Origin of the sequence: Flagellimonas olearia, assembly GCF_004150225.1 — a bacterium.
In the GTDB taxonomy this organism is placed as follows: domain Bacteria; phylum Bacteroidota; class Bacteroidia; order Flavobacteriales; family Flavobacteriaceae; genus Flagellimonas; species Flagellimonas olearia.
On the sequence record NZ_ML142907.1, the window covers coordinates 805,433 to 863,103 of the forward strand.

At 44.0% G+C, this 57,671-nt stretch carries 53 protein-coding genes and 2 tRNA genes (2 of these 55 running past the window's edge); 29 read left to right on the top strand and 26 right to left on the bottom strand.

The genetic code is table 11. The annotated features are described in order from the left end of the window. Positions 1 to 708, top strand: partial view of a helix-turn-helix domain-containing protein gene (locus DN53_RS03735; protein ID WP_129653054.1) — the 3' portion only. 288 nt of this gene lie to the left of the window's left edge; only the last 708 of its 996 coding nucleotides appear in the window; the start codon falls outside the window, past its left edge; the stop codon is at positions 706 to 708. Between the two features lie 153 nt (positions 709 to 861). Here DN53_RS03735 and DN53_RS03740 read toward each other — a convergent pair whose 3' ends face one another. From DN53_RS03740 to DN53_RS03770, 7 genes are all read right to left on the bottom strand, one after another. Continuing rightward, positions 862 to 1,266: a DsrE family protein gene (locus DN53_RS03740; protein ID WP_165357253.1), complete on the bottom strand. Its 405-nt coding sequence runs from the start codon at positions 1,264 to 1,266 to the stop codon at positions 862 to 864. A gap of 175 nt (positions 1,267 to 1,441) precedes the next feature. Continuing rightward, positions 1,442 to 2,044, bottom strand: a complete 603-nt coding sequence (locus DN53_RS03745; RefSeq protein WP_129653056.1) for a hypothetical protein — start codon at positions 2,042 to 2,044, stop codon at positions 1,442 to 1,444. 225 nt (positions 2,045 to 2,269) lie between these two features. After that, positions 2,270 to 2,545 carry an ATP-dependent Clp protease adaptor ClpS gene (locus DN53_RS03750; protein ID WP_116218345.1) on the bottom strand — a complete coding sequence of 92 codons (276 nt, stop codon included), beginning with the start codon at positions 2,543 to 2,545 and terminating at the stop codon, positions 2,270 to 2,272. 22 nt (positions 2,546 to 2,567) lie between these two features. Continuing rightward, positions 2,568 to 3,401 (bottom strand): 50S ribosomal protein L11 methyltransferase, encoded by an 834-nt coding sequence (gene prmA / locus DN53_RS03755; RefSeq protein ID WP_129653057.1) that lies wholly within the window; start codon positions 3,399 to 3,401, stop codon positions 2,568 to 2,570. Positions 3,402 to 3,410: 9 nt separating this feature from the next. After that, on the bottom strand, positions 3,411 to 4,160 hold the full coding sequence (gene tpiA / locus DN53_RS03760) for a triose-phosphate isomerase (protein WP_129653058.1): 750 nt from the start codon (positions 4,158 to 4,160) through the stop codon (positions 3,411 to 3,413). 24 nt (positions 4,161 to 4,184) lie between these two features. Next, the gene (locus tag DN53_RS03765) at positions 4,185 to 5,279 is read right to left on the bottom strand and encodes a BT_3928 family protein (protein WP_129653059.1); all 1,095 of its coding nucleotides are present in this window, start codon (positions 5,277 to 5,279) and stop codon (positions 4,185 to 4,187) included. A 187-nt stretch (positions 5,280 to 5,466) separates the two neighbouring features. After that, positions 5,467 to 6,006 (bottom strand): DUF1599 domain-containing protein, encoded by a 540-nt coding sequence (locus DN53_RS03770; protein ID WP_129653060.1) that lies wholly within the window; start codon positions 6,004 to 6,006, stop codon positions 5,467 to 5,469. 93 nt (positions 6,007 to 6,099) lie between these two features. On the opposite strand from DN53_RS03770, the gene folP reads away from it, so the two are divergent. The 3 genes from folP to DN53_RS03785 all read left to right on the top strand — a co-directional run bounded on the left by folP (position 6,100) and on the right by DN53_RS03785 (position 8,527). Then, the gene (gene folP / locus DN53_RS03775; protein ID WP_129653061.1) at positions 6,100 to 6,933 is read left to right on the top strand and encodes a dihydropteroate synthase; all 834 of its coding nucleotides are present in this window, start codon (positions 6,100 to 6,102) and stop codon (positions 6,931 to 6,933) included. Positions 6,934 to 6,977: 44 nt separating this feature from the next. Then, positions 6,978 to 7,763: a diadenylate cyclase CdaA gene (cdaA, locus tag DN53_RS03780; RefSeq protein WP_129653062.1), complete on the top strand. Its 786-nt coding sequence runs from the start codon at positions 6,978 to 6,980 to the stop codon at positions 7,761 to 7,763. Between the two features lie 83 nt (positions 7,764 to 7,846). Next, positions 7,847 to 8,527, top strand: coding sequence for a DUF3667 domain-containing protein (locus DN53_RS03785; protein ID WP_165357254.1), 681 nt, complete (start codon positions 7,847 to 7,849; stop codon positions 8,525 to 8,527). Positions 8,528 to 8,529: 2 nt separating this feature from the next. Here the strand turns inward: DN53_RS03785 and DN53_RS03790 are convergent, their stop codons facing one another. Both DN53_RS03790 and truA read right to left on the bottom strand, forming a co-directional pair. Further along, positions 8,530 to 10,302, bottom strand: a complete 1,773-nt coding sequence (locus tag DN53_RS03790; protein WP_129653064.1) for an ABC transporter ATP-binding protein — start codon at positions 10,300 to 10,302, stop codon at positions 8,530 to 8,532. Next, on the bottom strand, positions 10,289 to 11,041 hold the full coding sequence (truA, locus tag DN53_RS03795) for a tRNA pseudouridine(38-40) synthase TruA (RefSeq protein ID WP_129653065.1): 753 nt from the start codon (positions 11,039 to 11,041) through the stop codon (positions 10,289 to 10,291). The genes DN53_RS03790 and truA overlap by 14 nt, the downstream gene beginning before the upstream one ends. 88 nt (positions 11,042 to 11,129) lie before the next feature. On the opposite strand from truA, the gene DN53_RS03800 reads away from it, so the two are divergent. Beyond that, positions 11,130 to 11,624 (top strand): metallophosphoesterase family protein, encoded by a 495-nt coding sequence (locus DN53_RS03800; RefSeq protein WP_129653066.1) that lies wholly within the window; start codon positions 11,130 to 11,132, stop codon positions 11,622 to 11,624. Positions 11,625 to 11,690: 66 nt separating this feature from the next. Here DN53_RS03800 and DN53_RS03805 read toward each other — a convergent pair whose 3' ends face one another. Further along, positions 11,691 to 12,101: a DUF4293 domain-containing protein gene (locus tag DN53_RS03805; protein WP_129653067.1), complete on the bottom strand. Its 411-nt coding sequence runs from the start codon at positions 12,099 to 12,101 to the stop codon at positions 11,691 to 11,693. Between the two features lie 194 nt (positions 12,102 to 12,295). On the opposite strand from DN53_RS03805, the gene rho reads away from it, so the two are divergent. From rho to DN53_RS03820, 3 genes are all read left to right on the top strand, one after another. After that, entirely contained in the window at positions 12,296 to 13,888 is a 1,593-nt protein-coding gene (gene rho / locus DN53_RS03810; RefSeq protein ID WP_129653068.1) for a transcription termination factor Rho, read from the top strand. Between the two features lie 138 nt (positions 13,889 to 14,026). Further along, positions 14,027 to 14,704: a hypothetical protein gene (locus DN53_RS03815; protein ID WP_129653069.1), complete on the top strand. Its 678-nt coding sequence runs from the start codon at positions 14,027 to 14,029 to the stop codon at positions 14,702 to 14,704. 13 nt (positions 14,705 to 14,717) lie between these two features. Beyond that, positions 14,718 to 15,407, top strand: a complete 690-nt coding sequence (locus DN53_RS03820) for a hypothetical protein (RefSeq protein ID WP_129653070.1) — start codon at positions 14,718 to 14,720, stop codon at positions 15,405 to 15,407. A gap of 82 nt (positions 15,408 to 15,489) precedes the next feature. Here the strand turns inward: DN53_RS03820 and rpsT are convergent, their stop codons facing one another. The 4 genes from rpsT to proS all read right to left on the bottom strand — a co-directional run bounded on the left by rpsT (position 15,490) and on the right by proS (position 17,534). Continuing rightward, a complete protein-coding gene (gene rpsT / locus DN53_RS03825) occupies positions 15,490 to 15,741 on the bottom strand; it encodes a 30S ribosomal protein S20 (protein ID WP_129653071.1) in 252 nt (83 codons plus the stop codon). A gap of 35 nt (positions 15,742 to 15,776) precedes the next feature. Further along, positions 15,777 to 15,848, bottom strand: a tRNA-Glu gene (locus tag DN53_RS03830). 59 nt (positions 15,849 to 15,907) lie between these two features. Next, positions 15,908 to 15,979 (bottom strand) — tRNA-Glu (locus DN53_RS03835). 79 nt (positions 15,980 to 16,058) lie between these two features. Next, positions 16,059 to 17,534, bottom strand: a complete 1,476-nt coding sequence (gene proS / locus DN53_RS03840) for a proline--tRNA ligase (RefSeq protein WP_129653072.1) — start codon at positions 17,532 to 17,534, stop codon at positions 16,059 to 16,061. A gap of 94 nt (positions 17,535 to 17,628) precedes the next feature. On the opposite strand from proS, the gene DN53_RS03845 reads away from it, so the two are divergent. Together DN53_RS03845 and DN53_RS03850 are read left to right on the top strand one after the other, a co-directional pair. Continuing rightward, the gene (locus DN53_RS03845) at positions 17,629 to 18,927 is read left to right on the top strand and encodes a hypothetical protein (protein WP_129653073.1); all 1,299 of its coding nucleotides are present in this window, start codon (positions 17,629 to 17,631) and stop codon (positions 18,925 to 18,927) included. Between the two features lie 38 nt (positions 18,928 to 18,965). Then, positions 18,966 to 20,465, top strand: coding sequence for an OmpP1/FadL family transporter (locus DN53_RS03850; RefSeq protein WP_129653074.1), 1,500 nt, complete (start codon positions 18,966 to 18,968; stop codon positions 20,463 to 20,465). Between the two features lie 53 nt (positions 20,466 to 20,518). On the opposite strand, the gene DN53_RS03855 is transcribed toward DN53_RS03850, so the two are convergent. Continuing rightward, positions 20,519 to 21,973 carry a T9SS type B sorting domain-containing protein gene (locus DN53_RS03855; protein WP_129653075.1) on the bottom strand — a complete coding sequence of 485 codons (1,455 nt, stop codon included), beginning with the start codon at positions 21,971 to 21,973 and terminating at the stop codon, positions 20,519 to 20,521. Positions 21,974 to 22,086: 113 nt separating this feature from the next. Next, positions 22,087 to 23,889 (bottom strand): T9SS type B sorting domain-containing protein, encoded by a 1,803-nt coding sequence (locus tag DN53_RS03860; RefSeq protein ID WP_129653076.1) that lies wholly within the window; start codon positions 23,887 to 23,889, stop codon positions 22,087 to 22,089. A gap of 133 nt (positions 23,890 to 24,022) precedes the next feature. Here DN53_RS03860 and folE point away from each other — a divergent pair, with 133 nt between their 5' ends. Further along, positions 24,023 to 24,703 (top strand): GTP cyclohydrolase I FolE, encoded by a 681-nt coding sequence (gene folE / locus DN53_RS03865; RefSeq protein WP_129653077.1) that lies wholly within the window; start codon positions 24,023 to 24,025, stop codon positions 24,701 to 24,703. A gap of 14 nt (positions 24,704 to 24,717) precedes the next feature. Beyond that, a complete protein-coding gene (gene cysS, locus DN53_RS03870; protein ID WP_129653078.1) occupies positions 24,718 to 26,199 on the top strand; it encodes a cysteine--tRNA ligase in 1,482 nt (493 codons plus the stop codon). 5 nt (positions 26,200 to 26,204) lie between these two features. On the opposite strand, the gene DN53_RS03875 is transcribed toward cysS, so the two are convergent. Beyond that, on the bottom strand, positions 26,205 to 27,110 hold the full coding sequence (locus DN53_RS03875; RefSeq protein ID WP_129653079.1) for an AraC family transcriptional regulator: 906 nt from the start codon (positions 27,108 to 27,110) through the stop codon (positions 26,205 to 26,207). Between the two features lie 210 nt (positions 27,111 to 27,320). Between DN53_RS03875 and exaC the strand changes: the two genes are divergently transcribed. The 8 genes from exaC (at position 27,321) to DN53_RS03915 (ending at position 33,416) form a co-directional block, all read left to right on the top strand. Next, complete coding sequence (exaC, locus tag DN53_RS03880; RefSeq protein WP_129653080.1) at positions 27,321 to 28,844, top strand: acetaldehyde dehydrogenase ExaC; 1,524 nt, start codon at positions 27,321 to 27,323, stop codon at positions 28,842 to 28,844. 10 nt (positions 28,845 to 28,854) lie between these two features. Next, complete coding sequence (locus tag DN53_RS03885) at positions 28,855 to 29,235, top strand: DUF779 domain-containing protein (RefSeq protein ID WP_129653352.1); 381 nt, start codon at positions 28,855 to 28,857, stop codon at positions 29,233 to 29,235. Between the two features lie 59 nt (positions 29,236 to 29,294). Next, complete coding sequence (gene yidD, locus DN53_RS03890; protein WP_116218370.1) at positions 29,295 to 29,516, top strand: membrane protein insertion efficiency factor YidD; 222 nt, start codon at positions 29,295 to 29,297, stop codon at positions 29,514 to 29,516. A gap of 125 nt (positions 29,517 to 29,641) precedes the next feature. Next, positions 29,642 to 30,610, top strand: coding sequence for a prolipoprotein diacylglyceryl transferase (gene lgt / locus DN53_RS03895; RefSeq protein WP_129653081.1), 969 nt, complete (start codon positions 29,642 to 29,644; stop codon positions 30,608 to 30,610). Between the two features lie 2 nt (positions 30,611 to 30,612). Continuing rightward, positions 30,613 to 31,089 (top strand): DUF192 domain-containing protein, encoded by a 477-nt coding sequence (locus tag DN53_RS03900; protein ID WP_129653082.1) that lies wholly within the window; start codon positions 30,613 to 30,615, stop codon positions 31,087 to 31,089. Next, positions 31,089 to 31,613 (top strand): GNAT family N-acetyltransferase, encoded by a 525-nt coding sequence (locus tag DN53_RS03905; protein WP_129653083.1) that lies wholly within the window; start codon positions 31,089 to 31,091, stop codon positions 31,611 to 31,613. The genes DN53_RS03900 and DN53_RS03905 overlap by 1 nt, the downstream gene beginning before the upstream one ends. 41 nt (positions 31,614 to 31,654) lie before the next feature. After that, positions 31,655 to 32,914: an ATP-binding cassette domain-containing protein gene (locus tag DN53_RS03910; RefSeq protein ID WP_129653084.1), complete on the top strand. Its 1,260-nt coding sequence runs from the start codon at positions 31,655 to 31,657 to the stop codon at positions 32,912 to 32,914. Beyond that, on the top strand, positions 32,901 to 33,416 hold the full coding sequence (locus DN53_RS03915) for a GNAT family N-acetyltransferase (RefSeq protein ID WP_129653085.1): 516 nt from the start codon (positions 32,901 to 32,903) through the stop codon (positions 33,414 to 33,416). The genes DN53_RS03910 and DN53_RS03915 overlap by 14 nt, the downstream gene beginning before the upstream one ends. A gap of 88 nt (positions 33,417 to 33,504) precedes the next feature. Here the strand turns inward: DN53_RS03915 and secDF are convergent, their stop codons facing one another. Both secDF and mdh read right to left on the bottom strand, forming a co-directional pair. Further along, on the bottom strand, positions 33,505 to 36,468 hold the full coding sequence (gene secDF, locus DN53_RS03920; protein WP_129653086.1) for a protein translocase subunit SecDF: 2,964 nt from the start codon (positions 36,466 to 36,468) through the stop codon (positions 33,505 to 33,507). Between the two features lie 222 nt (positions 36,469 to 36,690). Beyond that, complete coding sequence (gene mdh, locus DN53_RS03925) at positions 36,691 to 37,617, bottom strand: malate dehydrogenase (protein ID WP_129653087.1); 927 nt, start codon at positions 37,615 to 37,617, stop codon at positions 36,691 to 36,693. A gap of 250 nt (positions 37,618 to 37,867) precedes the next feature. Between mdh and DN53_RS03930 the strand changes: the two genes are divergently transcribed. Then, entirely contained in the window at positions 37,868 to 38,239 is a 372-nt protein-coding gene (locus DN53_RS03930) for a hypothetical protein (protein ID WP_129653088.1), read from the top strand. A gap of 94 nt (positions 38,240 to 38,333) precedes the next feature. Here DN53_RS03930 and DN53_RS03935 read toward each other — a convergent pair whose 3' ends face one another. The 3 genes from DN53_RS03935 to asnB all read right to left on the bottom strand — a co-directional run bounded on the left by DN53_RS03935 (position 38,334) and on the right by asnB (position 43,274). Continuing rightward, positions 38,334 to 39,347, bottom strand: coding sequence for a DUF6588 family protein (locus DN53_RS03935; protein ID WP_129653089.1), 1,014 nt, complete (start codon positions 39,345 to 39,347; stop codon positions 38,334 to 38,336). A gap of 72 nt (positions 39,348 to 39,419) precedes the next feature. Next, positions 39,420 to 41,360, bottom strand: coding sequence for a DNA topoisomerase (ATP-hydrolyzing) subunit B (gene gyrB, locus DN53_RS03940; protein WP_129653090.1), 1,941 nt, complete (start codon positions 41,358 to 41,360; stop codon positions 39,420 to 39,422). 243 nt (positions 41,361 to 41,603) lie between these two features. Next, complete coding sequence (asnB, locus tag DN53_RS03945; RefSeq protein WP_129653091.1) at positions 41,604 to 43,274, bottom strand: asparagine synthase B; 1,671 nt, start codon at positions 43,272 to 43,274, stop codon at positions 41,604 to 41,606. Positions 43,275 to 43,515: 241 nt separating this feature from the next. On the opposite strand from asnB, the gene DN53_RS03950 reads away from it, so the two are divergent. Then, the gene (locus tag DN53_RS03950; protein ID WP_129653092.1) at positions 43,516 to 44,046 is read left to right on the top strand and encodes a DUF2911 domain-containing protein; all 531 of its coding nucleotides are present in this window, start codon (positions 43,516 to 43,518) and stop codon (positions 44,044 to 44,046) included. 47 nt (positions 44,047 to 44,093) lie between these two features. On the opposite strand, the gene DN53_RS03955 is transcribed toward DN53_RS03950, so the two are convergent. From DN53_RS03955 to DN53_RS03970, 4 genes are all read right to left on the bottom strand, one after another. Next, on the bottom strand, positions 44,094 to 45,713 hold the full coding sequence (locus tag DN53_RS03955; RefSeq protein WP_129653093.1) for an amidohydrolase: 1,620 nt from the start codon (positions 45,711 to 45,713) through the stop codon (positions 44,094 to 44,096). 50 nt (positions 45,714 to 45,763) lie between these two features. Continuing rightward, positions 45,764 to 46,852 carry an OmpA family protein gene (locus DN53_RS03960; RefSeq protein ID WP_129653094.1) on the bottom strand — a complete coding sequence of 363 codons (1,089 nt, stop codon included), beginning with the start codon at positions 46,850 to 46,852 and terminating at the stop codon, positions 45,764 to 45,766. Between the two features lie 103 nt (positions 46,853 to 46,955). Next, the gene (locus tag DN53_RS03965) at positions 46,956 to 48,707 is read right to left on the bottom strand and encodes a TonB-dependent receptor (RefSeq protein ID WP_129653095.1); all 1,752 of its coding nucleotides are present in this window, start codon (positions 48,705 to 48,707) and stop codon (positions 46,956 to 46,958) included. A 13-nt stretch (positions 48,708 to 48,720) separates the two neighbouring features. Next, positions 48,721 to 51,744: a tetratricopeptide repeat protein gene (locus DN53_RS03970; RefSeq protein WP_129653096.1), complete on the bottom strand. Its 3,024-nt coding sequence runs from the start codon at positions 51,742 to 51,744 to the stop codon at positions 48,721 to 48,723. A gap of 328 nt (positions 51,745 to 52,072) precedes the next feature. On the opposite strand from DN53_RS03970, the gene DN53_RS03975 reads away from it, so the two are divergent. From DN53_RS03975 to DN53_RS04005, 7 genes are all read left to right on the top strand, one after another. Next, the gene (locus tag DN53_RS03975; protein WP_129653097.1) at positions 52,073 to 52,621 is read left to right on the top strand and encodes a LemA family protein; all 549 of its coding nucleotides are present in this window, start codon (positions 52,073 to 52,075) and stop codon (positions 52,619 to 52,621) included. Positions 52,622 to 52,633: 12 nt separating this feature from the next. Beyond that, positions 52,634 to 53,743, top strand: a complete 1,110-nt coding sequence (locus tag DN53_RS03980) for a DUF3137 domain-containing protein (protein ID WP_129653098.1) — start codon at positions 52,634 to 52,636, stop codon at positions 53,741 to 53,743. A gap of 93 nt (positions 53,744 to 53,836) precedes the next feature. Beyond that, positions 53,837 to 54,520, top strand: a complete 684-nt coding sequence (locus DN53_RS03985; protein WP_116218387.1) for a cell division ATP-binding protein FtsE — start codon at positions 53,837 to 53,839, stop codon at positions 54,518 to 54,520. 114 nt (positions 54,521 to 54,634) lie between these two features. Next, entirely contained in the window at positions 54,635 to 55,660 is a 1,026-nt protein-coding gene (locus DN53_RS03990) for a sensor histidine kinase (RefSeq protein WP_129653099.1), read from the top strand. Continuing rightward, entirely contained in the window at positions 55,657 to 56,340 is a 684-nt protein-coding gene (locus DN53_RS03995) for a LytR/AlgR family response regulator transcription factor (RefSeq protein WP_129653100.1), read from the top strand. The genes DN53_RS03990 and DN53_RS03995 overlap by 4 nt, the downstream gene beginning before the upstream one ends. 105 nt (positions 56,341 to 56,445) lie before the next feature. Continuing rightward, the gene (locus DN53_RS04000; protein WP_129653101.1) at positions 56,446 to 57,222 is read left to right on the top strand and encodes a dioxygenase family protein; all 777 of its coding nucleotides are present in this window, start codon (positions 56,446 to 56,448) and stop codon (positions 57,220 to 57,222) included. A gap of 12 nt (positions 57,223 to 57,234) precedes the next feature. Then, a protein-coding gene (locus tag DN53_RS04005; RefSeq protein WP_129653102.1) for a pirin family protein crosses the window boundary here: on the top strand, positions 57,235 to 57,671 show its 5' portion. The gene runs 220 nt beyond the window's last position; only the first 437 of its 657 coding nucleotides appear in the window; it begins with the start codon at positions 57,235 to 57,237; the stop codon falls past the right edge of the window.

Sequence of the window (57,671 nt, forward strand, 5' to 3'; positions counted from 1 at the left end):
TGGCAGCACCTTTTACATTTGATCATTCCCTTCGTTGCCTTTATCCTTGCAGCCAATGAGGTCTTTCCAGCATTTGGACTTTACGTTTGGGCAGGGCACTTTTTAATGGGGTATCTTATTGTTGTGGGGTACCGCTTTGTGTTTGCCAAATGGTCCAAGGAGGGGATATCAAAATGGCACAATTCCCTGTTTTATGGAGTTCTTGGATTATGGCTGATATTCTCTCTCCAGTTGTACATTTCCAGTAGGACCTTTTACATATGGGGCATAATATTGGCCTCGCTAATCATCTACATCCTGTTTTTTATGGCATTGAGAACTCCCATGTTCCGAAGCAAAAATCGCAAAGTGATCACCCCAAAAGAGGTAAAGGACAAAATAATACATGCCCTTGAAGTGGAACGGGCTTTTGTGCAACCAGGGATTTCCATTGCACAGTTCTCCAAAATGATTGATACCCCTGCTTACTTGGTATCAAATGGGGTGAAATCCATTTATGGGAAAAGCTTTAAGGATGTTATCAACAGCTTTAGGATTAGGGAAATCACCTCCAAACTCTCCCATATGGATTTTGCCCATGAAAAAATTGAAAATCTAGCCTATGATGCAGGGTTCAACACATCTTCTGCTTTTTACAGTGCTTTTAAAAAGGAAACGAAGATGACCCCAAGGGCCTATCAAAAGCAACAGCAAAACAAATGCTCCTGACCATAGCACGGATTGCAAGTCTTTGAAGGAATTTCTGGTCGTGTGACCTTCACGGACCTTGAATACGATTGCCGTTTACATCGCACAACTCGATTTCATTTGGACCATGGTTGAAACATGACCTGGACCAAACCATTTTATTAAGAATCCTACCTAATACGATAAGGTATTGTAGCCTTTGGCCTGTAACTGCAACATACGAATAGATGCGGCCGGCACCGGTTCCACTCCAGGAATCAACTGATCTTTGGTTACTTCGTGCTTGGCCATGGCCACGCTGCATACCGTAATCCTTAGTTTTGATATGTACTTCTCCACCAAAGCTTCAAGCTCGGAACCCTTTACAAGCCCCTTTACAAACTTACCTTTGGTAATAACTTCGTAATCTGTCACATTGACCCCATTATCCACCAATACATCATACATATTCAAAACCACTTTGAAGTGCTTCACATCACTGACCACAAAGGCATATTGACTGGTTTGTTGCAAATCGGACACAGCCTGGTCATCCAACTTTAGCTGCCCATACGACATAGAGGTACCTAGCGTTGTCATAAAAAAGGTTAGAAGAAATAATATTCGAATGGTTCCCATGATGCTTTACTATTTTATTTTTTTGATATATGTGTAAAAATACGGCTATTGATTTTGCTCCTAAACTGAAAATAGTCCCATGTGCAACAATTGGCCTCGATGATTACCAAACCATAATTTTATATATAGAACAGATTTATCCTTTTAAAGAATCCAAGTTCCTGCGCGCTTCTTTCAATTCCAACTGCAAGCGTTGGTTTTCTTCGAGATATTCCAAGCGAATGCGCTCCATCTCCCGCTCAAAATCATCTGCGGGAACATATTGGGGCTCAAACAAACTCTCTTTTAAAATACTGAACAAGGTGAACAAAAAGCTTATGGCTACCGCTGCTATGAGTCCAAAAAGCAATGTTTTTTCCTTTTTGAGTCCTGGGGATTTCTTCTTGAACAATTGCTTTTCCTCCTTGACCTCCTTTTTTGCAGTAGGCAATTGCTCCAAAAAAACATCCCACCTTTGCTCCTCCTTGACATACATGTCCATAAATCCCCCATCATCCAAAAAATCCTGGGTACTGGGCGTTGAGGCCAACAAAAATATTTCCACCCCATTGCCACTCATAATGTCCAGTAAATTGGGGTCGTACTCCTGTATATCCTTTATCAAACGCTCAACAAAATGCAAGCTGTAATTGGGTCGGAGAAATTCATCGTAGAGGGTCTGTATCTCAAAATAATCCTTTCGGTCCAATGCATATTCCAGAAAACGGTCCTTTAGTTCTGCCTTAAAAAATTCGCCCATTCCCTAGATACGATGTTTTACGATACTGCATTGGTTTTCATCTGTAAAATTAAAGTGATTGGCTCATTATTACCTCAAGTCACAAGTAAAGAATTTGTGATTTTTATTCCATTGTTCGGCAAACACATTAAAATATATGACCTCTTTCAGGAACTTTCCCTGAAAAGGAAAACACGTATTACAAACTTGTTGGGATAAAAATGAACGGCGTAAATAAAAAACGCTTTAAACAATTTCAGCGCTCAATCCGGCCTCCAATAATTGGGAACATTTGGGCTCAAGATAGGAATACTCCCCAGTCTTCACCGTGCATTTACCATTATAGTGTACGATCAAGGAACATTGTTCGGCCTGTTCGGGGGTGTGTTCGCACACTTTGATCAAGGTTTCAATGACATGGTCAAACGTATTCACATTGTCATTGAACAATACTATCTCATTCTGCTCTACAACCTCTTCCTCGAGAAGCAGGTCTTCCGATTCTTTTTCCCTAGTGCCCATAATCATTGGAGTTAAAGCCTTTCTAATTTACATATTTTGCTGAAATCCAATTGTTCTTTTCCAGATTTTTTTCAAATTGTAATCCGTAGGCTGCACATTTTGAGGAAATTGCATCCAAATCCTTCAAATAAAAGCCACTTAATAAAAGTGTTCCCCCAGAAGTAAGGCACTCCACATAAACAGGAATATCTTCCATTAAAATATTGCGGTTGATGTTGGCCAAGATCACATTGTATTTTTTTCCCTTCAACAAACTGCTATCACCTTGAAAGGCCTTAATGCTCTCACAGTCATTCCGTTCTATATTTTCTTGGGTATTTAGATAGCACCATTCGTCAATGTCTATGGCATCCACAGGTCCTGCCCCCTTCTTTTTGGCCAAAATGGCCAAAACCCCGGTTCCGCAACCCATGTCCAATACCGATTTCCCTTGAACATCCATATCCAGAATATGCTGGAGCATCATATGCGTGGTTTCATGGTGCCCGGTTCCAAAACTCATCTTGGGCTCGATCACAATATCGTACTCCACTTCAGCTGCGGGGTGGAACGGAGCACGCACCATACATCTATCCCCAACGGTGATGGGATGGAAATTCCGCTCCCATTCGGCATTCCAGTTTTGTTGTTGGATTTCTTTTTGGATCCATGAAATTTCAAAACCGGGTTGCTGGAGGATAAAAAGTCCGTCCAAAATATCCTCCCGCCAATCCGATTTTAGAATATAGGCCAAAAGTCCGGTTTCGTTCTCCACAAAACTTTCAAACCCCACCTCTCCCAGTTCGGCAATCAAAATATCCGTTGCCGGTTGGGCAGGTTCTATCGTAAAATCATACTCGAGATATACCAATCCCATAATTTCCAATCAAATGGCGTTGATGATGGCCACAAAATCCGACGCCACCAAGGAAGCTCCCCCGATCAATCCTCCATCTACATCGGGCTTGGAAAAAATCTCCTCTGCATTGCCCGGTTTCACACTTCCTCCGTAAAGGATGGATACCTCATCGGCAATAGAAGCATTATAGGCCTCCGCAATGGTTTTTCGGATAAAGGCATGCATTTCTTGCGCCTGCTCTGGGGAAGCCGTCTCTCCAGTACCTATGGCCCAAACAGGCTCGTAGGCCAAAACGATGTTTTTCCAAGCGCTGGCCTCCAAATGGAACAATCCGTTTTTCAATTGGCTTTCCACTACGGAAAAATGGTTGTCAGATTTCCGGTCCTCCAATTCTTCACCAAAACAAAAAATGGCCTTCAATCCCTTGGCCACCGCAGTGTCCATTTTCTTCGCCAACAGCTCATCGGTTTCGCCAAAGTAAGATCGGCGCTCAGAATGACCCAAAATAACGGTGTCCACATCAAGGTTCAACAGCATATCCGCGGAAATTTCACCGGTGTACGCCCCATTTTCAGCAAAATGCATGTTCTGGGCCGCCACTTTGATGGTGGAGGATTCCAAGCTTCGTTGGGCCGTTTCCAAGTTCACAAAAGTGGGGGCTACGATAACCTCCGCTTTGGTGTCGGGCAGTTTTGCGGAAAGTTCGGCCAACAAAGCCTCTGTCTCTTCCCTGTCCTTGTTCATCTTCCAGTTTCCTGCCACTATCTTCGTTCTCATGTTTTGTTGTTTTGTGGGTTATGTTTAAAGCGTAAGTTTATCTAAATCGTTATAATGCACCTTTTGCTGAATGGTACCTTTTCGTAAAACCAAAATTGCGGGATTGGAGCGCACAATGGTCTTCAATGTGGTCTCATCCGTAAAGTAAAAGTCGAAATCCAGCTTATATTTTTGTTCCACCTGATTGGCCAAATCGTCACTTGAGGCCGACATACCGGTTACGGTATATCCCTTTTCCTTTGCTTCATTGGTCACTTGGGCCACTTCGGGGAAAAAATCGTAGTTGCTCTTGGCCAGATCATAGGCCACCACCATAATCAGCTTATCCTCCTCCAAAAGTTCGGCCGCATAATCTTGACCGTCCTTTTCAATGGTAAAATCATGGATGGGAGGCTCGTACCCCGCTTGAATCTGTGTAGTCTCCACATCTATAAACTCACCCTCCACGCTAGGGTATTCCCCATTGGTGACTATGGTTTGCTCGCCCCCGTTCACTTTGAAACGCCAAGCGTATTCGTACAGGGGTTGTGGTGCATCGTCTGGCACCGTCATCCCCTCCTGAATGTTGGCGCCAATTTTATAAGGCCGGAAATCCACGGATGGCAAATGGTTCAAAACATGGTTGGCAAACAAAATACAGGCCAGTAAAGCTGCTCCACCTACCATCCAATTGGTTTTTGTATTGAAAAGTGGAGTGATGTATTTCCGTCCATAAAATAAAATCAGAATAAAAACCAACAGTATCACATCCTTGGTAAAGGATTCCCAAGGCGTCAGTTTTACGGCATCACCAAAACATCCACAATCGGTCACTTTGTTGAAATAGGCCGAGTAAAATGTGAGGAAGGTAAAAAATACGATCATCAACAAAAGACTCCAAACCGTAAGCTTCGGCTTAAACCCGATAAGGAGCAACACCCCCAAGATCACCTCAACGATCACTACAAAAATGGAAATGCCCAAGGCCATGGGCAGAAAAATGGGCAAGTCCAGTACACCGGGGCTAAAATATTCCTCCAATTTGAACGAAAATCCTACGGGGTCGTTCAGTTTAATGAGGCCACTGATGATGAAAAGCACCCCTACAAAGATTCTTGAAATCCAAACCAAATATTTCATGTGTGTTTCAAAATAAATTCCAACTTAGTAAAAACCTTAATCTGACATAAATCACACAAATTTTCACCAATGGATTGATGGCTATAGGTATGATATGTAATTGCTAAAAAACTCAACAGTCTTTTTTGTCTTGGTTCTTGACTCTTTCCCCTTTTCTCCTTAATACAATTACCCTTGCCATCTTCTTTTATTTGGAATTTAGATGAATAAGCGCAAAGATCGCATAGTTGATCATATCCTGATAGTTGGCATCCACGCCTTCACTTACCAATGTGGCACCTTGATTATCCTCAATCTGCTTTACACGAAGCAACTTCTGCAGGATAAGGTCCGTCAATGAACTTACCCGCATATCGCGCCAGGCCTCTCCGTAATCGTGGTTTTTGTCTTCCATCAACTTTTTGGTGATGGCCACTTCGGCATCGTACAGGGCAATGGCTTCCTCGGCGGTCAGATCGGGTTGTTCGGCCACTCCTTTTTTAATCTGGATCAAGGCCATGATGGCATAGTTGATGATCCCAATGAATTCTGATTGTTCTCCTTCGTCCACCTTTCGCACATCGTTCTGTTGAAGGCTACGGATGCGTTGGGCCTTGATGAAAATCTGATCGGTCAGGGAAGGTAGGCGCAAAATCCGCCAGGCGGTACCGTAGTCCTGTGCTTTTTTTAAAAACAATTCCCGGCAGGTATGGATCACCGCATCGTACTGTTGGGAAGTCTGCTGCATGTATTGTTGCTAATTTGCGTAAATTTCGTCCAAATAAAAGTGCTCTGGGCACTTTGCCAAAGATAGTGAAACCCAACAAAGGAGATATTTTTTATGACCATAAACTGTAAAGGTGAGCTTATAGATCTTACGGTGCCCAAAGTGATGGGCATTCTTAACCTTACCCCGGATTCTTTTTTTGATGGGGGGGCGTACAAAGACGAAGCCTCTATATTGAATCAAGTGGAATACATGTTAGAACATGGTGCCACCTTTATAGACATGGGGGCCTATAGCTCTCGCCCCGGAGCGGAACATGTGAATGAGGATGAGGAGTTGAAACGCATGCTGCCTGTCATAGAATTGATCCTAAAAAAATTCCCAGATACCTTGATCTCTGTGGATACCTTCCGGAGCAAGGTCGCCTTGGAAAGTTTGGAACGGGGTGCGGCCATCATCAATGATATTTCCGCAGGCAATTTGGATGAGGAGATGTTCAAAACGGTCGCCCAACACCAAGTACCTTATATTATGATGCACTTGAAAGGCACTCCACAATCCATGCAAAAAGAGGCCACCTATACCGATTTGATCAAAGATCTTCGACATTACTTTTCCGAAAAAGTGCAGGAAGCCACTTCCCAAAAAATAAATGACATCATTATAGATCCCGGCTTTGGCTTTGCCAAGACCACCGAACAAAACTATACCTTGTTGAACCACTTGGATCTTTTCAAGACCTTTGACCTTCCCCTTTTGATTGGGTTAAGCCGAAAATCCATGATCTATAAAGTATTGGATTCCAATCCAAAGGAAGCTTTGAACGGCACCACCGCCCTCCACACGATTGCATTGTTGAAAGGGGCAAATATTCTACGGGCCCATGATGTCAAGGAGGCTATGGAATGCGTAAAACTGGTATCGGCCTTAAAAGCCAATGCCCTCTAGTTTTTGGTTCTTCTATTTTTGCTAATTTTACAAAAACACCGCGGTTGGATTTTCTAAATTTTCTAGAGTTTAAAATCACAGATATCATAGACATCGTCTTAGTGGCCGCGCTACTGTACTACGTGTACAAATTGGTACGAGGCACTGTGGCCATCAATATTTTTATTGGGATTGTTATTGTTTGGGCCTTGTGGAAGCTTACGGAACTATTGCAAATGAAAATGATCAGTAGTATGGTGGGTGGGTTCATGAACATTGGGCTTATTGCCTTGATCATTGTGTTCCAGCAGGAAATCCGGAAATTTTTATTGATGGTAGGCTCCACCAATCTGGCCTCCAAGCGAAATTTTATCCGTCATTTCAAGTTTTTGAAACAGGAAGCCATGCCCTCGGACACGGATGTGGATGCCATTGTTGGCGCCTGCGACCGTATGGCCGACACCAAGACAGGGGCCATCATTGTAATAGAGCGCAACAATTCCCTGGATATTGTCAAATCTACCGGGGATGTCATGAACATTGAGATCACCCAACCTATTCTGGAAAGTATTTTCTTCAAGAACAGCCCGCTCCATGATGGCGCCATAGTGATCCAGGACAATTTTATTACGGCCACTAGGGTAATTTTGCCCGTTTCCAATGATCGAAACATCCCATTGCGTTTTGGATTGAGGCATAGGGCCGCCGTAGGCATTACAGAGAAAACAGATGCCGTTTGTTTAGTGGTGAGTGAGGAAACCGGCTCTATCTCCTATATTAAAAATGGGGAATTCATTCCTTTTAAAAATTTGGATGAGCTTACTGCCCTCATCAAAAAAGATTTAGGGTAATGCATTGTAAAAATTGCCATACCAGTTTAAACCCTGACTATGGTTATTGCCCTTCTTGTGGAGCTAAAGTAATCCGTAATAGATTGACCTTAAAAAGTGTGACCCAGGATTTGGGCTATCTGGTCTTTAATCTGGACAACACTCTATTCAAAACTTTTGGACATCTCTTCACGCAACCGGAGCGCGTCATTACTGGCTACATCTCCGGAACCCGAAAAAAATACATGAGTCCAATCAGCTACTTTGCCATAGCCATAACGTTGGTTGGAATTCTGTTTTTTGTGCTTAGGAATGTATACCACATTGATCTGACACCGGGTAACCTCACCAGCAACGGGAAGACACCAAACATGGATTACATATTCGACTATCAGAGTATCATTACCTATTTGATTGTCCCGATGTATGCCTTGATGACATGGTTGCTTTTTTTCGATAAGAAGAAATTAAATTTCACGGAACATTTGGTGGCCAATGCATACATCACCGGTCAGGTTTCCATGGTTCAGGTACTTGTTTGCCTGCCCTTATTTGGGTTGACGAACATGAGATATGACCTTTTTACGTGGTCTTTTTTACTCTTGACAGTAACCTACCAATTCTATGTATTCAAAAAAATATACCAAATTGGCTTTTGGAGCACTTTTCTCCGTGGTTTTTTCTACCTAATTCTCTTTGTTATCCTCATGCTGGTCATCGGAACACTGATTCTGTTCGTTTCCATGGCGACAGGGCGAATATCCATCGAAGATTTTAGGATATAGGATCAGGCAACTTCTTCGGCCAGGAACTGTGCCTCATATAGATCGCTGTAATACCCTCCTTTTTTCACAAGCTCTTTATGGGTGCCTATTTCAACAATCTGCCCTTGATCCATGACAATGATCTTACTGGCTTTTTTAATGGTAGCGAGTCGGTGGGCAATGATGATGGATGTTCTTCCTTCAGTAATCTTGTCCGTGGCCTGTTGTATCAATTGCTCGGAATAGGTATCCACGGAGGACGTGGCCTCATCCAAGATCAAAATACTTGGGTTGCTTACATAGGCCCTCAGAAAGGCAATCAATTGACGTTGTCCACTGGAGAGCATGGATCCCCTTTCCTTCACATTGTATTGGTATCCGCCAGGAAGGCTGGAGATAAAATCGTGCACCCCTATTTGTTTGGCGGCATCCTCTATCTGGGATATGGTTATGGACTCATCACGAAGTGAAATATTATGGGCTATGGTGTCCGCAAACAGGAATACATCTTGCAGCACAATAGCAATATGGGACCTAAGGGATTTCAGGGTATAGTCCTGAATATTCATACCATCCACTAAAATCGACCCCGAATTGATCTCGTAAAACCGGTTGAGCAGGTTGATGATGGTGGACTTTCCGGCTCCCGTTGCCCCAACAATGGCCACGGTCTCACCCACGTCCACCTTAAACGAAATACCATGGAGTACTTCTTCATCCTTAATGTAACCAAATCGTACATCTTTGAACTCGATATCTCCTTTGACTTCTGCTTTCTCCACATCGCCTTCATCGGCAATATGACTATCGGTATCCAAAATCTTGAACACCCGGTTGGCAGCCACCATTCCCATTTGAAGGGTATTGAACTTATCGGCAATCTGTCGCAATGGTCGGAACAAAAGGTCCATCAGGAAAAAGAAGGCAAAAATGGAACCCGTATCATTAAGGGCCACATTTTCAATATTCTGTATCACCCCAAAATAAACCACCATTCCAATTCCTATGGAATAGGATATCTCGGCCACGGGGAAGAAGATAGAGTTGTACCAAACCGTCTTGAGCCATGCATTCTGATGTTTCTCGTTGATGGCCCTGAACTTTTCCTTTTCGATTTCCTCCCGGTTAAAAAGCTGCACGATCTTCATCCCGGCGATGCGTTCCTGCACAAAGGAATTGAGGTTGGCCACTTGCGAACGAACCTCAATAAACGCCACTTTCATGGCTTGCTGGAACAAGCGCGTAGCAATCAAGATCACGGGTAAGATGGCAAACACGATCAAGGCCAGCTTCCAATTGGTGTACAACATTATCGCCGCACCCAACAGCATTTTGAGCACATCGGCCACGATCATAAAAAATCCTTGACTGAAAATTTCACCGATACGTTGCATATCCGCCACGGCCCTTGTGACCAAAACCCCAATGGAGGAATTGTCAAAATAGGTCATCTTAAAGCTCATCATCTTTTCAAAAAGACGGATACGGATATCCTTGATCACGGATTCTCCCAAAAGGTTGGCGTAATAGCTGAACAAAAGTTGTGTGACCACCTGCCCCACCAAGACGGCCAACATAAAAAGTATGGTGGTCAACAATTTTTGACTATCCTTGTTTTCCAAAGCCTCGTTGACGATGTCCCGCACCAAGATGGGAATTTCCACCGCAAAAGCTGCTGAAAGTATGGCCGCAAGTGCCACTACCCAAAAGATACCCCTGTAGGGCTTGGTGTGTGCAAAAATCCGTTTGAACAGACCAAAATCAAATGCTTTTCCTATTTCGTCACTTTTGCTCATCAAATAGTTCTTTTGGATATAAAACCTTGGTCAAATATAATCCTTTTGCCGGGACGGATACCCCTGCCTCTCCCCTATCCTTGCTCTCCAATATTGTGTTGATATCCTCAGGGTTTATCTTCCCCATCCCCACATCCAATAAAGTTCCTACTATGGCCCTGACCATGTTCCTTAGAAAACGATCTGCCGTGATGGTGAACACCCACTTATCATCCTTCTTTTCCCAAGCAGCCTCTTTCACGTCGCACAAAAAGGTCTTTACATCGCTATTGGATTTGGAAAAACACTCAAAATCCTTATGCCCCAATAAAAGGGAAGCGGCTTGGTTCATCGCTTCCAAATCCAGGGAATGCTTTGCATAATGTGCAAAGTCGAAATAAAAGGGGTTCTTTTCCTGAACCAACCAATACTCATAGGTCCGTTCAACGGCATCAAACCGGGCATGGGCCTCAGGTTTCATCACATATATCTGTTGAACGGAAATATCTTCGGGCAAAAAAGCATTGAGTCGATACACCAATTCCTCCCGATCCCCGATTTCATCAAAATCGAAATGGGCAAACATCTCCTTGGCATGCACACCGGTATCGGTCCTGCCCGCCCCCACGACACTTACTTCTTGTCGCAAAAGAGTGGACAAGGCTTTCTCAAGCACTTCCTGCACGGTAATGGCATTGGGTTGGTTCTGCCATCCATGGTATGCTTTCCCGAAATAGGAAAATTGGATAAAATATCTCAAAGGGATCCCTTACTTTTAAGTCGTTAAAGATAATCCAATCCCCTCCAACACGAACCCAAGCCCTATTTTTTAGCATATTTTTAGCGTTATGACCAAGATTCTTTTGCTTTCGGACACCCACGGACACATGGACCCCACCATCTTAAAATATGCGGCACAGGCCGATGAAATTTGGCATGCAGGGGACATTGGAAGCTTGGAGGTGACCGACCAATTGGAGGCCTTAAGGCCTGTTCGCGGGGTACATGGCAATATTGACGACCATGTGATTCAAAAGGAATTTCCAGAAAACAACAGGTTTATGTGTGAGGGCGTGGATGTATGGATCACACATATAGGGGGCTATCCGAACAGATATAATGTCAGGGTACGTGATGAGATTCGCCACAATCCCCCAAAACTCTTCATCTGTGGGCATTCCCATATCTTAAAGGTGATGAACGACAAAAAACTGGGATTGCTGCATATGAATCCCGGGGCGTGCGGCAAACATGGGTTCCATCAAGTACGGACCATGCTACGGTTTGTGATCGATGGGGATAAAATATCGGATCTGGAGGTGATTGAATTGGGACAACGGTAAGCCAAAAACAAAAATCCCGACCTAAGCCGGGATTTTCTTCGCACTAATACTACTAAGATGTTAGGTTTAACGTAAGCGATCAACAGATTTTACAAGATCTTCATCCTTTTTGATAGCCCTGTTGGCCAGGACCAGAAAAACGATAGAAAATACAGGAATCAGCATCCCAATACCCTTCTCAGAGACCTGGGTCCCTCCGGATAGACTTAGCGACCGATAAACGAAAAATCCTAGTAAAAAAAGGTTCAATATCATATTCAATCTGTTTACCACAAATTGATTTTGTCTGTTTTTATACATTAAAATGGACACTACGGCCAAGACCGCAGATACATAAAACACAATGCTGACCAACACTTCATTTTGGGCATAGATTTCCGCCCCATCAACCGTTACCCACAAATTCAGAAAAAAGGGAAGTACACCCGTCAACAGGGCCACTACCAGCAAAAAAAACGTCTGAATCCGTTGAATCATTGTGCAAATTGCTTTGGAAATGCAAAAATAGGCGTCTTTTTGAAAAATGACCCCTTATTCTTAAAAAATAATTTGTATACTTGTGGCGTTATTAGCGAAGTACTTACCCAGGAAATCTTTCCTCCAGTAGCACCCCAATAACTTTTACTTCAATTATTTTCAGATTTAGACACGTTTAACTTATTCATCACTTAATGTTCGAGATTTCAGATCTAAAAGCTAAAAAGCTTCCTGAACTGCAAGAAATTGCAAAGGGCCTTAATGTTCCCAAATTCAAGTCCTTAAAGAAATTGGACTTGGTATACCAAATTCTTGATGTACAGGCATCCAACCCAAAAGCGGTAGTAGAGAGCGCAGCTGCTCCTGAGAAAAAAGCTGCAACTCCCAAACCCCGACGCGAAAGAACTCCACGCCCCAAGGCGCAAGCTCCTGCCCAGGAGCAAAAAAACACCCCCAAAGAAACCACTGAGAATGTAAAAGAAACAGGTTCCGAGGAGAAAAAAGAGGAAAACAAAGTACATGCTCCCAAAAAAGAGCACAAACAGAACAGTCCACAAAAAGGGCAAAACAACAGGAGAAACAACCAACACCAAAAAAGCAATTCGCACGACAAAAAGAACAATAATTTTGACAAAGACTTGAAAAACAGGTACAAAGAGCCTGAATTTGAGTTTGATAGCATTATTGAGAGCGAAGGTGTATTGGACATCATGCAAGACGGATATGGGTTCTTGCGTTCTTCGGACTACAACTACCTTTCCTCTCCCGATGATATTTATGTATCGCAATCCCAAATTAGATTGTTTGGTCTAAAATCTGGAGATACGGTTTTAGGAAACATTAGACCTCCGAAAGAAGGTGAAAAATATTTCCCTTTGATCAAGGTGAACAAAATCAACGGTTTGGACCCACAAGTGGTTCGTGATCGTGTTGCTTTTGAGCACTTGACCCCTTTGTTCCCAAAGGAAAAATTTAAATTGGCAGAAAGACAGAGCACTATCTCAACACGAATCATGGATTTGTTCTCCCCCATTGGTAAAGGGCAACGTGGTATGATCGTATCACAGCCCAAAACGGGTAAGACCATGCTCTTGAAGGATATCGCCAATGCCATTGCCGCCAACCATCCTGAGGTATACCAGATTATCCTATTGATTGACGAACGTCCTGAAGAGGTCACCGACATGCAACGTAATGTACGTGGCGAGGTGGTCGCCTCTACCTTTGACAAGGAGGCTTCCGAGCACGTGCGCGTAGCCAATATTGTATTGGACAAAGCCAAAAGATTGGTGGAATGCGGTCATGATGTGGTTATCCTTTTGGATTCCATCACACGTTTGGCCCGTGCCTACAATACGGTACAGCCTGCTTCCGGAAAGGTATTGAGTGGTGGTGTTGATGCAAACGCCCTACACAAGCCCAAAAGGTTCTTTGGTGCTGCCAGGAATATTGAGAATGGTGGATCTCTTTCCATCATCGCCACAGCATTGACAGAGACCGGTTCCAAAATGGACGAGGTTATCTTTGAGGAATTCAAGGGTACGGGTAACATGGAACTTCAGTTGGATAGACGTATTTCCAACCGAAGGATCTTCCCTGCCATCGACCTTATTTCTTCCTCTACGCGAAGAGATGATTTGCTATTGGATGAAAATACCATTCAACGTATGTGGATCATGCGCAAGTATTTAGCGGACATGAACCCGGTTGAGGCCATGGAATTCATGGAACAGCGCATAAAGCAAACCAGGAACAACGAAGAGTTCCTATTGACTATGAATGAATAGTTATTTTTTTAAAATACTGTAATTCAATAATTTAAAAACCCTCAGGAAAATTCCTGAGGGTTTTTTCTTTACCCGTTTTAAAGAAAAAGCATATCTTTAAATCGTTTCCTCAAAACCGAACTTTAATACTTTGAAAAGATGAAAAAAAACAAAAAAATAGCAGCTATTGGTCTAGGTGCTTTTTTACTCATGCTTGGGGCGTGTCAGCAAGCTCCAAAAAAGGAAGAATCCACAGAATCCAATGCCGCTGAACAATCCCAAGAAAGGATTGAGCCCCCCAAAGGAATCATTTCCTTGGAAGAATCAAAGTCCCTTTACGACAATTACACCAAGAACAGGGCTGAAATAATCCAACAGTTTGAAGCAGAACGCAGCCCGGAAAGCAAGTTTGAAGTTGCCCGGTTCACCGCATTCAGCTACGAAGAAATCAAACAATATATGGCTTTCTTGGAGCAAGAAGCCCAAAATGCCCAAGTGGACATTTCTTCGCTTCGTTTTTATTTTGCCAATTATCCAGACCAGGAAGATTTCCCCGATGGGAAAAAAATTGTGCATCCCAGACAGAACTCACTTTTTATCGTTCCCGCCATGAAAGCGGATGGCGGTGAATACGGGTTCTATATTGGGGCTGATGGCAAAGCAAAACTCATCAAGAATGCCGTAGGGCAAACCGAAGTGGGTAGCACCATCGACAACAAACAAAAATCGCAGGCCAGTTTTGTTCCCAGCCTTAGTAGCCCCGCAAGTACCGCAGGAGAACAAAGCCTTGCCTTAAATAGAGGGAACTCATCCCCTCCACCATGGACTGATTATTAATTAATAGACCGTCATGGTCCAAGAGCTCTACACTTTTTTAAAGGATCAGTACTACCTTCCTTTGTACTTGTTGACATGGCTGATATCGGTATTTACGTATAGACGGTATTTTGACACCGTTTTGAAATACTTACCTATGTTCATTGCCTATACCTTCTTTACGGAGTTGCTCGGCTATTTCATTAAGTATTATGAAGACTTCCAGTTCTTCTCGGATGAGCGGTACGCTTGGCGCAATATCATCATTTATAATATCTACCAGATCATTACATTTTTGTTTTTCTGCCGGATATACTATAAAACCATTCAATCCAAGCAGTATAAAAAATGGATACAATACGGGGTTATTCTGATGTTATTGGGGTATGTGATAAACATTTTCTTTAAAAATCCCTTTTATGAAGGCCTCTTCTATGGAGATATTGTAGGATCTTGGGTTTTGATCATGAGCATCATTTTTTACTTTAAGGAAAAAAGGCGGGAAATCAATCCCTATCCGCAAAAGAACAACCTGTTGTTTTGGATAAGTTTGGGCAGTCTCATCTTTTATCTGACAGTACCCTATATATTAATGATTGGCCACACCAATGCAAACCTGTGGTTCTATTTACATTTGCGAAGCGCCCTGCTCTTTCTCATTCTGGTCATGTACATCCTTTTTATCATTGGTTTACTGTTGGGTCAGCGAAAAGCCTTCCGTTGAATATATCCAAAGAAGAGAAAAGTCCAAACCATAAAAAAAGCTCCCAATATGGGAGCTTTTTTATACTGAATCATGGCCAATGTTACATTCCTGCAACTCTGCTCATCAATTTGCTTTTCAAGTTGGAAGCCTTATTGGTGTGGATGATATTCTTCTTCGCCAATTTATCGATCATTCCAACAACGGTAGGCAACAAAGCCTCTGCAGCTTTCTTGTCTTCTTCGTTACGCAATTTCTTGATGGCATTACGCACGGTTTTGTGCTGATACCTGTTGCGCAAGCGTACTGCTTCGTTTCTTCTGATTCTCTTTAATGCTGACTTATGGTTTGCCATTGCCTAAATTTATACTTTCTAAATCCTTTTTTTTGTAGCCCGTAGGGGAATCGAACCCCTGTTACCAGGATGAAAACCTGGCGTCCTAACCCCTAGACGAACGGGCCGTAATTAATTTGAAAACCTGATCAAAGACCAGTGTTTTCCAGTATTCCATTGAACTTTGTAGCCCGTAGGGGAATCGAACCCCTGTTACCAGGATGAAAACCTGGCGTCCTAACCCCTAGACGAACGGGCCATAAGGTTGCACAATTGCGGATGCAAAAATACAACTATTTTTAAGTCTTGCAACAGTAATTATTATTTTTTGCACCTACTTAATAGGCCTTTGCAAACAATACCCTTTGGGTTGATGGTTTTCCTGTTACCATGCAGACTCCTTCTTCCTTTTCCACATTCAACGGAATGCAGCGAATGGTAGCCTTGGTCTCTTCTTTTACCCGCTCTTCGGTTTCGGCCGTTCCGTCCCAATGTGCGGAAACAAATCCACCCTTTTCCTCAATCACCCGCTTGAACTCCTCATAGGTATCCACCTGGGTGATATGATCTTTTCTATATGCCAGGGCCTTATTATAAATGTTCTCTTGGATGTCATCCATGAGCGATACCACCTTTTCCACAACATCTTCTGCCTTTACAGACTCTTTTTGCATGGTATCCCTACGGGCCACTTCATAGGTCCCATTTTCCAAATCGCGTTGCCCAACGGCCAAACGCACGGGAACCCCTTTCAACTCATATTCATTGAACTTGAATCCCGGTTTATGGGTATCCCTTTTATCATATTTAACGGAAAGTCCCTTGGAACGCAGTTCTTTTACCAAGGGTTCCACTTTTTCAGAAATGGCATCCAATTGTTCCAATCCTTTATAAATGGGCACGATCACCACTTGAATGGGTGCCAGTTTCGGCGGAAGCACCAAACCATTGTCATCACTGTGCGTCATGACCAAAGCTCCCATAAGTCGTGTGGAAACCCCCCATGAGGTAGCCCATACATATTCTTGTTTTCCTTCTTTATTGGCGAATTTCACATCAAATGCCTTGGCAAAGTTCTGCCCCAAAAAGTGAGAGGTCCCTGCTTGGAGCGCCTTTCCATCTTGCATCAATGCCTCGATACAGTAGGTTTCCTCCGCTCCTGCAAAACGCTCACTGGCCGTTTTGGTCCCCTTCATTACCGGAACACCCATATGCTCCTCAACAAACTCGGCATATACGTTCATCATCTGCTCCGCTTCGGCCACGGCTTCTTCCCGAGTGGCATGGGCCGTATGGCCTTCCTGCCATAAAAACTCAGCCGTGCGTAAAAAGAGACGCGTACGCATTTCCCATCGCACCACATTGGCCCATTGGTTCACCATGATGGGCAAATCGCGGTAGGACTGCACCCATCTTCTATACGTATCCCAGATAATGGTTTCAGAAGTAGGACGCACAATGAGTTCCTCCTCCAACTTGGCATCCTCGTCCACTATGATCCCACTACCATCTTCTGCATTCTTCAGACGATAGTGTGTTACCACTGCACATTCCTTCGCAAAACCTTCTACATGACTTGCTTCCTTACTTAAGTAAGATTTCGGAATGAATAAGGGGAAATAGGCATTCTCATGACCTGTTTCCTTGAACATTTTATCCAATTGGGCCTGCATCTTTTCCCATATGGCATAGCCATAGGGTTTGATGACCATACACCCTCTAACTCCCGAATTCTCAGCCAAATCTGACTTTACGACAAGTTCATTATACCATTTGGAATAATCCTCTGCTCTACTCGTTAAATTTTTACCCATCTACTATAGTTTGGCACAAAACTTGTGATTTCATTAGCAAAATAATTCGGTAAAACTAATTATTTTTAATATGTTCAACAATAAAAATTGCGCAATGATAAAGTTACTACCCCACAGAAAATTTCAAGCTTTTGCCATACTCCCAGTGGCCACCCTCCTTGTGGCTTCCTGTGGATCGTATCAGCAAGCTTCGTATTACGAAGATGGCATTTATTCCAGCGGTGACCGCGTAGTCCGTGTAGAGAAAAAATCTGCAGAGGCCATGCGCATTGAGGAACAGGAACAAAACATATATGGCGATTATTTTGGCCAAAAGGCTGATGAATATGCTGAAATATTGGACGAGGAAATCTTCACCGATATTGACAGCTATTCCAGTCAAATGCAAAACGACACCATTCCATTGGGTGAACAAACCGACTATTTCGCCTATAACAATACTTATAATGGCAATCCTGGATGGGGGGATAACCCTACCAGTCTCACCATCAACGTGTACGACAACAATTGGGGATGGGGCGGCTATTACGGCTGGAACGACCCTTATTGGAGTTTTGGCTGGGGCTATCCCTACTACAGTTGGGGATGGGGCTGGAACAGACCATGGAGATATAACCGTTGGGGCTGGGGATATGCAGGTTACTATGGCTGGGGCGGTTACCCCTACTATGGTGGCTGGGGATACGCAGGCTACTATGGTGGTTGGGGCGGATACTACAACTACGGCTGGAGACCCTATTATAACAACAACCATTACGGCAGAAACTATGCCTATAATAGAACTCGTAGGGGGTACAACACCATTCCCGGCACAACCCTTAGAAGAAGTTCCAATTTGGCCGCCAGGACCAGAACAAGCGGATACACCTCAAGATACAGGACGGACAGTGGACGTTCCAATTTGAGTAGAAGAACGGCTACTTCTTCAAGAAGCTCCAGAACCTATAGCGGTTTGGGCTCAAGAAGAACCGTAAGTGCCGATGCCATAGCACGGAACAGGGATTACAGAAGCAGTAGAAGTACGCGGACCACTCCCAGATATAGCAATGGTGGTTCCAGCACATACCGATCTTACGGAAGCTCTCCTTCCACAAGAAGCAGCGGCACCTACAGAAGAAGCGGAACCGTGAACCGTAGTTCTTCCTCACCAAATTATCGTAGCTCCGGCAGAAGCACCAGAAGTTACCAATCTTCACGTAGTAGTGCTCCAAGTCGAAGCAACTACAGCAGGTCTTCTTCTGGATCAAGTTCAAGAAGCAGTGGCTACCGAAGCAGTGGCTCCAGTTCCAGAAGTAGTGGAAGCTACCGAAGTTCCGGTAGTAGCTCCAGAAGTTCTGGAGGTAGATCTAGCGGTGGCTCGCGCTCATCAGGAAGAAGTGGCGGAAGACAGTAAATCCCAGAAATCCATCTTAACTCATTAAAAAATTGAAAATGAAACGAATCTCAACTTTCATAATGGTATTGGCATGCACTTTTGCAACGGCACAAACCATAGACGATGTCTTGCGGTACAGCACCGAAAATATTCAGGGAACGGCCAGATTCCAAGCCATGGGCGGTGCATTTGGCGCACTTGGTGGCGATTTATCGGCCTTAAATGTGAACCCTGCCGGCTCTGCGGTATTCAATTTCAGTGAACTGAGTGTCACCGGGTCCAACTACCACAGAAACAATGATGCCCTTTTTGGGAACAGCCTTCGAAATACCACAGACAATTCATTGGAATTCAATCAAATTGGAGGGGTTTTGGTTTTCAAATCCGCAAACAGTCCATGGCAGAAACTTGCATTGGCCTTCAACTATGACATGGTCCAAAACTTTGACGACAAATTTGTTGCTGAAGGAAATACCGCTTTGGGCATAGATAACTACTTCTTAAACTTTGCGCAAGGACAAGCCCTAGGCCCCTTGCGTGTGCAACAAGGTGAATATATAGAGGATGCCTATCTGGACATTGGTTCCAGTCTTGGATTTGGTGCCCAACAAGCCTTTCTCGGGTTCCAAGCAGGTATTATTGAACCTACGGTGGACGATGATAACAACACTTCCTATTTTTCCAATGCGGAATACAACAGTGTCAATCAGGAATACCGACAGAGCACCAGCGGCTACAACAGCAAGTTTACCGTGAACTTTGCGGGGCAATACCAAGAAAATCTTTATTTGGGAGCTTCCTTGAACTTCCATAATATTTTGTACGATAGAGTCACTTTTATGGATGAAACTGGATACGATCAGGATTCACCCGTGCAATTCACCACCTTTGACAATCTTTTGCACACGGAGGGATATGGATTTTCCTTCAGTTTGGGCGCCATTGCCAAATTGAACGAAAGTGTCCGTGTTGGCGGTAGCTATCAATCTCCTACCTGGTATGAGTTGACGGACGATACCTCGCAGCGCATCAACTCTTCATTGGCGGTGTCCGACATCAATTTTATTGACTTTGGTATCGTGAACCTCTACGAAGAATATCGAATCAAGACTCCAGGTAAACTTACCGGAAGCGTTGCGATTGTATTTGGGCAGGATGGCCTCTTGAGTTTTGACTATGGATACCAAGACATGTCCCAAGCGGAGCTCAGACCTACATCAGATCCAAATTTTTCTTCGGAAAACAATTTTATCGCTGACGCCTTGGGCGTGGTCAACACCTATCGACTGGGTGGGGAATTCCGTATTGATGAAGTAAGTTTAAGAGCGGGATATCGCTATGAGCAAAGTCCTTATGAAGATGGAGAGATCATTGGAGACCTGAATGGTTTCTCTGGAGGTATTGGCTACAGCTTTGGCGGAAGCAGACTGGATTTGGCCTTTAGCCGAACAGAACAGGATGTAAATACCTTCCTGTTTGATTCCGGTATCAACAGCGCTGCCATGATCAATAGGATCAACACCAATATCTCCTTGGGATATACGGTCAAGTTCTAACGTAACGTATTTTGAAAAAACACAAGGTCGGAGGAATTCCGGCCTTTTTCTTTTTAGCGCACTAGGGAAAAGTGTCTGCGAACGGACCGCGCCACCAATACGCCCTCGTCGTCACGATCATATTCCAGCTTAAACCAATAGTCCGAAGAAGGCAAGTCCCTTCCATTGAACGTACCATCCCAACCGGCATTGATATCCAACTGTTTCAACAGCTTGCCATAGCGGTCAAAGATGAATACCGTTGGATTGGACAACTGGTCAATACCATACACATTCCAATTGTCGTGCACCCCATCCCCGTTGGGTGTGAAGAACTTGGGATAGCCCACCACCAAAAACGGAATCGGGTCCGACATGCCGCATCCGTTCTTATCATTGATGACCACCTCGTTCATTCCAGGAGGCACATCCATAAAAATAGGGTCGTCCTGAAACTCCCCACCATTGATGGCATATTCATAATCCCCATCGCCGTCAGGTACAAACTCAACATTATAGGGATCGGTTTGGTCGCTGTATACCAAATCATCCAGAATGGTTACCGTTAAACTAGGAATACCGTAAAATGTAATCAGAATACCTCCTGGGTCATTTACTGTCGGTGGAGTTCCTGAGGCTGTTGTAATTTCAGCATAATAACGTCCTGAATTGGGACTCGAAACCACAAGCTCAGCCCCAAAAGGACCTGTTCCCGACAATGTAGCATCAATAACCCCATCATCATCATAATCAACTGTCCAATCCACATTAGCTATATCTGAACCCACAGGTGTATTCAGAGCACTCAATACAATATCCGGGTCACCTTCACAGGCTGTGATATCCAATCCCAAAAATTCATCCCGAAGGGTACAATCCAAGGCCGTATCTTGATCATTATCCACCGAAGTCCCTGTAAATGTCAGGATAAACGATTCGGGGTCATCATCAAAATTGGTGTTATAATTGTTGATGTACAAGTAGTAGATTTCACCTGCGGTGACATTTAGCCATTCATCATAAGTATTTTGGCTCTGCTTTACAAAGGGAGCCCCTTCCCTACCATCCACAGGGTTAATTCCAATCCCTGTAAAACCGGTATCATTGGTCTCGTAATTACATCGAATGGGTTGGGCCGTTCCATCACCCACTATGGTACAAAAGTTTTGTCCCGTGGTCTGGTCAAAAGGTCCATATACCGCAAAATCCCACTCTGCCGTGATAATGCCACCTGGGCTTGGAAGCGCTTCAATATCAAATCCAATTTGCCCGTCGGTACCTGCCCTAAAAACATACCAGCCTGTATTGTGCTCAATATTGGCGGAGCTATTGCTCCCTTTCTCCAAACAGCCGGTCTGAATAATTACCTCGGGGTCAAAATCGTCAATATCCCCACTCCCATCGGTGGTTCCCATAATAGGGGCATCTGCACACACAGGAATAGCTGTTCTACAATCTGGGGAGTTTTGAGCGCTTGCTGCCAAGAAGGAAAGTAAAAAGCAACATACAGCGCTAAATAGAGCTCTCATAGAATTTTTGGGGCTAAAGGTTATGCTACATATAACCTCTATAACTCCATAGTAAGCTCTTTTAGTATTTTTTGTCGAAAAAATATGCCGTTAATCGATGAAATGCATTTCCGCTACCGCACCAAAGAAAAATGGCTCTGCAGATATTTGGCGTTCACTCGATTACCGTTATCATCCAGATAGGACAATTTGAACCAATAATCGGTAGAGGGCAATGGCTGACCATTCAAGTTTCCGTCCCATCCGGCATCGAACTCGGTCATTTGTTTGATCAATTTACCATAACGGTCATAAATAGTGACTATGGGCGAACTCAATTCTGAAAGACCTTCCACATGCCACTGTTCGTTGAGCACATCTCCGTTTGGCGAAAAGCTGGACAGATAGCCCACGACCACAATATCTTCCTTGACCTCACCGCACCCATAAATATCGCGCATGGTGACTTCATGCCTTCCGGGAAGCACATCTTCAAAGGTATTGCTGGACTGAAAATCCCCATCATCCAATCGGTATTCCAGTTCGGTATTGCTTTCCGTGATGATCCTAACCGTATTCCTCGGTTTAAAGTCATCGATTTCCACGTCAGTTATCACCGGTAATTCGGAAATATTCACGGTAATGGTCTTAGTGGTTTCGCAAGAGGAACCACTGGAGGTATGGGTCACGGTGACCGTGTATTCCCCTTCTTGGGATACCATAATACTTGGACTTTGTTCCCCGGTACTCCATTGATAGGTAAAGTTGGGATTGGGCATGGTTTCCCCAATGACAATGGCACCAGCCCCTTCACAAATCACCATTTGCTCCGAAAAGGTCAGTTCAGGAACCTCAATGGCGTCCAACAGAAAACTTTCGGACGTATCATAACAATCCGGATTGGCCAACGAGGTAGTCCGTACATAAACGGTTTCTTGCCCCGGGCTTTTGGCGTATTGCTTTTCCAGCGGATTAATTCCTGCATCGGCATCGGCCTGCGAACTATGGTAGCTCACTATAAAATCGTTCGGGTCTTGGGAGCCCAAGGCCTCCGTATCCTTTATGGAAAGGTCAAAAATCGTATCGGGCGTATGGCAAAAAGCCACATCACTCATGGTGTTGGTTGCAGGGACTGCATTGAATCCCACTTGGACATCACTTATAATGGTTCCGGTACCGGTTGTGACCACAACCCGATATTGCGCGGAATTGGGCACAGTGTAGGTAGAAGCATTTGCCCCAGAGATCAATTGAAATCCACCGCCCGCATCCCTATACCACTCATAACTTACCGCACCAGAGGTGCTGGCATCCAACACTACGGTTTCATCAGCACAAGCGGCGATAGGCGGTCCCAAAAGATTGTTGATGATGGAACAGTCCAAAGCATCGTAGGGGTTGGTCAACCAAATTTCACCGGTAAACTGTATGGAAAATCCAGAATTGACATTGCTGAAGTTATTGATAAAAAGATAATAATCCTGCCCAGCTTCTACTTGGAGCCAGTCTTCATAATGGACGGATTCCTCATCACCCGTTGGGTCCTCACCCACCCCAATAAACCTTTTGGAGTCACTATTATCAAAAAAATTGCAACGGACAGGTTCCCCCAACGCATTACAATCACTGGCTTGGTAGAGTGCAAAATCCCAATCTTCCGAACTATTATGTCCAATATTGAACCCCAATTGCCCTGAAGCATTAGTACGAAAACGGTACCATGCGGAGTTGGATTCTATGGTGCCCGAAACCGTCTGTTCCAAGCATCCGCTGGAAGCGGCCCCATTAAAATCATCTGCACCAAAATCATTGGTCCCCCCGTTAACGGGCGTATTGTTACAAATGGGAATGGCAGTGGCACAATCCGGCGATACTTGGGCATATCCAATTTGCCCAACAAGGCAACAAAATAGTATTTTTAAAAAGGGTTTCACCATAAAAGACTGTAGGTTTGGGCATTATAAAAGTAGAAAGTCCCCCTCCTTAACAATAATTTATGTTGTCAAACCTCCGCTATCAGATGTTAAATAGTTCATTAATGTATATCTTTGCTTTCTTGAAGAAACAGCTATGAAAATAGAGCAGGCATTGGAAGAACAGTATGAAGATAGGGGCAACGATCATGTTGGCTCTTCAACCGAGACCCCTATGAGGGAAGATGCTTTTGTATTGAGCGATGAGGAAAAAATTGAACGGATACAGAAAAGTGTACGTGAAATTATGTTGACCTTGGGTCTTGATTTGGATGATGACAGTTTGGCCGGCACCCCTAAGCGGGTCGCCAAGATGTACGTAAAGGAAATTTTTGGCGGACTGCACCCCAAAAGAAAGCCGGAATCCTCCACATTTGAGAACAAATACAAGTACGGCGAAATGTTGGTGGAAAAGAACATTGTTCTTTATTCCACTTGCGAGCACCACTTATTGCCCATTGTGGGTAGGGCGCATATTGCCTATATTTCCAACGGTACGGTTGTTGGGCTTTCCAAAATGAACCGTATTGTGGACTATTATGCCAAACGTCCCCAAGTACAGGAACGATTGAACATTCAAATCGTGAAAGAGATGCAGCGCGTACTGGGCACCGAAGATGTAGCCTGTGTTATTGATGCCAAGCACCTTTGCGTAAATTCAAGGGGAATCCGTGATATTGAAAGTAGCACCGTGACATCCGAATATGGCGGAAAATTCAAAGATGAAGCCGTAAGACGGGAATTTTTGGATTACATCAACCTGGATACCGACTTTTAATCCTACCTTTTTAAATGCAACCTTACAAAGACCAAAACCTAAGAGTACACAATTCACTTTCTGGAAAAAAAGAAATTTTTGAACCTATAAACGAAGGCCATGTGGGCATGTATGTTTGCGGTCCCACGGTGTATAGTAATGTGCACTTGGGCAACTGCCGTACTTTCATGTCCTTCGATATGATTTTCAGGTACTTTAAACATTTGGGCTATAAGGTTCGCTACGTGCGCAATATTACCGACGCCGGGCATTTGGAGAACGATGCCGATGAAGGTGAGGACAAGATTGCCAAAAAGGCAAAGTTGGAGCAGATTGAACCTATGGAAGTGGTACAGCGTTATACGGTGGATTTCCATAACACCCTGCAACAATTCAACTTATTGCCCCCAAGCATTGAACCTACTGCCACCGGGCACATTATTGAGCAAATAGAGATCATCAAGGATATCCTGGAGAAAGGATTGGCCTACGAGGTCAATGGTTCCGTGTATTTTGATGTGGTCAAGTTCAATAAGGATCATGAATATGGGAAATTGAGCGGAAGGAAGTTGGAGGATATGATTGCCAATACCCGTGAGCTTACCGCCCAGGATGAAAAACAAAACCCTCAGGATTTTGCACTTTGGAAAAAAGCCGAACCGCAGCACATCATGCGTTGGCCCTCACCTTGGGGCGATGGTTTCCCAGGATGGCATTTGGAGTGTACCGCCATGAGTACCAAATATTTGGGGGAGACCTTTGACATTCACGGCGGGGGAATGGATTTAAAGTTTCCCCATCACGAATGCGAAATTGCACAAGCTGAGGCCAGTACCGGAAAATCTCCGGTAAAGTACTGGCTCCATGCCAACATGCTTACCCTCAATGGAAAGAAAATGTCCAAATCCACGGGCAACAATATTTATCCCTCTGAAATCATCAGTGGCAACAACGATATCCTGAGCAAGGCCTATTCACCTGCCGTGGTTCGCTTTTTTATGATGCAGGCCCACTACACGAGCATCTTGGACCTCAGTGATGATGCCCTTCAGGCTTCGGAAAAGGGATACAACCGATTGATGGATGCCCTAAACGGCTTGGAAGGGTTAAAAACAGGCGCATCCTCTAATTTTGATGTGGAAGCATGGAAGCAAAAATGCTATGATGCCATGAACGATGATTTCAACACGCCCATCCTTATTGCGCATCTTTTTGATGCCGTAAAACACATCAACCTTATCAAGGAAGGGGACGAAACCATCACTGAAGCGGACAAAGCGTTGCTCTTATCCACCATGAACAGTTTTGTTTATGATGTTTTGGGCATTGAGAACCAATCCATGGGCCAAAATGATTCCAACGCTTTGAATGGTGTTATGGAATTACTGATTGAACTGCGCAATGAAGCCAGGGCCAACAAGGATTTTGCCACTTCGGACAAAATTAGGGATGAATTGACCACTTTGGGTATTCAGTTAAAGGATGGAAAGGACGGCACAACGTTCAGCATCAATTAATAGGATCAACCCATAAACTTGGACTGGTATTCTCCGGGAGACGCCTTGATTTTTCGCTTGAACAGTCGATTGAAATAGGAACGGTTTTCAAAACCGCACTCCAAGTAGATTTCCTTTATCTTTTTATTGGGGTCCTGCAACAACTTTACGGCCATTTTAATCCGTTCACTGTTGATGTATTCGATGGGCGTTACCCCCAATTCCTCTTTAAAGGTCTTATGAAAATGGGATTCGCTCATGCAGGCCTTTTTACTCAGTTCACCTACCGATAAGTTTTCATGCAAATGAGTGGAGATATAGTCGACGGTATAAGCCAGTCGGTTGTGGCCGGCCAATTTTGAAGCATTCTCCTCAATGGTCTTTTTCCTGCTTCCCTGCAGAATCCGGATAATCAACTCCTGCAACATATTGTCCACAAAGAAATCCTTGGAGGGGTGGTTTTCGGTAAAGAGGTACAGCAACCTTTGGATAATACCATAGATACTGGCATCATTGGTAAAATGGAAATTGTAATCGACAAAAGCCCATTCAGACCCATCGTGCTTGGGCATGGTCTCGTTCATGAGTCCAATGACCCTGCGTATCTTCTCGTCGGATATGGCCATGGCCAAACATCGGGTAGGGTTATCCTGATCGGCCTCTGGAAAATCTATGCACATCATTTCATTGGAAGGTAAAATCAAGGATTCTCCCGGTAAAAAATCGAATGCCTTTTTATCGCGAAGATGCATCACCTTCTTTCCAATGAGCATGGAAGCCAGTACGGGCTGGTCAAATTGAAGCAATACCCGTTCCGCCTGCAGATGCGTTTCAAAAACATGCATGGCGGCATTGTTCAAGGTGTAGGAGGTTTGGTTTTCCACCAAATGCTCCAATTTTCGTTCCTTATAAAATCGTTCGGAAAGCTGCATACCAATACCTACTTCGTAAAATTTAAACCTAATACTTATTAAATATAAAAAATTACGACCCAATAATTGTTAAAAATATAACCGTAAACAGGATTGTGCACTAAAATAATAGAATACGTCAGATGACCGGGTATCAAATTCAATACTTTTAGAATCAACACATTGGGACTTAGGCCCTTTCAAAAATTAATTACACAAACACCCAGTATTATGAGCAATGTACAAACTACGGAGCGTAGCGTTTTGGAAAAACCTTCGTTCAAAAATCAGTATGAAAATTATATCGGAGGTAAGTGGACCCCACCTACCAAAGGTGAGTATTTTGAAAACATTTCACCAGTGGATGGACAAGCGTTCACCAAAATCGCACGATCTACGGCCGAGGATATCGAAAAAGCCATTGATGCCGCTTGGGAAGCCGCTCCTGCATGGAACAACTCATCGGCCACCTATCGAAGTAACCTACTGCTAAAAATTGCCGATGCCATGGAAAAGAATCTTGAGGTTTTGGCCCGGGCAGAAACATGGGACAATGGAAAACCACTACGGGAAACCCGTGCCGCAGACCTTCCATTGGCCATTGATCATTTCAGATACTTCGCCGGGGTTATCCGGGCCGAGGAAGGTTCGGTCAGTGAATTGGATTCGAACACGGTCTCCATGAACATTTTGGAACCTTTGGGCGTGGTGGGGCAGATCATTCCTTGGAATTTCCCACTACTTATGGCTGCTTGGAAAGTGGCCCCAGCACTGGCCGCCGGGAACTGCGTGGTACTTAAGCCAGCGGAGCAGACCCCTGTGGGTATTCTTGTATTCATGGAACTGATCGAAGACATCCTTCCTGCTGGAGTACTCAATATTGTCAATGGATTTGGGGTTGAAGCCGGAAAGCCTTTGGCCTCCAGCCCACGTATAAACAAAATCGCCTTTACCGGGGAAACCACCACAGGGCAATTGATTATGCAATACGCTTCAAAAAACATCACCCCCGTAACTTTGGAGTTGGGCGGTAAATCCCCCAATGTGTTCTTTGAAAGTATTATGGATGCGGATGATGAATTCTTTGACAAATGTCTGGAAGGCGCCGTGATGTTTGCTTTGAACCAAGGAGAAGTCTGCACCTGTCCATCCCGAATGTTGGTCCAGGAAAGCATTTTTGACCAGTTCATCGAACGTGTGGTAGAGCGAACCAAAGCGGTAAAATTGGGGCATCCCCTAGACCCAGACACCATGATGGGCGCCCAGGCTTCCAACGATCAGTATGAGAAAATCCTCAACTACATCAACATAGGAAAAGAAGAGGGTTGCGAGGTACTTACTGGCGGTGATGCTGCCTATAACGAAGGTCTCGAAGGTGGCTACTACATTCAACCCACCATCTTAAAGGGAAATAACAAAATGCGGGTCTTCCAAGAGGAAATATTTGGTCCTGTGGTCTGCGTCACCACCTTTAAAGATGAAGCCGAGGCCTTGGAGATAGCCAATGACACCCTTTATGGATTGGGTGCCGGGGTATGGACTCGTGATATGCACCAAGCCTATAAAATCTCTAGGGAAATACAAGCCGGTAGGGTTTGGGTAAATTGTTACCACGCCTATCCTGCACATGCTCCCTTTGGAGGTTACAAAAAATCTGGTATCGGTAGGGAAACCCATAAAATGATGCTCAATCATTACCGACAGACCAAAAACATGCTGATTTCCTACGACAAAAGTGCTTTGGGCTTTTTCTAAAACACAGATGATGACAGAACGCGTTTTGGTTTCGGAAGATGCCATGAAAATCATAGACCAGCTAAGGGAAGAACATGGTGAACTCATGTTTCACCAAAGCGGAGGCTGTTGCGATGGTTCCTCTCCCATGTGCTTCCCAAAAGGGGAGTTGATGCTCAATGAGACCGATGTGTGGTTGGGGGCCATCCACGACTGTGATTTTTACATGAGTAAAGACCAGTTTGACTATTGGCAACACACCCAGCTTACCGTTGATGTGACCAAGGGTCGCGGTTCAAGCTTTAGTTTGGAAATTCCCATGGGTATCCGTTTCGTAATCAAATCCCGAATGTTCACGGACCAAGAACGGGAACATTTGACCCCAATTCATTTAGCGTCAGAAGAAGTATGATTCTTGCCCCGACTTAAGTCGGGGCTTTTTTTTTACCTTGCATGTCCTTATCCCTTACGATGAAACGAATTTTGATAGCCCCCTTTGTATTGCTGGTAAGAGCCTATCAACTGCTTATTTCCCCATACCTTCCCGCTACCTGTAGGTACTCCCCCACCTGCTCCCAATACACCTTGGAAGCCCTAAAGAAACATGGTCTGTTCAAAGGAGGGTGGCTCTCCCTAAAACGAATAGCGAGTTGCAATCCGTGGGGAGGCAAGGGATACGACCCTGTACCTTAACTACAATACTACATTGGCAAACCCTGTAAACTTTTATAAGCAGTAACACCAACAGGGCTCAAAAATGCAATAATCCAACGGTCCGTCCACTCAAAGTAGTTATATTAGTCCAAAAATTAAGTACGATGTATTTTCTTGGTTTTAATTGGAATCCTGAAGGAACACTGTTCAAAATAGGATTCATTCAGATAAAATATTACAATCTGCTTTGGATTGCCGCCTTTGTAGTAGGATGGTTCATCATGAAACGGATTTTCCAAAGAGAGAAAAAGTCCATGGAACAATTGGACTCCCTTTTCATATACACCGTGGTTTCCATTATGTTGGGCGCCCGTTTGGGCCATGTCTTTTTTTATGACTGGGCCTATTATAAAAACCACTTGTTGGAAATTCTTTTGCCCATTCGGGAGAGTGCCAATAGTTCGTTGTTCGGTTTCATCAACGGGTATGAGTTTACCGGTTTTACCGGATTGGCCAGCCATGGTGCCACCATTGCCGCCATCATTGGGGTATGGCTCTACTGCAGAAAATGGGATAACATAGGAGTGGTCTGGTTATTGGATAGACTGGTCATTCCTTCTGCCATTGGTGCTAGTTTTGTTCGTATCGGTAACTTTTTCAACTCCGAAATCAATGGAAAGATTGTGGACAAATCCTTTTTTCTGGCGACTCGATTTATCCGGGATTCGGATGACATGCCCTCATACAAGGCTATGGCTTTGACACAAGAAAAAACGGCAGGAGCCGCGTACAATGCCATTGAACACAATCCAGATTTTGTCGAAGTTTTGCAATCCATTCCTTACAGGCATCCCGCACAATTGTATGAGGGGGTTTGCTACTTATTCGTGTTCATTATCCTGTACCTACTGTATTGGAAAACAAACAAGGGAAATAAACGAGGCTTCCTCTTTGGGTTGTTTTTGGCGCTTTTGTTCTCTGTTCGCTTTGTGGTGGAATTTTTCAAGAAAAGCCAGGGCGGTTTTGAAGAAAACCTAGGCCTTTTTTCCACTGGGCAATGGTTAAGTATCCCTATGATCGTTCTTGGGATTCTTTTCATGTACAAACCACTTCCTTCCACCAGATATCATTGATTATGCGTTACCTGTCCATTGTTCTTTTTGTCCTCACTGTAATTTCATGTAAAACACAAAACAAGAAGGAAATCAAGACGGCTACCATAGAATTCAAAAAAGAAGGGGAACTGTCCATTCTGCAACGTGAAACGGATTCCCTTTTGGTCCATTTTGATATTGAAATTGCCGATACCGACTACGAGACCCAAACCGGTCTCATGTACCGGGAATCCATGGAACAAAATCAAGGAATGCTCTTTATCTTTCCCGATGTTGCCATGCACTATTTTTATATGAAGAACACCGAGATTCCTTTGGACATCATTTATATTGATGATGCCCGTAAAATTGCCAGCTTTCAGAAAAATGCACGACCCAATGATGAAACCAGTCTTTCCTCAGAAGTCCCTATCAAATACGTCTTGGAAGTCAATGCCGGGCTTTCTGATACATTGGGAATACAAGTGGGTGACAGCATTGCCTTTACCAAAAAATAATGTCGAAATATCTCCTGGAAGGCCAAACCACGGAACGATTGCTCTTTCGATGCATCCAACCATCGGATTTTGATGATTGGTTACCGTTTTACCATGAGCCAAAATCCACCCAGTTTTGGGAAGGACTTCCTTTGGACCCCATAGAAGCATGCCAGTTACAATTTGATCGCATTTTTGAACGCTATCAGAATGATTTAGGCGGCATGAACGCTTTGGTCCTTAAGGAAGCCGGACAATTGGTGGGTATCTGCGGCCTACTTGTCCAAACAGTGGACCATTTGGAAGAATTGGAAATAGGCTATTCCATATTGCCCCAGTTTTGGCAACGGGGTATTGCCATTGAAGCAGCCCAAAAATGCAAGGAATTTGCTTTCGAACATCATTATGCCGATTCCTTGATTTCCATCATCCATGTCAACAATGTTCCTTCACAAAAAGTGGCCTTGAAAAATGGAATGCATTTACAAAAGACCACTTCCTATAAAAACAATCCCGTCCATATTTTTAGGGTAGATCGGACATAATCTCTAATTTCATGCCTTGAATAGAGATTTTCCTCCAAAGCATGCAAACCACCAGAAATTTTGCCGTTTTAATCAATAATGCCTCCAATACATCCAGCTTGATCCACAATCTATTGCATCAAGTTTCCATAGAAGGCTTTGAAGAATTGACCCCAAAAAAAGGAGCGTTATTTTCTCGAAAAGAGATAGAACGATTCATGGATGAGGAAGAACGGCATGATCTCAAAATCTTGACCCATTCCACCCATCAGTCCCTTAAATCCATGAGCAGTGGGGAGCAGAAAAGAGCATTGCTCAACCATTTAATGGCACAAAACACTGATTTTCTGGTTTTGGTGAATCCATTTGATAACTTGGACGTGGCCACGCAAACCTATTTAAAGGAAGAGTTTTGCACCATAGGAACAAACAAAACCTTGGTTCAACTGGTAAGCAGGTCGGAAGACATCCTACCCATTACCACGGACTTTTTTAAACTGGAAGGTGATACTTTGGTTCAGTACGCCTCCAAAGAATCCTTTTGGGAAGCCAATCAACCGAATATGGTATCATTTTCTGGGTCTATCCCCCCTCCTTTGGACCCCATTCCTCTTGACGATTTAGAACTAGTCCATTTTGATGGCGTATCGGTCAGTTTTGACGGCCGTAAAGTCTTGGACACTATTCAATGGCAGGTAAAACAAGGGGAATTTTGGCAACTGATAGGCCCCAACGGCAGTGGAAAAACCACCCTTTTATCCATGATTACCGGAGACAGTCACAAAGGGTATGGGGAAAAGCTTTCTCTTTTTGGCAAGAGAAAAGGTAGCGGGGAGAGTGTCTGGGACCTCAAAAAAAAGATTGGTTATTACACTCCGGCCATGACCGACAAATTTGGAGGGTACCACACTCTGGAACATATGGTCATCTCGGGGCTTCATGATTCCATTGGCCTTTATGTGTTGCCCACACAAACCGAAAAACTATTGGCCCGCGAATGGCTTAAGGTTTTGAATCTGTATGACAAAAGAGACCAACTATTTAGAGAGCTTTCGGCAGGGAACAAACGGTTGGTCATGACCGCCCGTGCCATGATCAAACACCCTCCTCTTCTTATTTTGGATGAACCCACTGCCGGACTGGACGATGCCGGTGCTGCCCTTTTTGTGGCGTTGGTCAATAAAATTGCCCAAGAGAGCCATACCACCATTATTTTTGTTTCACATAGGACCGAAGCTGGGTTGAACCCCCAATTCAATTATGTGCTGGAGATGAAACCCACAGGTTCGGTTGGAAAAGTAGTCCATCATGAAAATCAGTAGAGCTACCGAGGCAGACGCCACCAGTATTGCCCTTTTGGGAAGGTTTACCTTCACCGAAACCTTTGGCCACCTTTTTAGGGACAAGAACGACCTAATGGAGTATTATGAGCGTACCTTTGCTGTGGAAAAGCTGGCCAACAGTTTAAAAAAGGGCAGCAATGCGTACTGGTTGGCTCATATTGATCAGCTTCCAGTGGGATATGCAAAACTTAAATTGCATTCTCCTTCCCCATTTATTGATTCCAGAAATGTGTGCCAGCTCCAAAAGATATACGTGCTCAAGGACTTTTTATCCCAAAAAGTGGGTTTGGCCCTCCAGACCGAAGTCCTAGATAAAGCCCAATCAGATGGTTTTGAGCATATCTGGCTTTCCGTACTCAAAGAAAACAAAAGGGCCATTGCATTTTATGAAAAGAATGGGTTTGAATTCCTTGGAAGCCACTCTTTTCAAATTGGGTCCGAACATTTTGAGTTTAATGCCATGGGCAAAAGACTCGTCTGAGCGGGGCAGAAAAAAATAACACATACTGATGCAAAAAAATAAAAGCCGTTCTTTGAACGGCTTTTATTCATATAATCTAAAACTTGATCTATGCTGTCAATGCAGCAATTTTCTTCTTCAAAGAATCGAACATTACTGGAGTTGCGATGAACACGGATGAGTAGGTACCTACAACAACCCCGATGATCATGGCGAACATGAATCCTCTTAAACTCTCCCCTCCAAATATGAAGATGGCCAATAATACGATCAACGTGGTCAAAGATGTATTCAAGGTACGGCTCAACGTACTGTTCAAAGCTTCATTGATGTTCTCACCGGCTTTCCAACCTTTAAGGCCCACTATTTCACGGATTCGGTCAAATACCACCACGGTATCGTTCAACGAGTAACCGATTACGGTTAGAATGGCCGCAATGAATGCTTGGTCAATCTCCATGTTAAAAGGCATAATACTTCCTGTTAACGAGAAGATTCCCAATACGATCACCACATCGTGGAATACCGCTACAACAGCTCCCAAAGAGAACTGCCATTTTCTAAATCGCAATAAAATATATAGGAACACTACTGCCAACGATCCCAAAATGGCCAAAAAGGCATTTTTCTTGATGTCGTCCGCAATGGTAGGTCCTACTTTCACCGATTGTAAGATTCCAATGGACTTTTCAGATGCCCCTACGGTAAAGTCTTCAAAGGAAGTACCATCGGGCAAGTATTTTTGCAATGTGGTGTAAAGCATGTCCTGAATTTCATTGTCAATCTCTACACCCTCTTCGTCCACTTTATAGGGAGTGGTAATCTTAATCTGGTTGGCATCCCCAAAAGTTTTCACATTGGTTCCACTACCAAATACCTCGTTCAATTCTGAAGCGATCTCCGACGGGTTCACCGCTTTTTCAAAACGAATCTGATACGAACGTCCTCCAATAAAATCAACCCCTTGCTGAAGTCCATTGGTGAATAGGGAAAATGTACTTACCACCAATAAAATTCCAGAAATAATATAAGCTATCTTTCTTTTGGACAAGAAATCGATATGCAGATTGCTGAACAAGTTCTTGGTAATCGCCGTGAAGAAATCCAAACGTCTACCTTTTTTGGCCGTGTAGGCCTCAATCATCAATCGAGTCACAAAAATGGCCGTGAACAAAGACGTTACAATACCTATCAATAAGGTAGTGGCAAATCCTTTAATGGGTCCCGAACCAAAAATGAAAAGAATGATCGCGGTCAGTCCAGTGGTAATGTTCGCATCCAAAATAGAGGACAGTGCATTTCCGAAACCATCCGCAATGGCCTGGGCCTTTCCTTTCCCTCGAATCAATTCTTCTTTTACCCTTTCAAAAATAAGCACGTTGGCATCCACTGACATACCAATGGTCAGCACGATACCTGCTATACCAGGAAGGGTCAATACCGCCCCCAGACTTGTCAATACCCCAAAAATCAATAGAATGTTGAATATTAGGGCAATGTCTGCAAAGACACCTGCTCTTCCGTAGTAGAAAATCATCCATACCAATACAAAGAGCATGGCTATCATGAACGACGTGAAACCGCTATCAATGGCCTCTTGTCCCAATGATGGTCCAACCACTTCGGATTGGATGATTTCTGCAGATGCAGGTAGTTTACCGGCACGCAATACGTTGGCAATATCCTTGGTCTCATTTACTGTAAAGGTTCCTGTAATCTCGGAACGTCCACCTGAAATGGGTCCTGTGGAAACTCCAGGCGCTGTATAAACTTTATTATCCAAAACAATGGCAATACCGGTTTGGTTGCCATAAGCATCCCCAGTAAGTTTTTCCCATTCCTTGGCGCCTCGGGTGTTCATGGTCATGTTCACCGCAGGCTTGTTGTATTGATCAAAAGTATCCTGGGCGTCGGAAACTACATCCCCACTGATTCTTGGAACCCCATCCCTATTGGATTTAAGGGCATATAATTCCACTACTTCAGAATCTTGGGCAGGTCTCTCCCATAGAAACTTGACAAACTGAATGTCATTAGGCACCAATCTCTTGATCTGTGGCATTCTTAAATACCCACCAATTTCTGCCGTGTCGGCCACCAAAGCCCTTGCAATGGCATGGCTTCCTGGATTGGCAGGAATCAACTTACCCAACAATGGATTGGTCTCTTGAGTCATGTCCAAAGAATCTTGGGCCACATCGGACAATAGGGAATCTATTTCAGATTCTGGTTTGGCAATTACTTCCTCAACCACTTCTGGCTCCAAAATCTCTTTTAATCTTTCGTTGGCACTTACCAAGAAGGCACCCAAACTTTGGTTTCCTTGCTCATAGGTTTCCCAAAACTCCAACTGGGCGGTACTGGACAGCAATTCCTGTGCACGGGCAATATCCCTTGCGCCTGGAAGTTCCACCAAAATACGGCCAGAGTTCCCTTCCCTTTGAATATTGGGCTGGGTTACCCCAAAACCATCGATACGCTCACGGAGTACCTCAAATGCAGAAACAATGGACTCATCAATCTTTCTTCTGATGATGGGCTTCACCTCATCATCGGACATTTGAAAATTGATATCATCACTTAGGCCCTTATTGGCAAAAATATCCGGAGAGGCCAATTTGGTATCTCCCTTGATATTGTCAAAAGCTTCAAAAAACAACTCCAAATAAGTAGCATCGCTATTTTTGGAGGCATTATCGGCATCGGCCAATGCTTTGTTGAAAACTGGGTTTTTGGTATTGTTGGCCAAACCTTTCAAGATGTCCTTTACGGAAATCTGCAGGGTAACGTTGATTCCTCCTTTAAGGTCCAACCCCTTGTTCAGCTCCTTTTTCTTGGCATCATCATAGCTGGTAAAGCCCAAAACAGTGTTGTCACTGATGGAATCCAAATACGATGCCTCTAAAGCTTCACGCTTGGCGACATAATCTTCCTCAGCTTCCGAAATTTGGCTAACAGCGTAAGCCTCAGCATCCTTTTCCAATTTACTTGTAATAAAAGTAAAGGATAACTGATAGACACTCACCAAGCCAAAAAGGATCGCGAAAAGCCTTATAAGTCCTTTATTCTGCATGGATTATTAAATTTTTAGAAGTTTTCTTAAACAGCGTGCAAATATATCATTTCCGATAAGATTTGCCAATAGAAATTCATGTAATTGCAATTCTACTTAACAGTTACGCCATAAAAACAAAAAATGTCATTTTGAACCAGAGGCGAAATCCTGGAATCATTTCCGGGAAATCCACCACTTTTTTGGCTCAAAATGACACTTTATATGGTATCCTGACCTAAATTACAGTTGAAGCAGTCCGTTGGTTTTTTTAACCCCTTCGGCACTTTCCTGCATCTTGGCCTTTTCGGCATCGCTAAGCTCAATCTCAACGATTTTCTCTATACCGTTTTTACCCAACAACACGGGAACTCCAATACAGATATCATCCAATCCGTACTCTCCTTCCAAAAATGTGGAACATGGGTACATTTTCTTTTGGTCGCACGCAATGGCCTGCACCAACCCTGAAACCGCAGCTCCGGGAGCGTACCAAGCACTGGTTCCCAATAGCTTGGTCAATGTGGCACCACCAACTTTGGTTTCTTCCACGACCCATTGCATTTTATCTTCGGAAAGGAATTCCGAAACTTTTACACTATTTCGTGTGGCATGTTCAATTAGAGGCACCATACCCACGTCACTGTGTCCACCGATTACCATTCCATCCACATCAGAGATGGGTGCTTCAAGCGCTTCTGCCAATCTGTACTTAAAACGGGCACTATCCAAAGCACCACCCATACCAATGATCCTGTTCTTGGGAAGACCTGTGGCCTTGTGCACCAAATAGGTCATGGTATCCATAGGGTTGCTCACTACAATGATGATGGTATTTGGGGAATGCTCCAAAAGGTTGGTAGCCACAGTCTTTACAATTCCTGCATTGATTCCTATAAGTTCTTCACGCGTCATTCCCGGTTTACGTGGAATTCCAGAGGTAATTACCGCAATATCGCTCCCTGCTGTCTTGGAATAATCATTGGTGGTTCCGGTAATCTTGGTATCGAAACCATTCAAGGATGCGGTTTGCATCAAATCCATGGCCTTTCCTTCGGCATATCCTTCCTTGATGTCCAACAAAACAACTTCCGATGCAAAATTTTTCATTGCAATATACTCCGCACAGCTTGCTCCAACTGCGCCTGCTCCAACTACGGTAACTTTCATGTTTATAGATTTAAATTTTAATCGCTCAAAAATAAGGCATTTAGCTCAGAAAAAAACTGACTTTAACCAGTTTTAGCGCTTCAAATCTTGACACATAACACAAATGGACAAAATCCATGAAATTGTTAACAAAATATGCAGTTCATCGAAGATATAGTCCAAATTGATCATTGACATCACCCAAAATACAATAGTTTCCTACAAACGTACGTTCTAATAGTCCCAAAATCAGTTTTAACCTACTTAACCTATGAAGAAGCTCTTTTCATTGCTGGCCATAATAGGTATTGTTGCTTTGAGCAATTGCAGCCAGATACCAGAGAACAATGACCCCATATTGGGCATCTGGGCCAACACACAAACTTCGACCATTGAGGGAAAAGGTTCCAGCACCACCCGCGAAGAATGGATTTTCAATGATGTTTACCTAGGAAGATACCAGAGCTATTCCAACTCCAAACTGGTTTTTTATACCGATTTTAAATGGTCCGAAGAAAACGGTACCTACTCCATAATTTACGGTGACCCACAGGTTACCGATATCACGGTCAATTTAGAACATGCAAGCGACCCTGAGATTTTAACCCTGGAAAATGGTTCGGTCTTTGCCACCAGGGATTAACTGGCAAGACTACCTATATGAGAATAAAAGGCCCCAACTATGTTGGGGCCTTTTTAATTGACTTGTGTCAAACGGTCGGTTATATTTTTTGGTCTTACCTAAACCCAAAGTTTACACCAAAGGTAAAGGTGTTGAATTCCCCTAAATTGTAATCGGCATTGAGCCTGAAAAATCCAAGTTTCAGTTTGGTACCGACATTGGCCACTACTCCGCTAACTTTATTGCTGATTTTGAACGGGTCTTCGTAAGTGGTCTGAAATGGTCCGGACTGCACTTGATAGGTTCCCAAAACATCCGTGTCGGATTTTCCGGTGATATATCCCAATCCGCCATAGAAATTGATCACCGGCAAACGTGTGGACGCCACAGCACTGAAATTCCACGAACTGAACTTGGCATCGATACGTTGGTTTTCCCCATCAATGACATCGGTATTGGTAAAATCATATTCCCCGCTTAAATTGGTATACCCGATTACCGCGGAAATGGCAACGGGAAGTATTTTATCAGCAGGAAGGTGCTTGGTGAAATCGTGTTGGATTCCAAATCCAAAGAGACCGATCTTTACATCATCCGTATTGATTTTGGGCAAAAACCGCGCTTTCACTTCGGTTCCCTTGATGAGGCCTACGCTGGCCTGAATATATCCTGAAGGCACGAAGTTGAGGTCCTCGGAAGCCAAACCGGACGGCAATTCAAAGTCTACGCGCTCCGTAACACCGGGGGCTATCTCTGCTTCCACGTACACCCCTACTCCCTGAATATCTCCCAAAGCTGTGGACACCAGTTTAGAGGTACTTCCATCTTCAAACTGGAGGTTTTCATAATCGTTCGTATTCAGAGTGAACGCTTTTTTGTTGTCTTTGTTCTTGAATCCTGTGAGGTTTCCCACAATAGAAATCTCGAAACCACCCAAGGGCTTTGCATCGGCCGTATTATACCATCCGTTGGAGATGCTATAAACCCCGGCTTCGGTAACTGGATTTAACCATGCCGTGGTAAACCGTTCGGCATCATCGAGCCCTGCGGCCAGAATGTCGTTGAGGTTGGATTGGGCCATTGCCAAGGAAAAATTGCACAATGACACCAAAAGAATTATTCTTTTCATTTTGTAAAATTTTTCCTAAAACTAAAAAACTCGCCTTTCTGGGGCGAGTTTTTGTTGTGAAACGGTTGTTATCTATGCATCTATGTTGGCATAGACGGCATTTTTCTCTATGAATTCCCTCCTTGGAGGCACCTCATCCCCCATCAGCATGGAGAAGATTCGGTCAGATTCCGTGGCATTGTCTATAGTTACTTGGCGCAACGTCCTAAACTCGGGATTCATGGTGGTATCCCATAACTGTTCAGCATTCATTTCACCAAGACCTTTGTAACGTTGGATACTTGCCCCACCGCTCATGGATTCAATGATTTGATCCCTTTCCTTGTCATTCCAAGCATAGCGTCTTTTGGCACCTTTCTTCACCAAGTACAATGGTGGAGTGGCAATATATACGTGTCCACCCTCAATCAATTCACGCATATATCGGAAGAAAAAGGTAAGAATCAAGGTCTCGATGTGACTACCATCCACATCCGCATCACACATGATTACGACTTTATGGTAGCGCAGCTTGCCCAAGTTCAATGCCTTACTATCTTCTTCGGTACCAATGGTTACCCCAAGCGCGGTATAAATATTCTTGATTTCCTCGTTTTCGAAGACCTTGTGTTGCATGGCCTTTTCAACATTGAGGATTTTACCCCGAAGTGGCAGGATGGCCTGAAAGTTCCTATCCCTCCCTTGTTTGGCCGTACCTCCCGCGGAATCTCCCTCCACCAAGAACACTTCGCACTTGGTAGGGTCCTGTTCCGAACAATCCGAAAGTTTTCCAGGCAATCCCCCTACACTCATAGGGTTTTTACGCTGCACCAACTCACGGGCCTTGGCCGCCGCATGTCTGGCCTGTGCGGCCAGCTTTACTTTCTCAACAATCTGTTTGGCATCTTCAGGATGTTCTTCCAGATAATCGCTCAACATTTCAGAAACGGCCTGGCTAACGGCACTGGTCACCTCGCGGTTACCCAGCTTGGTCTTGGTCTGCCCTTCAAATTGGGGTTCTGCCACCTTTACGGACACAATGGCCGTAAGTCCTTCCCTAAAATCGTCGCCGGATATTTCAAACTTCAGCTTGTCCAACATACCGGAATTATCGGCATATTTCTTTAGTGTGGTGGTAAGACCCCTTCTAAAACCGGACAAGTGGGTACCCCCTTCGTGGGTATTGATATTGTTTACGTAGGAATGTAGATTCTCTGTATACCCTGTATTGTAGACCATGGCCACTTCAACGGGAATGCCATTTTTCTCTCCTTCCATGGAGATGACACTTTGGATCAAGGGTTCACGGTTGCCATCCAGGAATTTGATGAATTCCTTCAATCCTTCTTCGGAATGGAAGGTTTCGGAAATAAACTCTCCTTTATCGTCCTTGTGACGCTTATCCGTCAATGTAATGGTGATGCCTTTGTTCAAATAGGCCAGTTCACGCATTCTGTTGGATAGGGTTTCGTAGCTATACTCCGTGGTTTGGGTGAAAATGGTATCGTCTGGCACAAAAGTGACGATGGTACCGGTTTCATTACTGTCACCAACACTTTTCACCGGGTACAGTGTTTTTCCCCTTTCGTATTCCTGCTCCCAAATCTTACCTTCACGGTAGACGGTTGCCTTCAAATGTTTTGAAAGTGCGTTCACACAGGATACCCCGACCCCGTGAAGACCCCCGGATACCTTATACGAGTCCTTGTCGAACTTACCCCCGGCACCAATCTTGGTCATGACCACTTCCAGAGCCGATACGCCTTCTTTTTTATGCAAGCCTACAGGGATACCCCTTCCGTTATCCTTGGTGGTGATGGAGTTGTCCTCGTTGATGACCACATCAATGGTATCACAATATCCAGCCATGGCCTCATCGATGGAGTTGTCCACTACTTCATATACCAAATGGTGCAACCCTCTGACCCCTACATCGCCAATATACATGGAAGGTCTCATACGTACGTGCTCCATACCCTCAAGGGCCTGGATACTATCCGCCGAGTACTGTTTTTTATTCGCTTCTTCGCTCATATATTCTTGTGTTTGCCTTCAAATTTTCAAATCCTACAAATATAAGTAATACCCTTATGAAATAGGCCCTTGAAGCCTCTTGAACCCCCTAAGTTATCAACAAAAAAATGTGGAAAACCAACAACTTCCCGGTCTGCACAACCAAAGCGTAACAAAAACAAAAAGCCCCTTCTCCAAGGGGCTTTTCCGACTAATTGAAAATGAAACAAAACAACATCTTCCTTCTACATAATCTTAAAATTCTTATTTAACATAGGCATCGGTGTGCACATTGGCCACAGCCCTACCTGATGGGTCGTTCATGTTCTTGAAGGCCTCGTCCCACTCCAGTGCAATCTTGGTGCTACAGGCCACCGAAGGCTCTTGTGGCACACTCAACGCTGCCGCATCGGAAGGGAAGTGACTTTCAAAAATGGAACGGTAATAGTATTCTTCCTTGGACGTTGGGGTCTGGATAGGAAATTTAAAGTGGGCGTTGGCCAATTGCTCATCGCTCACCTCTTCCTGTACCAAGCTCTTCAATGTGTCTATCCAGCTATATCCCACACCATCTGAAAACTGCTCTTTTTGTCTCCAGGCCACACTTTCGGGCAAGTAGGATTCAAATGCTTTACGCACCACCCACTTCTCCATACGCTCTCCATTGATCATCTTATCTTTTGGGTTGATTCGCATGGCCACATCCATGAATTCCTTGTCCAAAAACGGAACCCTGCCCTCTATGCCCCATGCCGCCAAGGATTTGTTGGCACGAAGACAATCGTACATGTGGAGCTTATCCAGTTTTCGTACGGTTTCCTCATGGAAATCTTTTGGACTTGGTGCCTTGTGGAAATACAGGTACCCACCAAAAAGCTCATCGGCACCTTCTCCCGATAGGACCATTTTTATTCCCATAGACTTAATGACCCTGGCCATTAGATACATGGGCGTGGAGGCCCTAATGGTGGTAATATCGTAGGTTTCCAAGTTATAGATCACATCCTTGATGGCATCCAAACCTTCTTGAATGGTGAATTTTATTTCGTGGTGTACGGTTCCTATATGATCGGCCACTTTTTGGGCGGCGGCCAAATCCGGCGAACCTTCCAATCCTACCGAGAAAGAGTGCAATTGTGGCCACCATGCATCGGCGGTATCCCCGGACTCAATACGCTTTTGGGAATATCTTTTGGCGATAGCGGAGGTAACCGAGGAATCCAATCCTCCGGACAATAGAACCCCATAAGGCACATCGGACATCAACTGGCGATGTACGGCATCTTCCAACGCTTTTTTCACCTCGGCAATGCTGGTCTCGTTTTCCTTAACGGCCTCATAGTCCATCCAATCCCTCTGGTACCATCTTTTAAATTCGCCATCGGAGCTGTGTAAGTAATGCCCGGGAGGAAAAAGCTCTATTTTGGAACAGGTTCCTTCCAAAGCTTTCAATTCCGAGGCCACATAAAAGGTCCCGTTCTTGTCCCATCCAATATATAGGGGAATAATTCCCATGTGATCTCTGGCGATGAAATACTCATCCTTCTCACTATCATAAATGGCAAAACCAAAAATGCCGTTCATTTCATCAATAAAGTCCACTCCTTTTTTCTGATAGAGTGCCAAAATCACCTCACAGTCGGATTCGGTCTTGAACTCGTACTCTCCTTCAAACTGTTTTCTGAGTTCTCTATGGTTATATATTTCGCCATTGGCAGCTAAAACCAGCTTGCCGTCGGCACTGAACAAAGGTTGCTTTCCTGAAGCTGGATCTACAATAGCCAATCGCTCATGGGCCAAAATAGCTTTGTCATCTGCATAAATTCCACTCCAATCCGGACCTCTGTGCCTAACTTTTTTTGACATCTCCAGTAATTGTGGTCTAAGTACCTCTGTACTTTCCTTCACATCAAATGCGCATACAATTCCACACATAAATCGAGTATTAGTAACAATTTCTATGCAAATATGACCCTATATGTTTTCAAATAAAATAAATAATCAATATTTAATTTCATTATGTCACATTTAAATAGATATATAAGACGTATTGAAAGCACATATTGGGTTTTTATTAAAAAATTGAACACTTTGTAAGGTTCCTAAATTTTAACGTCTCTTTATTAAAACAGCTTGTGTTTACATCCTAGTTTTGAAAACAACTAAAATCGCAATCATGAAAAATGTATTCTTATTTACTTTTTTAACCTTGGCGTTGGTATTTACTTCCGAGCTAACGGCACAGAATTTCAGTGGATTGGACAAAAGTCCGGCCGATATTGCCACCTATCCTACCAGCTATAGGGAATCCGACAAAGCCATAAAAGTCATTTACAGTCGCCCACAATTGAAAGGACGCAGCATTTCAGAGCTTGCCCCTGCCGGAAAGGTATGGAGGACCGGAGCCAATGAATGCACGGAAGTCATTCTGTACAAGGATGCCAACATTGGTGGAAAAACCGTTAAAGCAGGTACCTATTCGCTTTTCACCATTCCTGGTGACAACGAGTGGACGGTTATCCTGAACAGTAACTTGAACCAATGGGGTGCCTACTCGTATGATAGTGCTGCCGATGTGGCAAGGGTCACCGCAAAGGCCGGTACCGATGATGAGGAATTGGAGGCTTTTTCCATCACTTTTGAGGATGAAGGCGACATGGTCTTGGGATGGGGAACCACCCGTGTTTTCTTACCTATCAGCTATTAAAATCCATTGCTATGAAAAAGGAAAAGGAGGCATAAGCCTCCTTTTTTTTATTTCACTTGTTTTCCCGCAACATAAACTTGATCTGCCGTCAGTTGGGGAACCTGCTCTATGGGAACGCTCATAATATCCTCACTCAAAATCACAAAGTCTGCAAGTTTACCGGGTTCTATACTTCCCTTCTCTTGTTCCTCAAAATTGGAGTGGGCCGCCCAAATGGTCATTCCTTTTAAGGTTTCTTCACGGGACAGGGCGTTTTCCATTTGAAATCCTCCTTCGGGATAGTTATTGACATCCTTCCGGGCCACGGCAGCATAAAAGGTTAGGAACGGACTCACTTGCTCTACGGGAAAATCAGTTCCCAAAGCCACCGTTCCCGCTTTGTCCAGTAACTCTTTGAAGGCATAGGCCCCTTTTACGCGATCTGGCCCCAAACGGTCCTCGGCCCAATACATATCGCTGGTGGCATGGGTAGGTTGTACGGATGGAATGATTCCTTTTTCAAAATAATCGAAATCAACAGGAGAGATTACCTGTGCATGTTCCACCTTCCAACGGCGGTCTTGTTTTCCTTCCAAGGCCTTTTCATAGGCCCGTAGTACCACTACATTGGCCGAATCCCCAATAGCATGGGTATTCATTTGATAATCCGATGCTGCAATACGCTCTGCCAGAGCCCCAATCTGGTCTACCGGAGTGACCATGGCCCCATAATGGCCAGGCTGATCGGAATAGGGAGCCCTTAGCGCCGCCCCTCTAGACCCCAATGCACCATCACCATATACTTTTACGGAGCGTACATTCAATTTATCAGTTTTAATGATTCCCTTGTTCAGGAAATAATCCAAGTTGTCTGGAGAACTGCTCACCATGGCGTATACCCGAATGGACAAATCCCCAGCTTGCTGCAAACTGTCTATAAGCTCAATGGTTTCCCGGTCCAAACCGGCATCATCCACTGTGGTCAATCCATAATCGTAACATAGTTTTTCGGCATCCTTTAGCGCCTGGATTTGTGCTTCCCTTGCAGGTTCAGGCATAATGGCATAGACCATTCCCATGGGACCATCTACCAAAACCCCTGTCAATTCCCCATCTTTTTTGATGATATCACCCCCTACAGCCTTAGTTTCCGAAGTGATTCCGGCCAAATCCAAAGCCTTTTGGTTGACCAAAATTGCATGTCCGTCAATTCGGTTCAGTACAACGGGCGTATCCGGAAACAATTCATCCAATCTGTCCTTGGTGGGAAACTCCTTCACCTCCCAATCGTTCTGGTCCCATCCCCTTCCGTAAATAAAATCGGATGGGCGTTCTTTTTGAAAGGCCACCACCTTATCCAATATTTCCTCAAAACTGGTGGTCCCTACCAAATCCACTACCTGTTGGTTCAGTCCCAATGCATAAAAATGGCAATGGGCATCAATAAAACCGGGAACAATGGTCTTGCCTTTGGCATCCAGTTCTTCCTTGGCGGTATATTTTTGATAGATATCCGCAGTTTCAGTCACGGCCACAAATTTTCCATCTTTGATGGCCATACAACAGGCCTTGGAAAAATCGCCATCAACGGTATAAATATTGGCATTGTAAACAATTAGGTCCACTTCTTCTTTTGGGTTGCAGGCCAAGAAGAAACCTATGGATAACAGAAGGATATACTTTTTCATGGAACGGATGGTTTCCACCAAAAATAGAAAATGTAGGGAATATTCAAGGGTTACTCATCCACAAACTCGGTCATCACGAATTCCACCCGGCGATTTCTTCTTCGGGCTTGATCCGTAAGGGTAGTGTCCAAGGGCACTTTGTCCCCATACCCTTTATAGGAAATCCTGTTTTTTTCGAGACCGAGCCCCAAAAGGTATTTGGCCACACTACTGGCCCGTTCCTTGGATAGGACATCATTGTAGGAATCTGAACCCAAATCGTCTGTATGCCCACTGATGGATACTTTGAGGTTAGGATGTTTTTTCAGGTATTCAAACACATCCTGAAGGCTTTGCTTGGCCTTGGGCTGTAGATCAAACCGGTCGAATTTAAAATTGACATGGTCCAACACATAGACTTCATTGGGTTGGTATTCGGGACCTAGATAGGTCAACGAAATATCATCCAAATAGTAATAGGCATAGCCTTCCGCATTGGGGTCGTTGTTTTTAAAATCGAGATAATGTGTTGCGGCATTACTCATGAAATTCCCCAAAACGAGGTGTGTTTCAAATCCTTTGGCCACAATATCCATGGTAAGCTCCGTCCAATTTTGCCGGTCATCATAAAAATGGGGTGCGGAAAACTGTTTGATATGGGTGGTCTGCACTATCTGAGACGTCAAAGCTCTATGCGAAAGCTGTCTTTTGGTGTGGATGGACAGTGGTTTTTCCGCAAATACGGCCCCCATATCCATAACGGCCCCATCCGATTTTTCAGAAAGGCTCATGACCAATCGCAACCGATATCGATGTCCTTTTTGCAAGGTTTCGCTCAAGGGTACTTGAATGTATTCCCTGTAATCCTTTGGGGCATACAGATACATTCCTGCATAAGCAGTGCCCTCAAAGGCCTCCTGTTTCCCTTTAAAGTTCATGGGGATGCCCAATTTGGTCCTGCTACATTCGTTGAAATAGTCCGTAGTTCCCAAGGTAGGTGCGCTCCAATGTTCCGCATCCTTGTTCAGGTTACTCATTTTAACGGGACAGGTCTTGTAATCTTCAAACCCCCCATTACGAACGAGGTTCTGGGCCTTGGTTGAAGAAAACATCAGCACAAGGCTAATGGAAAGCACTATGTGAAAGTATCGTAACTGCATGGTGTTCCAATTAAATTGGAGCAACCAATCATGGTACACATTTGGGACTGGCGCAAGATTTACAACGCCATTTTTAACAAATTATTGCGTATTTACCTACAAATCAGAAGTCGAACTTGTACGACACTCCTGCCAAAGCCTGAAAGCCCTGCACCCTAAAATTGGCCCATCGCTGGTAATCGCTATTGGCAATATTGGAGGCCTTCACAAAAACAGAAAGCTGCTCATTGATATGGTATCCGGCATGGGCATTGGCATCAAAAAAGCTGTCCAAAGTAACTATGGCCGAAGGAAACTCAAACGGCTCCGCTCCCACGGTCGCCTGCGATACCAAATCATCGCGCTCACCTACATAGAACAGATTGGCCCCAAAATACCATTGCTCATTGATCTGATAGTCCATGAACAAAGAGCCCTTTATGGTGGGCAGGTTCCAAGCAGGATTATCCGTTTCGGTATCGTAGTCATAAAATTCCGCATTGACGCCTAAACTAAAGTTACGATTGACATCCACGTTCAACTCCCCAAAAATGCCCAAGGTTTTTACATCATCATAAAAAACCTGGAAGGAATTGCCGTAGTAATAGCTTTTTTCATCGTCCCGAAGCAGGTTCTGCGGATTCAAGAAGAAAAGTGGTTTTCCGTTCTCTGCCGTGTACGACCCCTTGATGTTATACCCAATATTCGAAGTCAACTGTCCTTTGAGTCCTACATAGCCCTCATACTGCCGGTCGGTGGGCATTACACTCAATGTGGGTGACACATAGGGGTTATCCATTACAAAATCGTGATAGGAGTTTTGTTTCAATTCCCCCTCAATTCCTCCATAGGCGATCACGTTTTCGTCCAACACCCTGTAAGAAGCGGTAACTGCAGGGTAGATATAGAAATTACTGTCGCTGTTTTCCGTATCCAATCCATACACAAAACTGGCCCCGAGGTTTACGGTAAGATCATCCCTTAAAATCAAAAGGCTTGGGGTGACCCCTGCTTGCAATTGACTATAGTTGATTTCTCCGTCATTGGCCGTATTGTTCAGGGAGGCATTCTTGAAATTTCCATTTACAAAATCCACCTTGGCCCCAATGGTCACCAGTTCTTCGGTAATGGGCAACTCCAAAGTGGGATTGATGACCACACGGTTTTCCCCGGATTCGGTGGCATCCCAAAAGCGGCGCAACAAGATATTTCCGGTCTTGAAGAATGAATCCTCCATGTTGAGATGCGCCTTAGCCTCGGCATTGAAATAGTTTTGCTGTTCGTCCATGGCAGCCACAGTGGTTTCATCAAACGCATCATTTTCAATACCGTACCAATTGTAGAGTTGATGCTGTAATCCAATGCTGGCACCCCAATCCATGTACCGATCCTTTTTGGCGTAGGACGCGTTCAATTTGGTGTTGTAAAAATCGGTTTCCAAGGGGGTTGAATCCAAATCCCCACGGGAGGATTGATGGGTCAGTCCAAAATCCAACAAATCCTCTCCCCTATTAAATTCCCGACTGGTGTACAGATCCACAAGGGCATTGTTATAGTTGCCCAATCCTACCGAGGCATAGGAGTTGTACAAGGTTGGTGGCGGCGTCCGCTCCACTCCCGAGGCTTTTCCTTTGGCCGGGGTGAAGGTCGAGGCCACAGGGACCGAAAAAATACTGTAATCGATTTTTTTCTTTTGTAGTACTATGGAATCATTGAGGTTGGGCGCCGACTTTATCTTGAAGGCATCCGAAACGGTAGGGGAATACGGTTTTACCACCGTTACCGTCTCCGTACCAATGTCATCGGTTTCTTGTGCGACAACGATTCCACAAAGGCTCAAAAATAGTAGTGAAAATATATAGGTTCTCTTTTGCATGCTGTGTCTCGATTTAGTTTCCGTTGGGGTCTACTGAAGAATTGCTTTCGGCCTGTTTGGCCTTGATCACGGTGAGCTCCCCTTTGGCTTCGGCCACGATTTCATCAAACTCGGCAAAGTTGCTGATCACACTTTCCAGAATGTAGGTGGCCTGGAAGGCATCGCCCAAATTGTAAAAGTTCTTGGCCATGATCACCAGTCCTTTACCGCCCCATTGCTTGTAGGCCGAATAGTCTTTTGCCAATTTTTGCACGGCTACATTCGAGCCCTCAAAATCCTGCTCTTGGTTCTTGAAGTAGGCATCGTAGTACCAAGCTTCGGCCGCCAACTCACCCGTGGCAATTTTCTTCACATCCTGATAAGCGGTCTTGGCCAGAGCCTCATTGTTTGTTGCGATGGCCGATCGCGCGATCATGATTTGCGCATCACTCTTGATCCGGTCATCAATTTTAGGCGCTTTCAACACCTTTTCCGCATAGGCAATGGTCTGACGGTAATCTTCCTGTCCGTAATACCCTTTCATTAGGTTGGATTGGGCAAAGGTTCTGTTTTCAACAATATCCGCACTGCTTTCCAACTGTTTTAGATAGGGAATGGCACTTTTGTAATCCTGTTTTTCCACATAAATCTCACAGACACGGGTAAGGGCCTGTTCGGTATATTCGCCGTTTCCACTATTGGCCACCGCTTGATATTTGGGTAGGGCCTTGTCCTTTTCTCCTTTGGAGAAGTACAATTGGGCCAATGAAAAATTGGCGTTTTGGGCATGGAGCCCGTTGGGAAATTCCTTTAAATAATCTTCGTAACCCCGAATGGCGGCATCGGTTTTTCCTTCCACATATTTTCGGTCGGCCGATTCAAAACTGGCATTGTCCAGTTCAGCGTCCGTAACTTCCACAAAATCCAGATTACGGGCCCAAGCGGCGTACTCACTTACCCTACCTTCGTCCACATAGACCAATTTGGCCGTGGCCACCGCCTGTTTGGCCTCCGGGGTGTTGGGATACTTCTGGACCACTTCCTTGAGCTTGTCCAATGCCTGTTGGTTCCTACTGGCGTTGTAGTGCACCAATCCTTGCCTCAACATTCCCCGAGGAGCGAACTTGCTCTGTGAATATTCTGAGACAAGTCGGTCATAGGTTCTCAATCCTTCGCTTTCCTGACCATTTTTGATCAAGGAGTTCCCCAATTCAAAAAGGGCATCGTCCCGCAAGGTGGATGATGGATATCGCCTTAAAAATTCGTTCAAGCCTTCAATTTTGGCCGAATTGTTCCCCAAAAACCCGCTACTAAGCGTTTTCTGAAAAGCGGCATAATCCCGTTCCGGTCCGTTCATTTTGGAAGATTCGTCATAGGCCTTCATGGCCAATTGATATTTGCTGGTCACAAAGTAGCTGTCCCCCAACCGCAAATAACCATCGTTCTTCCGTTGCTCATCAAGGGCATTGGAATTGACCACATTTTTGAAATATGAAATGGCGTTGTTGTAATCCTTCAACTTAAAATAGCAGTATCCCAGATTGTAGTCCAGTTCTTGATACTCGGGCATGGACCGGGCCGCAGGAAGACTTTGGAGTTTCACAAAATCTGCCAAGGCTTCCTCAAAACGGTTCAATCTATAGGCCGATTCTGCCTTCCAATATAGAGCTCTAGCTTCAAATCCCTTATTTTCTGCACTCCTCAACGATTTGGAAAATCGTTCCGAAGCGGCCTCATAATCTCCATCGATAAAGAGTTCCACACCACGATAGAAAGCCACTTTTTGGTAGGTCTCCTTGCTGGCATAGTTTTTATTTTCCTCCAACAGCTGCATGGCTCCCTCAAAATTTTTGGAAGTGATATAGGAATCCACCAAAAGTTCTTGGATTTCCAGCTGATGGGCATCTTTTGGATAGGTTTCCAAATATTGGGTCAATACCTGTGGAACAGGTTCGTAGGCATTTCCAACTTCATAACTGAGCCTTGCGTAGTTGAGAAAGGCATCTTTTTGGATTTCTGGACTGAAGTCCATTTGGGAAGCATTCCGGAAGGCATTGAGGGCCTCCGGTTTCCTATTCAGCTTCAAGTAGCATTCCGCCAAGTGGTAATAGGCATTTTGGGAGACATTGTTGTTGCCTCCTATAATTTTATTGAACTGTTGAATGGCATTTTCATAGTCACCTTGTTTATAATGACTGTAACCCAACAGATAGTAATCCGTGTTGCTCCATTTTCCCCGCTTGCCCTTGTATTCTTCCAAATAAGGAATGGCTGCAGCATATTGTTCCAGGTTGAAATAGCTTTCCCCAATAATTTTATTGAGCTCTGAAACCTCCTGTCTATTGGATTTAGGCAATTGCTTTTTGGCCATGGCAATGGCCTCCTCAAATTTTCCCAATTTAAAATTCAGGTCCGCTTGGTAGTACGATAATTTCTCGTTTAGCACATCCTGATCGGTAATCTGGTCGAAGCGTGCGGTGGCCTGATCATAGTCATCTTGCTCATAGGCGATGTAGCCCAAATAGTACTTGGCCTGTGACCCATATTTTTGGGAAGTGCTCACCTTGTTCAAATAACGTTCGGCCTCTTGTGGTCTTTTGGAAGCGTAAAGGGCATATCCGTTATTGAAATTGAACCGTTCCCTATCTGAATAGGCCATGGACGATTCGTCCACTTTCTTGTACCATTTTAGGGCATAGGGGTATTTTCCGGTCTCGAAATAGTAATCGGCCACATCCAAAAATGCGGAATTCCGTTTGGTGGAGGTGGGATAGCGCTCCACAAAATCCTCCATCATTTTATCGGCTCCACGCTGGTTCAACCGGATGGCGGCATTGGCAGCATAGTACGCGCTATTGGCCTCGGTCTCTTGATCCTTGGTGTTGGCCTTTACCGTCTCAAAGATGGTCTGTGCCGCTTGGTACTGTTGGTTGTTGTACAGTGCCAAGGCATCTTGGTACGCTTTGTTTTCGTGGGTATATACTTTGGTTTCCTGTGCCGAAAGCACAAAAAAAGTTCCCAATACCATGGGAATAAGGAGAAGGTTTTTTCGATTCATAGTGTTCTACGCTGTTCTCGACTAACTTTACCATAACGTCAAAATTTGAGCCAAAGTATATTTGGATCGTAATATGTCGAATTTACATGGGTATTCGTTGGTGGTTTTACAAGAATTGCTACTTTTGGTTCCAAAGCTCAATTACCTCTAGAGCTTTCATACCTCAAAAATAACAATGTCATCAACATCTTGTCCAAGTTAAGGACAATCTGTGGCGTTTTTTTTGTTTTCATAGTTCAACCTCACTATACCGATCAAGGACCACAACCTCTTTTTGTCTTTGATTTAACACGTTGCTCATTTTATGTTTAATCCAATACGCAAAGTCATGACTTATGCCATTATCCTCTTTATTGTATTTCTTTTCCTGATCATTTTTCTATTCAACAATTTAATTGCCAAAAAAAATAAGGTACATGAAGCCTTTAGCAGTATAGATGTTATGCTAAAAAAGCGAACGGACCTGATTCCCCAACTGGTGAAAACAGTTAAGGGGTATATGGTCCATGAGCGTGAAACCTTGACCGAAATCACCAAACTAAGGGAGAAAATCTTGATCCACACCCTTACCGATGAAGAACGGCTGAACTTGGAAGGCCAAATGAATCAAATGTTGGGAAAACTCCAAATAGCCGTGGAGGCATATCCCGATCTAAAATCCAGTGAAAACTTCTTGCTGCTCCAGTCCAGTTTAAACGAAGTGGAAGAACAGCTCTCTGCCGCAAGAAGGACTTATAATGCAGCCGTGAATGCCTTTAACAATGCCTTGGAAATGTTCCCATCCAACTTTATGGGCAAAATTATGGGGTATTCCCCAAAAACCTTTTTCATCATTGATCCCTTGGAAGCGGAACTCCCAACAATCTCCTTTGACTAAAATTTTAGGATCATGGACTTTACCACCACAAGAAAAAAGTTCCTTCCCATATTAGAAAAGGCAGAGCGTCTGCGCAAGCGCTATCGATTCTTTAAAATTGGCAGTGCATTGTTCATTGTCATCATTCTCTTGGGATCCACCTCGTTACCAATGGTTCTTTACACCAACAATGCCACTTATCTCAAATGGATGACCAAGCTTTCCGAAGCCAATTCATGGTTTTCTTTCCAAACCTTCATGGTGCTGTACTGGATTCCATTTTTTGTGTTTTTGACCACTTCGCAGCGCTATAAAAACAAGTATAAAAAGGTGGAAAGGGAAATCCTCAAAACCCTTCTCACAAAAATGGCTCCGGGATTTGCATTTAATGAAAACCTACAGATCACTTCCAAAGAAATAGAAGCTAGTAAACTGATTACAAACTATCTACAGGTTGCTACCACAAAAAGCCATACACAACATAAGGTCCACAACCTCAACTTTGGTCTCTTATCAGGAAAAATTGGAGATACTTCCATAAAGATTGGAGATGTAAAAATCCTTAATCAAAGTCTTTACGGTTCCTATCTTATGTACATCCCCTTTTTCACACATTTTTTGTTGTTCTCTACTTATCTGAGACCATGGCTTTCCAAAAAACATAGTTTTGAACAAACTGGCAGTAGTTTCTTGGGCATGTTTGCCATTATGGACTTCAACAAGAAATTCAACGGCACCACCATTGTTCTTCCCGATCGGTTTGAAAAAAAAGTGGGGTACTTTGCCAAGACCATTCAACAATTGAACCTTAACCGAGACTCATTGGTCAACCTTGAAGACCCTGAGTTTGAAAAAGAGTTTGTGGTCTACAGTAATGATCAAGTGGAAGCGCGCTATATCCTGACCCCTTCCCTGATGCAACGGATCACGAACTTAAAAAGAAAGGTCAACAAATCCATCATGCTTTCATTCAAGGAAAACAAGTTGTACATGGGAGTTCAGCATCCCCATGGCTTTTTCAGTTTGAACGAAAGCAAAAACTTGACCACCTCCAATGCCATTGAACTTTTTTATGAAGACATCAGCGCCGCCATGGACATTGTGGAGGATTTGAACCTGAACACCAAAATCTGGGCACAATGACCTTGTTTACCCATCAAAACTTGCATTAACGATTTATTTTGATACTATTACGGTAAATTCAAATACTTTTGTATTGTTTCCTGAAGAGATATTATGCCTGAAACCATCGTAAAATTAGAGGACGTAGCCGTATTCCAAAATGAAAACCTTGTACTGCAGAACATTGATCTTGAAGTAAAAAAAGGTGAGTTTGTATATATCATCGGAAAAACCGGCAGTGGTAAAAGTAGTTTTATGAAAACCCTTTATGCCGATATTCCCCTCAAGCAAGGCAATGGACAAGTGGCGGATTTTGACCTTAGAAAACTTGAAGAAAAAAATATTCCTTACCTGCGTAGAAAACTAGGTATCGTTTTTCAGGATTTTAAATTGCTCCCCGATCGCAACGTGAACAACAACCTTCTTTTTGTGCTCAAAGCCACTGGTTGGACAGACCCGTCAAAAATGAATGCCAAAATCGAAGAGGTTTTGGACAAGGTGGGCATGAAGTCCAAAGGATTCAAATATCCCCATGAACTTTCCGGCGGGGAACAGCAACGTATTGCCATTGCCCGTGCCCTTTTGAACGATCCGGAGCTTATCTTGGCAGACGAGCCCACGGGAAACCTTGACCCACAGACCAGCGTGGAGGTCATGAAAGTGCTTCAGGAAATCAACCAGAATGGTCGCACCATAATCATGGCCACCCATGACTACGCATTGATCTTGAAATACCCACATAAAACCTTGAAATGTGACGGAAGCAAGGTTTTTGAGGTCGTACAGAAGGCGGTTTGAGTTCTTTGAGGACCCAAAAATGAAATTAACCTTGCACTAGAAGGTATTCGCCTCATTTTTTTAATCTTTGATTCTCATTGGACTAGGTTTAATGATCAACCTAAACATAAAGATTTGAAAAATCGTAACCTTTGGATCAACCTCTTAATTGGCATGGGATTGCTCAGTGTTCCCATACTGACCTCCCCTGACTTTGGCTCATTCCAGAATATGGCCAAGGCACCTGGTTTCCAACGCAGTGTTTTGGCATATTCCCTTCTATTTGCCTTCTTCTATCTGAACTACCATGTTTTGATCCCCAAGTTTTATTCAAAGAAAAAAAGATGGATCTATGCCGCTCTTTTGCTGGCTTGCTTTTTGGTTGTTTCCTATACCCCCGATCTGATCATAAACAGCCCAAAACCTCCATCTAACCTCCCTTTTCCCAATAATCCACCGCACAAGACCGCTCCCATTGATCTTTTTGGTTTCAGGGACACGTTCATTATCCAGTTTTCCATGATCGCTTTCCTTTCAATCTTGCTTCGATTGGACCATAGGCTCAATACCATTCAAAATGAGAAATTGAAAGCCGAGGTGAACTATCTAAAAGCCCAAATCAATCCCCATTTTTTGTTCAATACCCTGAACAGTGTTTATGCCCTTACCTTAAAGAAATCGGATGAGGCACCATGGGCGGTATTAAAACTATCGGAAATGATGCGCTACGTGGTCACGGAAAGTCATGCTGAAAAAGTATCCTTGGAACGAGAAATCCAGTACATAACGGATTACATCGACTTACAGAAGCTTCGAATGGGGAACCATACCAATTTGGTCTATGAGATACAAGGAAATCCCAGTGGTCAAAAAATCGCTCCCATCATACTGATCAACTATGTGGAAAATGCGTTCAAATATGGTGTAAACCCGGATGAACTTTCAAACATCCGTATTTTTATCCATATCGAATCCCATAGTGTTGAGCTTATTGTTGAGAATAAAATCACCGTAAAGAACACCAGCTTTAAGGAACCAACCACCGAAGGGAACAAAAACACCAAGAAGCGACTGGATTACTTTTACCCCGAAAAATACCAATTGCACATAGACCAAAGAGACAATTTTTATATGGTAAACCTGTTAATCGACCTTTCATGATAAAAGCTGTGGCATTGGACGATGAAGTATTGGCTCTGGAAATCATTCAAGCCTATTGTGACCAAATCGAATATTTGGATTTGGCACACACTTTTACCGAACAAGGCAAAGCCATTCGCTATCTCAACAAATTTGATGTGGACCTACTCTTTCTGGATATTAGAATGCCAGGGCTCAATGGACTGGAACTTTACAAATCCTTGAAACAACAAACCAAGGTAATATTTGCCACCGCTTATGATCATTACGCCTTGGAAGGTTTCAATGTAAACGCCATAGATTATTTGTTAAAGCCATTTTCATTCCAACGCTTTCAGACCGCCGTGGAAAAAACCAAAAGACAGCTGGATCTGGAACGGGCCAACCCCAACGTTCAAACCCACCTGTCTATCCGTGCGGACTATAAGCTGCACCACATTTCCCTTGAAGATATTATACTGATAGAGACCTTTGATGATTATGTGAAGATTATTTTGGAGGACAACACCAAAATTGTGGCCAGGTCCACCATGAAGGACATCTATGAAAAACTCCCCAAGCCGATGTTTCTGAGAGCACATCGCTCTTTTATTGTGCCAACAAAAAAAATCAATGGCATCTATAAGGATGTGGCCAAAATTGGTGAATTCGCCATTCCGTTGGGTAAGTCGTACAAAGCCAATATTTTAAAAAACCTTTAACAACCCCACTCTTTTTACCTCACCTTTTTAGACATTGACCGCAATAATTACCATCAGCTTTGATGCCTATATAGATTTACCCCATAATCATTAAACTATTGTGATATGAAACGAAAGGAATTTCTAAAGGGCATGGGGTTAGCCGGTTTATCCGTGACCAGTTTATCACTTTTGACCTCCTGTTCAAAAGACAATGAAGACTCGCTTTACATAGATGATGAATCAAGCACTGATACCACTTCAGAAAGTGATACGGGGTCTACCACCAATGACACCACCTCTGGAGACTGCGAGGTAACTCCAAGCGAGACCGAAGGACCATTTCCAACCCACGACCCAGAAGATTTGGAACGTGTGGACATTGTTGGGGACCGTACTGGGATTGATTTGGACATGAACATCACCATCCGCAACGTCAATGATAGCTGCAACGCACTCGAAGGCGCCCTAGTGGATGTATGGCATTGCGATAAGGATGGAAATTATTCGGAATATGGGGGCAGTGGCATGCAGTCCACCAACTATACCAATACCAGCTTTTTACGCGGTAGACAGATAAGCAATTCCAGTGGAACCGTAGAATTTGCCACCATCTTTCCGGGATGGTATAACGGGCGGTCAACGCACATACACGTTCATATCTATGATGCGGATGGCAACTCACTATTGGTTACCCAGATTGCCTTCCCCGAAGGGGAGAACAGTGCAGTGGTACGTGTAAATGCGGCCACCGAATATGGCTATACCAAAGGTATGAGCGGGTACACCTACCATTCCCAAGACAACGTTTTTAGCGATGGCGTGGATGAAGAATTGGCCAGCGTAGGGGGCAGCATTTCTGAAGGATTTACACTCACCCATGACATATACGTCAGGGCCTAAACCATTTTAAAGATGATTGTCCAACACCCTGCCCAACTATTTTTAGGCAACAAAAGAGCATGTGATCAATCGGAACAATACCGATGCCTGTCCGTACCACTACAAAATAATAAGAAACTTAAAAAAGTGGTGCGGCTTTCCGATGAGACCTTGGCTCCAAGAGCATTCAAATCCTTTACTGTCGAGGAGGACATTTCCCTTATTTTGATTCCCTTGGTAGGTAGCATTACATATGGTTCCAATAGCGCAAATGAAGTGTGTGTATTTCCAGAGGAATTGCAAATCATTAACCTTAAAAAGGGAAACGCTTTCCGCATTACCAACAAAAACGAAGATGCGTTGGTCAACTATCTTCAGATTTGGGTGAAAATGGACTTGTTCCCAGAAAAAATAATTTTTGACACCTATTCCCATAACCAACTGAACATCATTTATGGGAAAAAGCATGT

Bases quoted from the DNA above. Each gene is read 5' to 3' on its own strand.
- DN53_RS03740 (WP_165357253.1), bottom strand. From the start codon at position 1,266: ATGACAACGCTAGGTACCTCTATGTCGTATGGGCAGCTAAAGTTGGAT.
- DN53_RS03745 (WP_129653056.1), bottom strand. From the start codon at position 2,044: ATGGGCGAATTTTTTAAGGCAGAACTAAAGGACCGTTTTCTGGAATAT.
- DN53_RS03750 (WP_116218345.1), bottom strand. From the start codon at position 2,545: ATGGGCACTAGGGAAAAAGAATCGGAAGACCTGCTTCTCGAGGAAGAG.
- prmA (WP_129653057.1), bottom strand. From the start codon at position 3,401: ATGGGATTGGTATATCTCGAGTATGATTTTACGATAGAACCTGCCCAA.
- tpiA (WP_129653058.1), bottom strand. From the start codon at position 4,160: ATGAGAACGAAGATAGTGGCAGGAAACTGGAAGATGAACAAGGACAGG.
- DN53_RS03765 (WP_129653059.1), bottom strand. From the start codon at position 5,279: ATGAAATATTTGGTTTGGATTTCAAGAATCTTTGTAGGGGTGCTTTTC.
- DN53_RS03770 (WP_129653060.1), bottom strand. From the start codon at position 6,006: ATGCAGCAGACTTCCCAACAGTACGATGCGGTGATCCATACCTGCCGG.
- folP (WP_129653061.1), top strand. From the start codon at position 6,100: ATGACCATAAACTGTAAAGGTGAGCTTATAGATCTTACGGTGCCCAAA.
- DN53_RS03790 (WP_129653064.1), bottom strand. From the start codon at position 10,302: ATGAGCAAAAGTGACGAAATAGGAAAAGCATTTGATTTTGGTCTGTTC.
- DN53_RS03800 (WP_129653066.1), top strand. From the start codon at position 11,130: ATGACCAAGATTCTTTTGCTTTCGGACACCCACGGACACATGGACCCC.
- DN53_RS03805 (WP_129653067.1), bottom strand. From the start codon at position 12,101: ATGATTCAACGGATTCAGACGTTTTTTTTGCTGGTAGTGGCCCTGTTG.
- rho (WP_129653068.1), top strand. From the start codon at position 12,296: ATGTTCGAGATTTCAGATCTAAAAGCTAAAAAGCTTCCTGAACTGCAA.
- DN53_RS03815 (WP_129653069.1), top strand. From the start codon at position 14,027: ATGAAAAAAAACAAAAAAATAGCAGCTATTGGTCTAGGTGCTTTTTTA.
- DN53_RS03820 (WP_129653070.1), top strand. From the start codon at position 14,718: ATGGTCCAAGAGCTCTACACTTTTTTAAAGGATCAGTACTACCTTCCT.
- rpsT (WP_129653071.1), bottom strand. From the start codon at position 15,741: ATGGCAAACCATAAGTCAGCATTAAAGAGAATCAGAAGAAACGAAGCA.
- proS (WP_129653072.1), bottom strand. From the start codon at position 17,534: ATGGGTAAAAATTTAACGAGTAGAGCAGAGGATTATTCCAAATGGTAT.
- DN53_RS03845 (WP_129653073.1), top strand. From the start codon at position 17,629: ATGATAAAGTTACTACCCCACAGAAAATTTCAAGCTTTTGCCATACTC.
- DN53_RS03850 (WP_129653074.1), top strand. From the start codon at position 18,966: ATGAAACGAATCTCAACTTTCATAATGGTATTGGCATGCACTTTTGCA.
- DN53_RS03855 (WP_129653075.1), bottom strand. From the start codon at position 21,973: ATGAGAGCTCTATTTAGCGCTGTATGTTGCTTTTTACTTTCCTTCTTG.
- DN53_RS03860 (WP_129653076.1), bottom strand. From the start codon at position 23,889: ATGGTGAAACCCTTTTTAAAAATACTATTTTGTTGCCTTGTTGGGCAA.
- folE (WP_129653077.1), top strand. From the start codon at position 24,023: ATGAAAATAGAGCAGGCATTGGAAGAACAGTATGAAGATAGGGGCAAC.
- cysS (WP_129653078.1), top strand. From the start codon at position 24,718: ATGCAACCTTACAAAGACCAAAACCTAAGAGTACACAATTCACTTTCT.
- DN53_RS03875 (WP_129653079.1), bottom strand. From the start codon at position 27,110: ATGCAGCTTTCCGAACGATTTTATAAGGAACGAAAATTGGAGCATTTG.
- exaC (WP_129653080.1), top strand. From the start codon at position 27,321: ATGAGCAATGTACAAACTACGGAGCGTAGCGTTTTGGAAAAACCTTCG.
- DN53_RS03885 (WP_129653352.1), top strand. From the start codon at position 28,855: ATGACAGAACGCGTTTTGGTTTCGGAAGATGCCATGAAAATCATAGAC.
- yidD (WP_116218370.1), top strand. From the start codon at position 29,295: ATGAAACGAATTTTGATAGCCCCCTTTGTATTGCTGGTAAGAGCCTAT.
- lgt (WP_129653081.1), top strand. From the start codon at position 29,642: ATGTATTTTCTTGGTTTTAATTGGAATCCTGAAGGAACACTGTTCAAA.
- DN53_RS03900 (WP_129653082.1), top strand. From the start codon at position 30,613: ATGCGTTACCTGTCCATTGTTCTTTTTGTCCTCACTGTAATTTCATGT.
- DN53_RS03905 (WP_129653083.1), top strand. From the start codon at position 31,089: ATGTCGAAATATCTCCTGGAAGGCCAAACCACGGAACGATTGCTCTTT.
- DN53_RS03910 (WP_129653084.1), top strand. From the start codon at position 31,655: ATGCAAACCACCAGAAATTTTGCCGTTTTAATCAATAATGCCTCCAAT.
- DN53_RS03915 (WP_129653085.1), top strand. From the start codon at position 32,901: ATGAAAATCAGTAGAGCTACCGAGGCAGACGCCACCAGTATTGCCCTT.
- secDF (WP_129653086.1), bottom strand. From the start codon at position 36,468: ATGCAGAATAAAGGACTTATAAGGCTTTTCGCGATCCTTTTTGGCTTG.
- mdh (WP_129653087.1), bottom strand. From the start codon at position 37,617: ATGAAAGTTACCGTAGTTGGAGCAGGCGCAGTTGGAGCAAGCTGTGCG.
- DN53_RS03930 (WP_129653088.1), top strand. From the start codon at position 37,868: ATGAAGAAGCTCTTTTCATTGCTGGCCATAATAGGTATTGTTGCTTTG.
- DN53_RS03935 (WP_129653089.1), bottom strand. From the start codon at position 39,347: ATGAAAAGAATAATTCTTTTGGTGTCATTGTGCAATTTTTCCTTGGCA.
- gyrB (WP_129653090.1), bottom strand. From the start codon at position 41,360: ATGAGCGAAGAAGCGAATAAAAAACAGTACTCGGCGGATAGTATCCAG.
- asnB (WP_129653091.1), bottom strand. From the start codon at position 43,274: ATGTGTGGAATTGTATGCGCATTTGATGTGAAGGAAAGTACAGAGGTA.
- DN53_RS03950 (WP_129653092.1), top strand. From the start codon at position 43,516: ATGAAAAATGTATTCTTATTTACTTTTTTAACCTTGGCGTTGGTATTT.
- DN53_RS03955 (WP_129653093.1), bottom strand. From the start codon at position 45,713: ATGAAAAAGTATATCCTTCTGTTATCCATAGGTTTCTTCTTGGCCTGC.
- DN53_RS03960 (WP_129653094.1), bottom strand. From the start codon at position 46,852: ATGCAGTTACGATACTTTCACATAGTGCTTTCCATTAGCCTTGTGCTG.
- DN53_RS03965 (WP_129653095.1), bottom strand. From the start codon at position 48,707: ATGCAAAAGAGAACCTATATATTTTCACTACTATTTTTGAGCCTTTGT.
- DN53_RS03970 (WP_129653096.1), bottom strand. From the start codon at position 51,744: ATGAATCGAAAAAACCTTCTCCTTATTCCCATGGTATTGGGAACTTTT.
- DN53_RS03975 (WP_129653097.1), top strand. From the start codon at position 52,073: ATGACTTATGCCATTATCCTCTTTATTGTATTTCTTTTCCTGATCATT.
- DN53_RS03980 (WP_129653098.1), top strand. From the start codon at position 52,634: ATGGACTTTACCACCACAAGAAAAAAGTTCCTTCCCATATTAGAAAAG.
- DN53_RS03985 (WP_116218387.1), top strand. From the start codon at position 53,837: ATGCCTGAAACCATCGTAAAATTAGAGGACGTAGCCGTATTCCAAAAT.
- DN53_RS03995 (WP_129653100.1), top strand. From the start codon at position 55,657: ATGATAAAAGCTGTGGCATTGGACGATGAAGTATTGGCTCTGGAAATC.
- DN53_RS04000 (WP_129653101.1), top strand. From the start codon at position 56,446: ATGAAACGAAAGGAATTTCTAAAGGGCATGGGGTTAGCCGGTTTATCC.